At 53.9% G+C, this 57671-nt stretch carries 46 protein-coding genes and 1 tRNA gene (1 of these 47 only partly in view); 11 read left to right on the top strand and 36 right to left on the bottom strand.

Features of this window, described 5'->3' with window-relative positions:
• Positions 1-2191 carry the 3' portion of an SNF2-related protein gene (locus tag ACE6ED_RS06300; protein WP_410826250.1) on the top strand. 1184 nt of this gene lie to the left of the window's left edge, so the window shows 2191 of its 3375 coding nt (coding positions 1185-3375); the start codon falls outside the window, past its left edge; its stop codon occupies positions 2189-2191.
• 178 nt (positions 2192-2369) lie between these two features.
• On the opposite strand, the gene ACE6ED_RS06295 is transcribed toward ACE6ED_RS06300, so the two are convergent.
• From ACE6ED_RS06295 to ACE6ED_RS06285, 3 genes are all read right to left on the bottom strand, one after another.
• The gene (locus tag ACE6ED_RS06295) at positions 2370-2678 is read right to left on the bottom strand and encodes a GNAT family N-acetyltransferase (RefSeq protein ID WP_410826249.1); all 309 of its coding nucleotides are present in this window, start codon (positions 2676-2678) and stop codon (positions 2370-2372) included.
• Between the two features lie 196 nt (positions 2679-2874).
• Positions 2875-3213 carry a DsrE family protein gene (locus tag ACE6ED_RS06290; protein ID WP_410826248.1) on the bottom strand — a complete coding sequence of 113 codons (339 nt, stop codon included), beginning with the start codon at positions 3211-3213 and terminating at the stop codon, positions 2875-2877.
• Positions 3214-3231: 18 nt separating this feature from the next.
• Positions 3232-4335, bottom strand: coding sequence for a threonine aldolase family protein (locus ACE6ED_RS06285; protein WP_410826247.1), 1104 nt, complete (start codon positions 4333-4335; stop codon positions 3232-3234).
• A 173-nt stretch (positions 4336-4508) separates the two neighbouring features.
• Between ACE6ED_RS06285 and udk the strand changes: the two genes are divergently transcribed.
• The 3 genes from udk to ACE6ED_RS06270 all read left to right on the top strand — a co-directional run bounded on the left by udk (position 4509) and on the right by ACE6ED_RS06270 (position 6026).
• On the top strand, positions 4509-5147 hold the full coding sequence (udk, locus tag ACE6ED_RS06280) for a uridine kinase (protein ID WP_410826246.1): 639 nt from the start codon (positions 4509-4511) through the stop codon (positions 5145-5147).
• Positions 5148-5394: 247 nt separating this feature from the next.
• Positions 5395-5598 carry a helix-turn-helix transcriptional regulator gene (locus ACE6ED_RS06275; protein ID WP_410826245.1) on the top strand — a complete coding sequence of 68 codons (204 nt, stop codon included), beginning with the start codon at positions 5395-5397 and terminating at the stop codon, positions 5596-5598.
• Positions 5595-6026 carry a hypothetical protein gene (locus ACE6ED_RS06270; protein ID WP_410826244.1) on the top strand — a complete coding sequence of 144 codons (432 nt, stop codon included), beginning with the start codon at positions 5595-5597 and terminating at the stop codon, positions 6024-6026. Before ACE6ED_RS06275 ends, ACE6ED_RS06270 begins: the two co-directional genes overlap by 4 nt.
• 68 nt (positions 6027-6094) lie before the next feature.
• Here ACE6ED_RS06270 and ACE6ED_RS06265 read toward each other — a convergent pair whose 3' ends face one another.
• Positions 6095-7492, bottom strand: coding sequence for an MATE family efflux transporter (locus tag ACE6ED_RS06265; protein WP_410826243.1), 1398 nt, complete (start codon positions 7490-7492; stop codon positions 6095-6097).
• Between the two features lie 394 nt (positions 7493-7886).
• A tRNA-Leu gene (locus ACE6ED_RS06260) sits at positions 7887-7971 on the bottom strand.
• Between the two features lie 229 nt (positions 7972-8200).
• Between ACE6ED_RS06260 and ACE6ED_RS06255 the strand changes: the two genes are divergently transcribed.
• Entirely contained in the window at positions 8201-9100 is a 900-nt protein-coding gene (locus ACE6ED_RS06255; protein WP_410826242.1) for a fumarylacetoacetate hydrolase family protein, read from the top strand.
• Between the two features lie 162 nt (positions 9101-9262).
• Here the strand turns inward: ACE6ED_RS06255 and ACE6ED_RS06250 are convergent, their stop codons facing one another.
• The 11 genes from ACE6ED_RS06250 to ACE6ED_RS06200 form a co-directional block, all read right to left on the bottom strand.
• Positions 9263-10228 (bottom strand): ABC transporter ATP-binding protein, encoded by a 966-nt coding sequence (locus ACE6ED_RS06250; RefSeq protein WP_410826241.1) that lies wholly within the window; start codon positions 10226-10228, stop codon positions 9263-9265.
• Positions 10225-11214, bottom strand: coding sequence for an ABC transporter ATP-binding protein (locus ACE6ED_RS06245; protein WP_410826240.1), 990 nt, complete (start codon positions 11212-11214; stop codon positions 10225-10227). The genes ACE6ED_RS06250 and ACE6ED_RS06245 overlap by 4 nt, the downstream gene beginning before the upstream one ends.
• Positions 11215-11254: 40 nt before the next feature.
• Positions 11255-12559, bottom strand: coding sequence for a M20 family metallopeptidase (locus tag ACE6ED_RS06240; RefSeq protein ID WP_410826239.1), 1305 nt, complete (start codon positions 12557-12559; stop codon positions 11255-11257).
• Between the two features lie 129 nt (positions 12560-12688).
• Positions 12689-14299, bottom strand: a complete 1611-nt coding sequence (locus ACE6ED_RS06235) for an ABC transporter substrate-binding protein (RefSeq protein ID WP_410826238.1) — start codon at positions 14297-14299, stop codon at positions 12689-12691.
• A 214-nt stretch (positions 14300-14513) separates the two neighbouring features.
• On the bottom strand, positions 14514-15410 hold the full coding sequence (locus tag ACE6ED_RS06230) for an ABC transporter permease (protein ID WP_410826237.1): 897 nt from the start codon (positions 15408-15410) through the stop codon (positions 14514-14516).
• 28 nt (positions 15411-15438) lie between these two features.
• Positions 15439-16449 carry an ABC transporter permease gene (locus ACE6ED_RS06225; protein ID WP_410826236.1) on the bottom strand — a complete coding sequence of 337 codons (1011 nt, stop codon included), beginning with the start codon at positions 16447-16449 and terminating at the stop codon, positions 15439-15441.
• Between the two features lie 247 nt (positions 16450-16696).
• Positions 16697-18235, bottom strand: coding sequence for a PucR family transcriptional regulator (locus tag ACE6ED_RS06220; RefSeq protein ID WP_410826235.1), 1539 nt, complete (start codon positions 18233-18235; stop codon positions 16697-16699).
• A gap of 169 nt (positions 18236-18404) precedes the next feature.
• Complete coding sequence (locus tag ACE6ED_RS06215; RefSeq protein ID WP_410826234.1) at positions 18405-19040, bottom strand: aspartate/glutamate racemase family protein; 636 nt, start codon at positions 19038-19040, stop codon at positions 18405-18407.
• Between the two features lie 251 nt (positions 19041-19291).
• Positions 19292-20239 carry an aminopeptidase gene (locus ACE6ED_RS06210; RefSeq protein WP_410826233.1) on the bottom strand — a complete coding sequence of 316 codons (948 nt, stop codon included), beginning with the start codon at positions 20237-20239 and terminating at the stop codon, positions 19292-19294.
• 12 nt (positions 20240-20251) lie between these two features.
• Positions 20252-20950 carry an AroM family protein gene (locus tag ACE6ED_RS06205; protein WP_410826232.1) on the bottom strand — a complete coding sequence of 233 codons (699 nt, stop codon included), beginning with the start codon at positions 20948-20950 and terminating at the stop codon, positions 20252-20254.
• Positions 20950-21897 (bottom strand): DUF1177 domain-containing protein, encoded by a 948-nt coding sequence (locus ACE6ED_RS06200; protein WP_410826231.1) that lies wholly within the window; start codon positions 21895-21897, stop codon positions 20950-20952. Before ACE6ED_RS06200 ends, ACE6ED_RS06205 begins: the two co-directional genes overlap by 1 nt.
• Positions 21898-22655: 758 nt before the next feature.
• On the opposite strand from ACE6ED_RS06200, the gene ACE6ED_RS06195 reads away from it, so the two are divergent.
• The gene (locus ACE6ED_RS06195) at positions 22656-24986 is read left to right on the top strand and encodes a putative bifunctional diguanylate cyclase/phosphodiesterase (RefSeq protein ID WP_410826230.1); all 2331 of its coding nucleotides are present in this window, start codon (positions 22656-22658) and stop codon (positions 24984-24986) included.
• A gap of 176 nt (positions 24987-25162) precedes the next feature.
• On the opposite strand, the gene ACE6ED_RS06190 is transcribed toward ACE6ED_RS06195, so the two are convergent.
• The 3 genes from ACE6ED_RS06190 to ACE6ED_RS06180 form a co-directional block, all read right to left on the bottom strand.
• A complete protein-coding gene (locus tag ACE6ED_RS06190) occupies positions 25163-29614 on the bottom strand; it encodes a bifunctional 2',3'-cyclic-nucleotide 2'-phosphodiesterase/3'-nucleotidase (RefSeq protein WP_410826229.1) in 4452 nt (1483 codons plus the stop codon).
• Between the two features lie 426 nt (positions 29615-30040).
• A complete protein-coding gene (locus ACE6ED_RS06185; protein WP_410826228.1) occupies positions 30041-30760 on the bottom strand; it encodes a lysozyme inhibitor LprI family protein in 720 nt (239 codons plus the stop codon).
• Positions 30761-30984: 224 nt separating this feature from the next.
• Positions 30985-33756: a glycoside hydrolase family 3 C-terminal domain-containing protein gene (locus ACE6ED_RS06180; protein WP_410826332.1), complete on the bottom strand. Its 2772-nt coding sequence runs from the start codon at positions 33754-33756 to the stop codon at positions 30985-30987.
• A gap of 290 nt (positions 33757-34046) precedes the next feature.
• Here ACE6ED_RS06180 and ACE6ED_RS06175 point away from each other — a divergent pair, with 290 nt between their 5' ends.
• Entirely contained in the window at positions 34047-35030 is a 984-nt protein-coding gene (locus ACE6ED_RS06175) for a cation diffusion facilitator family transporter (RefSeq protein ID WP_410826227.1), read from the top strand.
• A 183-nt stretch (positions 35031-35213) separates the two neighbouring features.
• Here the strand turns inward: ACE6ED_RS06175 and ACE6ED_RS06170 are convergent, their stop codons facing one another.
• From ACE6ED_RS06170 to ACE6ED_RS06160, 3 genes are all read right to left on the bottom strand, one after another.
• A complete protein-coding gene (locus tag ACE6ED_RS06170) occupies positions 35214-37238 on the bottom strand; it encodes an iron ABC transporter permease (protein ID WP_410826226.1) in 2025 nt (674 codons plus the stop codon).
• Positions 37235-38323 carry an ABC transporter substrate-binding protein gene (locus tag ACE6ED_RS06165; RefSeq protein ID WP_410826225.1) on the bottom strand — a complete coding sequence of 363 codons (1089 nt, stop codon included), beginning with the start codon at positions 38321-38323 and terminating at the stop codon, positions 37235-37237. Before ACE6ED_RS06165 ends, ACE6ED_RS06170 begins: the two co-directional genes overlap by 4 nt.
• Positions 38324-38538: 215 nt before the next feature.
• On the bottom strand, positions 38539-39330 hold the full coding sequence (locus tag ACE6ED_RS06160) for a TatD family hydrolase (protein ID WP_410826224.1): 792 nt from the start codon (positions 39328-39330) through the stop codon (positions 38539-38541).
• A 345-nt stretch (positions 39331-39675) separates the two neighbouring features.
• Here ACE6ED_RS06160 and ACE6ED_RS06155 point away from each other — a divergent pair, with 345 nt between their 5' ends.
• Positions 39676-40308 carry an immunity protein Imm33 domain-containing protein gene (locus tag ACE6ED_RS06155; RefSeq protein WP_410826223.1) on the top strand — a complete coding sequence of 211 codons (633 nt, stop codon included), beginning with the start codon at positions 39676-39678 and terminating at the stop codon, positions 40306-40308.
• A 138-nt stretch (positions 40309-40446) separates the two neighbouring features.
• Here ACE6ED_RS06155 and ACE6ED_RS06150 read toward each other — a convergent pair whose 3' ends face one another.
• From ACE6ED_RS06150 to ACE6ED_RS06135, 4 genes are all read right to left on the bottom strand, one after another.
• Positions 40447-40665: a hypothetical protein gene (locus ACE6ED_RS06150; protein WP_410826222.1), complete on the bottom strand. Its 219-nt coding sequence runs from the start codon at positions 40663-40665 to the stop codon at positions 40447-40449.
• Positions 40666-40695: 30 nt separating this feature from the next.
• Positions 40696-41268 (bottom strand): TetR/AcrR family transcriptional regulator, encoded by a 573-nt coding sequence (locus tag ACE6ED_RS06145; RefSeq protein ID WP_410826221.1) that lies wholly within the window; start codon positions 41266-41268, stop codon positions 40696-40698.
• A gap of 22 nt (positions 41269-41290) precedes the next feature.
• Positions 41291-41707 (bottom strand): DUF5360 family protein, encoded by a 417-nt coding sequence (locus ACE6ED_RS06140; protein ID WP_410826220.1) that lies wholly within the window; start codon positions 41705-41707, stop codon positions 41291-41293.
• 121 nt (positions 41708-41828) lie between these two features.
• Positions 41829-42716 carry an amidohydrolase family protein gene (locus tag ACE6ED_RS06135; protein ID WP_410826219.1) on the bottom strand — a complete coding sequence of 296 codons (888 nt, stop codon included), beginning with the start codon at positions 42714-42716 and terminating at the stop codon, positions 41829-41831.
• Between the two features lie 283 nt (positions 42717-42999).
• Between ACE6ED_RS06135 and ACE6ED_RS06130 the strand changes: the two genes are divergently transcribed.
• The 3 genes from ACE6ED_RS06130 to ACE6ED_RS06120 all read left to right on the top strand — a co-directional run bounded on the left by ACE6ED_RS06130 (position 43000) and on the right by ACE6ED_RS06120 (position 44592).
• Positions 43000-43842: an aldo/keto reductase gene (locus ACE6ED_RS06130; RefSeq protein ID WP_410826218.1), complete on the top strand. Its 843-nt coding sequence runs from the start codon at positions 43000-43002 to the stop codon at positions 43840-43842.
• Positions 43843-43945: 103 nt separating this feature from the next.
• Positions 43946-44191 (top strand): AbrB/MazE/SpoVT family DNA-binding domain-containing protein, encoded by a 246-nt coding sequence (locus ACE6ED_RS06125; RefSeq protein ID WP_410826217.1) that lies wholly within the window; start codon positions 43946-43948, stop codon positions 44189-44191.
• On the top strand, positions 44188-44592 hold the full coding sequence (locus ACE6ED_RS06120) for a type II toxin-antitoxin system death-on-curing family toxin (protein ID WP_410826216.1): 405 nt from the start codon (positions 44188-44190) through the stop codon (positions 44590-44592). The genes ACE6ED_RS06125 and ACE6ED_RS06120 overlap by 4 nt, the downstream gene beginning before the upstream one ends.
• Before the next feature lie 106 nt (positions 44593-44698).
• Here the strand turns inward: ACE6ED_RS06120 and ACE6ED_RS06115 are convergent, their stop codons facing one another.
• The 10 genes from ACE6ED_RS06115 to ACE6ED_RS06070 all read right to left on the bottom strand — a co-directional run bounded on the left by ACE6ED_RS06115 (position 44699) and on the right by ACE6ED_RS06070 (position 57472).
• Positions 44699-45406, bottom strand: coding sequence for a hypothetical protein (locus tag ACE6ED_RS06115; protein WP_410826215.1), 708 nt, complete (start codon positions 45404-45406; stop codon positions 44699-44701).
• 72 nt (positions 45407-45478) lie between these two features.
• The gene (locus ACE6ED_RS06110; protein WP_410826214.1) at positions 45479-46219 is read right to left on the bottom strand and encodes a CPBP family intramembrane glutamic endopeptidase; all 741 of its coding nucleotides are present in this window, start codon (positions 46217-46219) and stop codon (positions 45479-45481) included.
• 2 nt (positions 46220-46221) lie between these two features.
• Complete coding sequence (locus ACE6ED_RS06105) at positions 46222-46803, bottom strand: TetR/AcrR family transcriptional regulator (protein WP_410826213.1); 582 nt, start codon at positions 46801-46803, stop codon at positions 46222-46224.
• Positions 46804-47160: 357 nt separating this feature from the next.
• The gene (locus ACE6ED_RS06100; protein WP_410826212.1) at positions 47161-47421 is read right to left on the bottom strand and encodes a cold-shock protein; all 261 of its coding nucleotides are present in this window, start codon (positions 47419-47421) and stop codon (positions 47161-47163) included.
• A gap of 27 nt (positions 47422-47448) precedes the next feature.
• Positions 47449-47649 carry a cold-shock protein gene (locus ACE6ED_RS06095; protein ID WP_410826211.1) on the bottom strand — a complete coding sequence of 67 codons (201 nt, stop codon included), beginning with the start codon at positions 47647-47649 and terminating at the stop codon, positions 47449-47451.
• A 349-nt stretch (positions 47650-47998) separates the two neighbouring features.
• Positions 47999-52714: a polysaccharide lyase family 8 super-sandwich domain-containing protein gene (locus ACE6ED_RS06090; protein ID WP_410826210.1), complete on the bottom strand. Its 4716-nt coding sequence runs from the start codon at positions 52712-52714 to the stop codon at positions 47999-48001.
• A 236-nt stretch (positions 52715-52950) separates the two neighbouring features.
• Entirely contained in the window at positions 52951-53997 is a 1047-nt protein-coding gene (locus tag ACE6ED_RS06085) for a glycoside hydrolase family 130 protein (RefSeq protein WP_410826209.1), read from the bottom strand.
• 32 nt (positions 53998-54029) lie between these two features.
• A complete protein-coding gene (locus ACE6ED_RS06080) occupies positions 54030-55565 on the bottom strand; it encodes a DUF3502 domain-containing protein (protein ID WP_410826208.1) in 1536 nt (511 codons plus the stop codon).
• Positions 55566-55639: 74 nt separating this feature from the next.
• Positions 55640-56524, bottom strand: a complete 885-nt coding sequence (locus ACE6ED_RS06075; protein WP_410826207.1) for a carbohydrate ABC transporter permease — start codon at positions 56522-56524, stop codon at positions 55640-55642.
• Between the two features lie 9 nt (positions 56525-56533).
• Positions 56534-57472: an ABC transporter permease gene (locus tag ACE6ED_RS06070; protein WP_410826206.1), complete on the bottom strand. Its 939-nt coding sequence runs from the start codon at positions 57470-57472 to the stop codon at positions 56534-56536.
• Between the last annotated feature and the right edge of the window lie 199 nt (positions 57473-57671).

Genomic DNA, 57671 nt, shown 5'->3' with positions numbered 1-57671 from the left:
CGATCAGTGGGTGCCGCTTGACCCGGCGCTGCTCGCCCAGATTCAGCGGGCGATGCAGGGCATCGACCGCAGGCGGGGGATGTCCTTTCAGGACGTGCTGCAGCTTCATCTGCTGCGGGGCGGCGGAGCATTCCGCGCCGGGGAGAATCAAGAGGAAGCCGCGCTGGAGGAAGAGGATGACGGCCGCCTGCAGCTGGAGGTGGAGCTGAATGCGCATCTGCTGGAGCTGATCGGCAAGCTGGGCAGCCAGGCGGAGTGGCCGGTGCCGCCGGTGCCGGCCGGACTTCAGGCGCAGCTGCGGCCTTATCAGCAGGAGGGCTTCGGCTGGCTGGCATTTCTCCGCCGCTTTGGTTTAGGGGCCTGCCTTGCCGACGATATGGGCCTCGGCAAGACCGTGCAGCTCATCTCCTACCTGCTGCATGTGCAGGACGAGACCGCGGAAGCGCCGGGGCCCGGCGAAGCGCCCGCGCTGATTATTTGCCCGACTTCGGTCCTCGGCAACTGGCAGAAGGAGCTGGCCCGGTTTGGCCCTTCGCTGCGGGTGCGGCTGCACTACGGCCCCCGCAGGGCAAGCGGCAATGCCTTCACCGCCGCGCTGGCCGAAGCGGATGTAATCCTGACCTCATACGCTACCGCATCGCTGGATCAAGAGCTGCTGCAGAGCTTTACCTGGAATGCGATCTGTCTGGATGAAGCGCAAAATATCAAAAACGCCAACACCCGCCAGTCGGTTGCCGTGCGCAGCTTTCCGGCACGCCACCGGATCGCCTTGACCGGCACGCCGATTGAGAACCGGCTGGCGGAGCTGTGGTCGATCTACGACTTCATTACGCCCGGTTATCTGGGCAGCCAACGCGCGTTCCAGGACCGGTTCGCCGGCCCGATCGAAAAAGAGGGGGATGAACGGCGGACGGCCGAGCTGCGCAAGCTGGTCAAGCCGTTTATGCTGAGACGCAAGAAAAAAGATCCCGCCATTCAGCTGGATCTGCCCGATAAAAACGAAATGAAAACCTATGTGCCGCTGACCGCTGAGCAGGCTGCGCTGTACGACCAGACGGTGAACGGGCTGCTGGACAGCATGAAGGATCTGGAGGGCATGCGCCGTAAAGGAGCGATTTTGTCCGCGTTAACCAAGCTGAAGCAGCTCTGCGACCATCCGGCTCTGCTGACCCAGGAGCCGCAGCCCGTCGAAGAGAGCCTGCAGCCTGCGGAGACAGCGGTGAAGCCAGCGGCGCAGCTTGGCACAGTCACGGCCGGGGAGGCCTCCGGACCGGGGGCAGCAGCGGAGCCATCCCGGGCGGCCGGAACGGCTGGCGGGCTTGCCGGCGGCATGGAGGGTCCGGCGGCGGAAGCTCCTATCGCTGCGGAACGCACCGTTAGCCGGGCACCGGAAGCTCCTTTAGCTGCCGAACGCACCGCAGACTCGACGCCAGACTACGCTGCCGACAAAACCGCCAGCCCGGTGCCGGAAGCCCCTTACGCCACCAGCGGCACGGCCGACCCGGCACCGGAAGCTCCCTACGCTGCCAACGGCACCGCAGACTCGAAGCCGGAGACTCCACACGCTGCCAATCGCTCCGCTAGCCCAACGCCGGAAGCTCCCTATACCGCCGCAAGCACCGCCGCCCTGGTCGCCCGCTCCTCCAAACTGGAGCGCCTGCTGGCCATGGTGAAGGAGCTGCGGGCTGCGGGCGAACGCTGCCTTATTTTTACGCAGTATATCGGAATGGGCGAGATGCTGAAGTCTATCCTGGAAGAAGAATTGGAGGAGCCGGTCTTTTACCTGCATGGCGGCACCTCCAAAACCGCCCGCGACCGCATGGTCGATACCTTCCAGTCGCCGGACGGCGATGCACCCGGACGGCCGGGTGTGTTTATCCTGTCGCTTAAAGCCGGCGGCGTCGGGCTTAATCTCACAGCGGCCAACCACGTGTTTCACTTCGACCGTTGGTGGAATCCCGCTGTGGAGAACCAGGCAACCGACCGGGCCTACCGGATGGGCCAGACCCGAGATGTTCAGGTGCACAAGTTCATTTCACTTGGCACCCTGGAGGAGCGGATCGACGAAATGCTGGAGAGCAAACAGCAGCTCAGCGACAATGTAATCTCCAGCTCGGAAGGCTGGATCACGGAGCTCTCCGACGATTCGCTGCGGGAATTGTTTACCCTTCGCAGGGAGTGGGTCGGTTAACGTCCGCCCCCCTGGTTTCTTCACAAAAAAACCTTAAGCAAGGTCACCTGCGCCTTCCCGGCGCAGCGCCTGCTTAAGGTTTTTTTCATCCCGCCCATGTACTTGTGGGTAGTTCATTACGATGTCCAGCCGCAGGGCCGTCCAGGCGTAAATATAACATCCAGCTTCGGGCTAGCCGTTACGGATTCCGTTTCCATACGTCGGAATACCCCGGGTCCCGTTTGAACTGGGTCACGGCGTAAGAGCACACCGGCACGATTTTGGCGCCTTCGGCTCTGGCCTCATCCGCAACCCGCTGGAGCAGCCTGCGGGCGATACTGCCGCCCCGGTACTGCGGATCGACATACGTATGGTCCAGCAGCCACGTTCCATCCTCCACCGGGACAAACGTGATTTCGCCGATGTTTTCTCCTTCCAATCGCATAAAAAAGGCATTTTCCGCCTTCTCGATTACGCCGATTTCATCCGGCCGTTCGCTTGCTGTCATGTGCCTCTCTCCTTTGCGCCGGGCTGAACGCCCGTGGATAATCTTTTATTACCCTGTTCGGCTCCATCTCTATAATGATGGCTTATCCGCCGCCATTTATACCCTCCGGTCCAATGTGCCCGCTCACCGGCGCAAACAAGGAAGGTGCTGCACAAACGCAGCGCCGCTCCGCCCGGTTTCCTTTCAGCTTTTACACTTACCGTATCGTTAGGACCTCATACGGCTCCGCCAGCTCCAAAAACCGCCCCATGCTCGACACTTCCCCCACCGACAGCGCTTCGCGGATTCCGTAATAATCAACGCAGGTTCCGCACGCCAGCACCGGCACGCCCCGTTCCTCCAGCTCTTTCAGATGAAGCGACGCCAGCGATTGCTCCGTCAGCGCCAGCACCCCCCGGTTAACGCAGAATACCGCCGCGGGCAGCGGGTCTTTTTGTTTCAGCAGCGTAAAAAAAGTCTCCAGCAGCTGGGTGCCCAGCTCCCTTTCCCCGTCACCCAGACTGTCCGTATTCAGAAAAATCACTTTATTGTTCATCACGTTTTCTCCCCTCGGTTAATCATTCTGGCGAAGCCGGCTCATTTTGACGTTCAGCAGCTCCATGCCTTCACGCAGCCGTTTTCCCGGGATCTGCCCATACCGGTCCCCGATGCTGATTTCGCAGTAGCAGGCGTCCGGGCCGGCTTCTCTCAGCGCTGAAGATAAGGCAATGCCGCTTTCCTCATAAAACGAAACAAGCACCGGCTCAATGTGCTCCTTCGATCCGTCAAAATACAAATGAAACATATTGGACACAGGCACCTCCGGCAGCGTCCGGACGCCGGCACAGCCATTCAGCAGCCCGGCCAGCTCCCGTGCCTGGACATAATACTGTTCCATCCGGTCCGCGCGCAGGTTGTAGTAATAGTCGGCCGAAACAATATAAGGATAAAGGCTGATCAGATCGCCGCCGTGTCTTCTTTTCCACACCTTGGACTTGGCCGTAAATTCCCGGCCCCCGGCCAAAATTGCCCCAGCGATTCCGCCAATCCCCTTATACAGGGAGATATAGACGCTGTCGAACAGCTCGCATACCTGAGCCGCGGTCTTGCCGTAATACGGCAGCACTTCGAGCAGCCTCGCCCCGTCCAAATGCAGCCGGATGCCCTGCTTCCGGCAGTATGCTGAGATCGCTTCAAGCTCCTCAAACGCCGGCAGCTGACCGCCGATTTCACGCTGCGGCAGCTCCAGCAGCAGGCAGGCAATTTTACCGCCGATGCCCTGAACATCCTCCAGTGTAATCAGCCGCTCCCTGTCGGCCAGCAGCAAAGGCTCAAGCCGGTGCAGCTCGCGCAGGCCGTCTTCCTCATGGATCTCCAAATGGCAGAGCGGGTGATAGGCCACTCTGTTTGTTCCTTTTTCATCACACCAAATCCGCAGGGCTATCTGCTGGGCCATCGTTCCGCTCGGAAAAAACACCGCCGCTTCCTTCCCGAGCAGCGCCGCAAACTTGTCCTGAAAACGTTCGATCACTTCCCCCGATCCGTACATGTCGCTGTCCAGTTCGTCCGCCACCTGCGCGAACGCTTCCTTCAGCACTCCTGCGTTCCGCCTGCCGTGCGCAGGTACCGGATACTCCGCCCGGGCAAACGCCTCCTGCAGGGTCAATCTCTGTTCCATCTTCTGCCGCCTCCCTCAAATTGCTGTCTTTTTTACTATACCACTTTGCGCTTGTACGGGCGCCGCCCCATTGTCCCTAAAATTGCCTTTCTCTCCGGATGAAAATTGAACGGCCATATGCTACAATACTGGAATGGCAACGGCTAATGTTTAGGGAGGGTTAAGATAACGCCATGCTGATTATTGGAATCGCCGGCGGCACAGGCTCCGGCAAGACGACGGTAGCCCGCTCCGTCATTGACCGTCTCGGATACGAGTCCGGCAAAGTGACGTTTATCTCTCAGGATAATTATTATAAAGACCATTCGTATCTCGAAATGGCCGAACGCGAAAAGATCAACTACGATCACCCTTTCGCTTTTGACAACGATCTTCTGATCGAGCATCTCCGCTGCCTCAAAACCGGGAACAGCGCTTATGCGCCAGTGTATGATTTTACAGTTCACGCCCGCTCCACGGACAGCACCGTTGAACTGAAACCAAACAATATCGTCATCATTGAAGGGCTTCATGTCCTGTCTGACGAGAAGCTGCGGGCCGAGCTCGACATCAAGGTGTTTGTCGATACCGATCCCGATGTGCGGATTCTGCGCCGGGTACTCCGGGACATCGAAGAACGCGGCCGCACGATTCAATCGATTCATAATCAGTACCTCAGCACGGTCAAGCCGATGCACGAAGCGTTTATCGAACCGTCGAAGAAGTACGCGGACCTGATTATCCCGGAAGGCGGGCATAACGAGGTCGGCATTCAGCTTCTCTCCGTGCTTACCCAAAAATATCTGAACGGCGAAAAATGGACAGGCGCTTAGCCTGTCTTTTTTCTTTTTCCAGGTCCAATTCAGGGCAGCCGCAGGTCCTCGAAGGGCCTGTTTTTTATGACGCGATGGGTTTCTGTAGATTCGGCATTACTATTCGGCAATAACAGATATAGCACTACCAGGCCGCCAACCCCCTGTAAGTTGCATGATGGAAAGCCAGCTTTACATCTTACTGCTCTAGTGCTACAATCGAAATGGAAAGTCCACTTTACATCATAAGCGTTGACGGGGTGCGGAAATGAAAAACCGGCTGGAGGAAATACGGAAGCTTCAGGGAATCAAGCAGGAGGAGCTGGCGGCGGCGCTGGAAGTCTCCAGACAAACGATCGGCTCGCTGGAGAACGGCCGGTATAACCCGTCCATTTTGCTGGCCTTTAAGATCGCCAGGTATTTTGGAATGACCATTGAAGAAATTTTTATTTATGAGGAGGATACAAAATGAGCATAAAGCGACACAGGGGCGGGTATGCGCTTTTGGGGTTTGCCGGTGCGGTGCTGCTGTATCTGGGCGGTTTCCGGTTGACCGGAGAGAAGTGGGAGATGGCGGGCAGTTTGTGTATCGGTTTAGGGGCCGCGTTTGCCGCCATCGGCCTAGGGAACTTACTGCGTTCCTTTCTGATATCTCCAGCCAAGAACGAGCAGCTTAAACGCCAGATGCAGGTGGAACGGGCCGACGAGCGGAATATACGCATCCGGGAAAAAACCGGTTATATGACAGGAAAAATAATGAACTACGCCCTAAGTCTCCTTGTCGTCATCCTCGGATTCCTGCGCGTCGACCGGACTGTTATTATTCTTGCAGCTTCCCTGCTGCTGCTGGAGGGAGTACTGGTCATCGGGTTCTCTAACTACTACTCGAGAAGACTATAGCAGTTAAGCCATAATCGGCATTAAAATTCATATAACACAGAAGATGATGACGTATTTAAGTCAGGGGTTCAAATCACCCGATGGCGATACCACTTATCGCCCAGGAACCGGCGAACAAAAACAAAACCTCTGACGCCCCACTCACAGTTCATCGCCACCCAGACGCCAAGAATGCCGAAGCCGAACACGATACCCAGCAGGTAGCCGAGCACCACCCGGAACAGCCACATGGACAGCATGGAGACCATCGAAGTGAATTTGGAGTCTCCCGCGGCCCGCAGCGCCGAAGGGGTGATGAAGCTGACGGACCAGAGCGGAATCTGGGCCAGTGTATTCACAAGAATAACCCAGAAAATATCGTCAATAATCTCAGCCGGCGGGTGGAACAGCGAAACAAGCGGATGGAAAAACGGCAGAATCAGCATTCCCATTAGCGCAAAAGACAGCGAGGCGAGCACCAGAAACGATTTTACAAATTTCCGGGCATCGTCCACATGCTGGCGCCCCATACACTGGCCTACCACCGTAATCAGCGTCAGCGACAGTGCATTGGCCGGAATCTGCATCACGCCCGCAATCGAGGAGCTGATGGCATTGGTGGCGATGGCGAACGTGCCGAGGCTGACGATAAAGACCTGGGTCAACATTTTACCGCCGTTAAAAAACATCTGCTCCGCCGCAAACGGCAGACCGATAAACATAATCCGCTTCAGCATGGAAAACTGAACGGCGAACAGGTCCTTCACCTTGATCCGCAGGCTCGCATCCAGCCGGAACAAATAATACAGCGCGCAGGCGGCCGCCAGATAACGGGCTGTATTTACGGACAGCGTCATGCCGAAAACACTCAGTTGCATCCCGTTGATAAAAACAAAGTTCAGCGCCACATACGTCAGGTTCATAATCAGCGACAGCACAAGCGACGCTCTCGTCCGTCCGATTCCCCGGAGCGCGCCGCATACTGCCTCAACAATGCCGATGCCGAGAAAAGAAATGCAGCTTCCGATCAGATACGTCCGCGCATGGGACATAACCGCAGGTTCGGCCGCGCCGAACAGCAGCCTCAGCAGCGGATTGTGGAACAAGATGACGATCAGGCTGACGCCAGCGGCCAGCAGGGCCACCGAAGCCGCGGTTCCCGCCGCTGCTTTGGACACCATGGCATCATTGCCGTTCCCCTTGTACTGGGCTACGACAACCGTACCGCCTGTGGAGACCGCAATAAAGACGCTCAGCAAAAAGATATTCAGCGAATCGATCATGTTGACGGCGCTGACCGCGTCGACGCCCGCCGAGCTGATCATGGCCGTGTTGACCACATTCAGACCGACGATAAACATCTGGTCAATCAGGATCGGTATAAACAAAGCGATTATCTGGCGGTAATCCATAGTTGCCCCGGAGAAGTATTTCTCCAGCAGCCCCTGAATCCGCCCAGGTTTTGGTTGCATTGCAGGTTCTAGCATACTTTCATCTCTTTTGTATTGGAATGTGCCAAGCCAAAGACGATGCAAACGAAAGAAAAAAGGCCCTTCTGCCGAAGAGCTCCCTTGACCGTGCGCCAGCGCTATTAAAATTTGCTTCTTTGTTACTAAATCTTCATTACCTGTTAAACAAAGAGATTCCTGTTCAGGAGAGTTAACGCCGGCCAATCCGCAGGGCTTTCTGCATGGCTGTGTATAGCTTCTGTCCGTTATAGACCTAAAGCGCTTATGTCATTGTAGCACAGTCAAGAAATATGTAAAGGGTAACGAAAAAACGTCACAAGCTTCCGCCATTATTTCTCTACCCTGCCTTTGAATACACAAAAAAGACCCGTAATCGCCTGAACGATTACGAGCCGCTTGATTGTTAAGGGAATGCGGTCGAGAGGACTCGAACCTCCACGGGGGGTTAGCCCACACGGACCTGAACCGTGCGCGTCTGCCAATTCCGCCACGACCGCATGACACTAAGTAATGCAGCAACGAAAATTAATATACCATATAAATTTGAACATGACAACTCTTTTTACAAAAAAAATCCGCCTCAGGGCAGCGGCAGTTATTTCCGTGCGTTTCGGAAGCGCTCCTTGTATACTTTGGAGGAATCGGGCAGTGCAAAAAAGCAGGCTGCCAAACCGATATAGCAAGCCGGCCAACCTTTATGCAACCAGCCAAAGGAGGATAAAGACTATGAAGCTGTTAACCTACTTCGAGCAGGGGAAGGAACGTCTCGGCATCCGGACAGACAGCGGTGTAATTCCTGTACTTCCCGGCAAGGAACCGCCCTTATTATATGAAGGAACGCCCCTTCCCCTAACTGTTCGGGAAGCCATTGAAGGCGGGATTCCGGCAGTCAAAGCACTTGAGGCCTATGCATCGGCTTATTCATCCAGCCCACTGAACGAAGCAGAGCTTGCTTGGGGACCCTGCGTTCCGGGGACCGGAAAAATCGTCTGCGTTGGTCTGAACTACCGCAGACACGCCGAAGAAACCGGCGCAGAGACTCCAAGCTCTCCTGTCCTGTTCAGCAAATTCAGCAATGCCATCGCCGCCCACGGGGACTCTATCGCCTGGCCGAGCGGAGTTACGTCGGAACTGGACTACGAAGCCGAGCTCGCAATCGTCATCGGCAGGAAGGCCAAAAATGTCGCCGTAGAAGATGCGCTGGACTATGTGTTCGGATACTGCTGCGCCAACGACTTGTCGGCCCGGGATTTGCAGCGGCGGACCAGCCAGTGGATGCTCGGCAAAAGCCTGGACGGCTTTTGTCCGGTCGGCCCCTATCTCGTAACGGCTGATGAGGTCGGAGACCCAAACACGCTCGGTATTTCCTGCAGCGTAAACGGCGGGCTCCGCCAGCAGTCGAACACCTCCGACATGATTTTCCGCTGCGACGAAATTGTCAGCTACATTTCCCGGCATATGACTCTCCAGCCGGGCGATCTTATTCTGACAGGCACGCCGGAAGGCGTGGCGCTTGGCATGCCGCCCGAAACAAGAGCCTACTTGAAGGACGGCGATCAGGTCACCGTTTCGATCGACCGCCTTGGATCGCTTACCAACCGGATTGTTGAAACGAGAAATAGCTAAGAGGCGGCCTGCTCGCTCAGCGACTGGGAGTTTTGAGGTGAGATACAGTTGAGGACTAGCCCTTCCCTCCGATCGCCACCAACCGGATTGTTGAAACGAGGACCACCTAATCCCCAGCCGAAAAAGGTGCCCTGCCGTATGGCGGGCACCTCTCTTTAGTTATCAGACAAAGTGGCAGGCTGCCTGCACGCCCGGACTAACCTCGCGCAGCTCGGGAATGTCGCGGCGGCATACATCGGACGCCAGCGGACAACGCGTATGAAAAGTGCAGCCGGAAGGCGGATTCTCCGGGCTGGGGACATCCCCCTTCAGAATAACCCGCTCTTTTCTTATGCCCGGCTCCGGCTTCGGAACCGCAGACATAAGCGCTTTGGTATACGGGTGCAGCGGGTTAGCAAACAGCTCCTTGGTCGGCGCAAGCTCCACCACCTTGCCCAAATACATGACAGCTACCCGGTCGCTGATAAACTTGACGACGGACAAGTCATGCGAAATAAACAGATAGGTTAACCCAAACCGGGCCTGCAAATCCTGCATCAGATTGAGCACCTGGGCCTGAATCGACACGTCCAGCGCCGAAACCGGCTCGTCGCAGACGATAAACTTCGGATTCATCGCCAGCGCGCGAGCAATGCCGATCCGCTGCCGCTGGCCGCCCGAGAACTCATGCGGATACCGGTTGGCGTGATAAGGCGACAGCCCAACCACTTCCATCAGCTCCGCCACCCGGTTTTTCAGCTCTGCACCGGCAACCTCCGGCATATGGGTCAGAAACGGTTCCTCCAGCACCTGCCGGACAGTCCACCGCGGGTCCAGCGAAGCGTAAGGGTCCTGGAAGACCATCTGCATCTGCGTCCGCATTTTCCGCATGGCCTCCGGTCCAAGCGAGCGGATATCCGTTCCGTCGAACTTGATTTCGCCCCCCGTCGGCTCGATCAGCCGCAAAATGGCGCGGCCGGTTGTCGACTTGCCGCAGCCGGATTCGCCCACGACCGCCAGCGTCTCCCCCCGCAGCACGGACAGGTTTACCCCGTCCACCGCTCTGACCGCTCCCGTCTGCTTGGAGAACAGTCCTTTGCGGATCGGGTAATGCTTCTTCAAATCCCGCACTTCAAGCAGCGTGCTCATGATACCGCCTCCCGCTTCCCGTCATGGTATAAAAAACACCGGCACGAATGGCCCGCTTCAGTCTCCAGCAGCGCCGGCTGCGCCTGATCGCACGCCTCAAAGCGGTGCGGACAGCGGGGCGCAAACCGGCAGCCCGAAGGCATGTGCAGGGGATTCGGCACCTGTCCGGGAATGGAGGGCAGCCGGTCGGTCTCCCCGGCCAGCTGCGGCAGGGAAGCAAGCAGCCCTTGGGTATACGGATGCTTCGGATCGTTGAACAGCGTTGCCACGTCGGTCTCCTCCACAACTTGACCGGCGTACATGATCACAACCCGGTCGCACATTTCGGCGACGACGCCAAGGTCGTGGGTAATCATCAGAATTGAGGTGCCTTCGGTCTCCTGCAGCTCGCGCATAAGGTCCAGAATCTGGGCCTGAATCGTAACGTCAAGCGCAGTGGTCGGCTCATCCGCAATCAGCAGCTGAGGGTTGCAGATCATAGCCATTGCAATCATCACCCGCTGGCGCATGCCGCCGGAGAGCTGATGCGGATACTGTGCGGCGATTTTATCGGGACGGGGAATGCCAACCTTGGTCAGCATCTCGACAGCCCGGGTCCAGGCCTCTTTTTTGCCGATCTTCAGATGGTAACGCGCTGCCTCCGAAATTTGTTTGCCGATTTTGAACACCGGATTAAGCGAGGTCATCGGCTCCTGAAAAATCATCGCAATCCGGTTCCCCCGGATGCTCCGCATTTCCCGGCCGCTCGCCTTCAGCAGATCCTTGCCCTCGAAGGCGATGCTTCCGCCGGCAATCCGGCCGATTTTTTTGGGCAGCAGCTGCATTATCGACAGCGACGTGATGCTTTTGCCGCAGCCGGACTCTCCCACGATGCCAAGCGTCTCCCCTTTTTTCACGCGCAGATTGACGCCGTCCACCGCACGGATGACTCCGCCCGATGTTTTAAATTCCGTTACGAGACCGGATACTTCCAGCAGTTCGGCCATGGCCGCTCCCCCTTTCTCTGGTTGTTTCAACCCTACTTCATTAAATACGTTCAAGCGCGGCCGTTTCGCCGCTCGTCTCCGCTGTTTCTTCAATACCCAGATATTTCAGCGCAGTCAGCGCGTACACTTTAGCACATTGGATGATCTGCCATACCGGCGCGCGTTCATTAAAAGAGTGAATGGTTGACAGCTCAGCTGGTCCATACTGCAGCACGGGAATATGATGCGTCCGGAAGTGGCGCGCATCGCTGGATGCCCACTGCAGCACACCGTAAGCTTCTTCCCCGCTCACTTCGGAGATGCTGTCCACCAAATGCTTGACGACCGGCTCCTCCGGCGGAGTCCAGTTCGCATTGCCCTGAAACCCAAACGGCTTAATGTCCGTTTCAATGCCGGCTTCCAGCAGCAGCGATCCGGCCCGTTCCATCACCTGGCGGTAGTCGACCCCAAACGGCACGCGCGAATCCACTTGGACCGTGCAGCGGTCAGCGACCACGTTCACTTTTGTACCGCCCTGAATCGTTCCGATATTCACTGTCACGTGATCGAATACCTGATAAGCGAGCCCTTCCGATTCGCGCTCAATCGCATACCGTTTGGAGATCTCGATAATTTCCTTGACCTCGTCAGGGATGTTGGGCTCGATGTCCCACAGGCGCTGCAGTGCCTCGATGCCTTTTGCCGCTTTGACGATGGCGCTGTCGCCGACAACCGGAGACAAGCTGCCGTGGCCGGGCGTACCTTCCACCGTAAATTCAAACCAGCAGCTTCCCTTCTGGCCAATCGTCGGATTTAACGGGCCTGAAGGCTCAGCAATCACCGCCGCCGTCCCGCTGATCAGCTCCCGTTCCAGCACCCACGGCACGCCGAGGTGGCCGCCGGTTTCTTCGTCCGGCACAATCAGCAGCGACAGGTCGCCTTTGAGCGGAACCCCGAGCTTGGCCAGCAGCGCCGTCGCAAACAGCAGCCCGGCCAGCCCGCCTTTCATGTCGGAAGCTCCGCGTCCGAGCATATAGCCGTCCCGAATTTCGCCGCAGAACGGATCGAAATCCCAGCGGTCCAAATCTCCGGCAGGCACGACATCGGTATGGCCGCAAAAAATGAGCCGTTTACCGTTCTCTCCGCTTCCCTTATGGATCGAAATGAGGTTCAGCATTTCCGGCGTAGCCGCATGAACTTCTGTTTCGATCCCGGCTTTTTTTAAATAATCGATAATAAATGCGCTGATGTCGCGCGTATCGCCCGGTGGGTTTTCCGTCGGGAACTGAATCAGCTTCGAGCACAGCTCCAGCAGCTCCTCCTGCCGTTCATCGACGGCATCCAGCACTTTTTGCTTCCAGTTCATGATGGACCACAACTCCTCTATGTTCAGGCGGACAACTCCCGGACGGCGGTTTGGAAAAAGGGCCGAAGCCGGCTGCTTGCCGGCTCGGCCTTTCCGCTTGCGTATAACGGGAGCCTCGCAGCCCGAAGTTTATTTTTTGGACAGCGGGTAGAAACGGATGATTTCGTCCGGATAGTATACATAACCGCTCAAGTTGGCTTTCATGCCGACGATCCGGTTGTACTCATACAAGTAGCTCCACGGCGCTTCTGTTGTGATGATCTCCTGCGCCTGCTCGAACAGCTTCGTGCGGACGGCCGCATCGGGTTCCGCGCTGGCCTGCTCCCACAGCTTGTCCACTTCGGCATTGCTGTAGTTGTTGTAGTTGGACGAGCCTTTGCCGTACATCAGGAAGCCAAGATGGTAAGCCGGATCATTAACGAAGGAGGTCCATTTGGAGATATAGGCCGTCAGGTTTTTCTCCTTTTGCATTTCGAGGAACTGGGCGCGCGCCACTTTGTTGATGTTCATCGTCACGCCGATTTTTGCAAGCTCCGCCTGGATAATAACCGCATCGTCCTCCCAGTCCTGGAAGCCCGATCCAAGCGTAAGATCAAAAGTGAATCCGTCAGCGTAACCGGCCTCCTGCAGCAGCTGCTTGGCCTTGTCCAGGTTGTGCTCATAGGTGTAGCCTTTGTCGGTATAGCCCGGCGTATTGCTGGCGACCGCACTCTTCATCTGCTTGGCCTGTCCATACATGACTTCATTAATCAGCTGATCGTAAGGAATAGAGTAAGCAATCGCCTGACGGACTTTAACGTTGTCGAACGGCGCTACTTTGTTGTTTAAGGCAAGATACAAAATACGGTTACTTGCATTGGACTTAACTGCCAGATCCTTGTTCGCTTCGAGCGAGCTTACGTCTTTCGGCGGAATTTCAATCGCCATATCTACATCGCCTTTATCCAGCAGCAGCACCCGGTTTGAGGCTTCTTTAGTGAATTTCAGCGTCACTTTGCTCAGGCTTGGCGCACCCTGCCAATAATCGGCGTTGGCGGTAAGAACCGCTTCGCTGGCCGGGTCCCATTTTTCCAGAACGAACGGGCCGGAGCCTGCCGTATTGGTCTTCAGGTAGTTTGCGTCTTTGCCCTGCATCGCCACTTCGTCCACAATGGAGAAGTTGTAGAGCGCGATAATTTGCATAAACATATGGTTTTGTTTGTTCAGAACAATCTCAACGGTGGAAGGGTCCTTGGCTGTTACCGACTTAATGTCGGCCATACCGTACAGGAAGCTGCCGGAGTTGGAATTCTTCACCCGGTCAAAAGTGTAGACAACCGAATCGGCAGTCAGCGGATTGCCGCTCTGGAACTTGACACCTTCGCGGAGCTTGAACGTGTAAGTGAGGTTATCCGCAGACACTTCCCAGCTTTCCGCCAGCATCGGCTGAATGTCATCCGTGTTGGCGACTTCAGCTCCGTCAACGGTTTTCACACCGTAGGTCACGAGCTGATCATAAGCGGCAACAACAAAGGTATCGCTTGTCAGGTCGCTGGCTTCCGCCGGGTCAAGCGTAGTTCCGCCTTCCGAGAAAGCAACAGTCAATGCCGAAGATGGAGCGGCCGATTCCTGCGCGGCAGCGGCGTTGTCCGAATTGTTTTCGCCCTTGCTTGCCGCGGGAGGATTGGATTTGGCGGCACAGCCGGCCAGCACCACACAGAGCAGCAGCAGGAGGGTAAAAGCTTTCGTCACTTTCTTCATGTACAGATCCCCTTTTATTTATCAATTGGCATTGCTGACGATCGGTATTGCGGTTAAGCCGAATCCCCGGATAGGTGCCGGACAGGCAGCCAGCCGGGCAGCGGACCGCCGGATAGACGGGTAGGCGGATCATGGGGCGATGGAGCGCCGGAGCGCCGTTAAGCACAGATGTCTCATAAAGCGAACCCGGGAGCGATGCCTCCGCCCTGCGCGTCTATTTGCTTGACCGGAGACGGGGGTCCAGAACGTCGCGGAACCCGTCGCCCAGCAGGTTGAACCCCAGAATCGCCGTCGCGATGCCGAGTCCAGGGAAGGTGACCAGCCACCACTGTCCGGAGATGATATATTCTCGTCCTTCCGCAATCATCGCGCCCCACTCGGCGGTCGGCGGTTTGACGCCGAGACCGAGGAAGCTGAGGCTGGATGCGGTCAGGATCGCAAAGCCCATCCCAAGCGTGGCCTGGACCAGCAGCGGCGCAAGCGCGTTCGGCAAAATGTGGCGGGTCAGAATGACGCGGTCCTTCACGCCGATGGAGCGGCTGGCCTCCACGTATTCTTTTTCCCGGAGCGATACGGTCTGGCCGTACATCAACCGCCCGAATTCAGGGATGCCTACGATCCCTACTGCAATCATCGCGCTCGACAACCCCGCGCCGATCGAAGCGGCAATCGCCATGGACAATACCAGCGAAGGGAAGGACAGAAGCACATCGAGGATACGCATGATGATCGTTTCCGTCTTTCCGCCGTAATAGGCGGCGATGCCTCCAAGCGGAACGCCGATGATAAACGAGATGCCGACGGCGATCAGACCGGTCCAGATGCTGATGCGTGCTCCGTACAGCACCCGGCTGAAAATGTCGCGCCCGAAGTTGTCGGTACCCATTAGATGCGCGCTTCCCGGTGCCTGCAGCTTGGCGGTCATGTCGGGCACATCCGGCTTATATGGTGCGATCCATGGGGCCAAGATGGCTGCGAGCGTCCACAGCAGGATAAACAGCAGGCCGATAGCCGCCAGACGGTTGCGGAGCAGCAGCCGGAGAAAGGCGGCCCGCTTCGGGGCTTCTTCCGGCTTCGGCGAAGCGCCGGCCGTTGAGGACAGAACGGTCATAAGGACCCCCGCCTCCTTTCGTTTCGGTTTATTCATAGCGGATACGCGGATCGATCATGCCGTACAGCAGGTCGACCGACAGGTTAATGAGGCTGTACAGCACCGCGCTGACCAGCGTAAAAGCCTGAATTGGCGCATAATCCGCGGCCAATATGGAATCGGTGATGTAACCGCCGACCCCCGGCCAGGAGAAGATCGTCTCCGTGATCACCGCGCCTCCGAGCAGATAACCAAACTGCAGACCAAGTACGGTCAGCGTTGGGATCAGCGCGTTAATAAGCGCGTGTTTGCAGATGACAATCGACTCGCGCAGGCCTTTGGCCCGGGCGGTCCGGACGAAGTCCTGTCCGATGACCTCCAGCATACTGGAGCGGGTCATCCGGGCGACAATCGCCATCGTGCCGGTGCTGAGACAGATCGCCGGGAGAATCAAATGGGCAATGCTGCTCTTTAAAGCAACAAAGTCCGCGGATAGCAAGCTGTCCAAAATATAAAGTCCGGTGATGTGTGTCGGCGGATTAAGATCGCCGCTGATCCGGCCCATCGGCGCCGGAGCCCAGCCGAGCTGGGAGTAGAAGATGTAGATGAAGATCAGTCCCAGCCAAAAAATCGGTACGCATGCGCCGATCAAGGAGAATACGCGGGAAATGTGGTCGATTACCGACTCCTTCCGGGTGGCGGCGATAATGCCCACCGGAATGGCGATCACCACGGCAATCAGGATGCTGAACAAGGTCAGTTCAATAGTGGCCGGAAATCTGGAGGCAAAGTCGCTGGCAACGGTATGGCCGGTGTGGTAGGCGTCGCCCAGATCGCCCCGCCCGAGCTGTCCCAGATAATCGAAAAACTGTCCGTACAAAGGCTTGTCCAGGCCCATATCTTGTCTGATGTTCTCAATGACCTCGGGGGTGGCCTGCTCGCCGGCAAGCATCACCGCCGGATCACCCGGCAGCACGCGCGACAGGATGAACGTGATCAGGATAATCCCGATCAGTGCGGGAATCATCTGTCCGAGCCTGCGGATCGTATACACTAACAATGGATCAACCCCCTTTTTGCACATCCGGCGCTCATCTTCGCCTGTCAAGTTAGGTACCCTTGCGAGGTGCGTTTATATGAATTGTGCTCATTTTACAAAGATTACGGTTTGCCCACTACGTCCCCTTCGACTAAAAAAGCATCCCTTTGTTTGGTCACTGCGGACGAATATCCCACTTAAACGTAATATTATATGACATCACGGCCCCGGAAAACCTGAGGATTCTGGTAAAACAACCTGATTGCACCTACTTATCGGACGGCTTAACGCGCATGTAATAGTAGATCAAGCACAAATGGCTGACCAACTGCTCGCGGGAATCGTTTAATTCATAACCCGTGATATCGCGGATCCGCTCCAGCCGGTATTTGACGGAATTGCGGTGAATGTACAGGCGGTTCGCCGTATCGATCAGGCTCCCGCGGCTCTCCAGATAATACAGAAAGGTCCGCATGAGGTCGCTGTTATGCTCCTCGTCGTATTGACGCAGCTTGCCCAGCTTGCGTTCAAACAAAGAGGCAAAAGCGGGCAGTTCCATCGCTTCGCCCAAAAGATCAAATATCTCCACTTCCTCATACCGGACGGCAAAACGTTCTTGTTCGATTTTGCGCGAAACCCTCAGCGCCTTACGCGCTTCATTATAACTGTCATAGATTTCCCACAGCGGTTTGCGCCCGCCCAGTCCAGCTCGGGTGCCCGAAATCCCGAGCGACTTGTCGGCGGCCCATGCCTCCAGCGTCTCGGCCCAGGAAGGCGTGCGGTCATGACCGCTCCCTTCCCGTCTTTCCCAGGCGCTCGGAAGGAACATCACCGCCCGGTTGGATCTGAATTCCACGTGCGGAACAACGCGCCGCGTGCGCGCTTCCTGTTCCAACCGGGCAGATAACACCTCTTCGTTCTGCGCCCAGTCGCCTTCCACCACGGCAACCTCCCATAAATGCTCGACATTCATCCCCAGCTTCCGTCCCCGCTGCTCCACTTCATGCCGGGGCGGAACAGGCGGCGTCAACAGCTCGTCGATAAAATTGCCGCGCAGCCGCAATTCGGTGTCGGCCACGATTTTCCCCCGCATCAGCTCCAGTGCCAGCACCAGCCGGGCCTGCTCGATGCCGACCCGCTCCATCTCATCCAGCTCCGGTTTGGCGGCGATCAGCTTGGCCACATTTCGGCGGTCCACATTGATCGTCCACTGCTGATAGGCCGCATCCTCCACCCATTCCAACCCGGCGGGTGAAGATACAATAATCCGCCCTTCGTTATCGATCACGGCGACCGGAGCCTGAATCAGCCCCGCCACGCTGTCCGTAACCGCCTGAATACCGCTGTTCTGGAGCACCATTTGGGTCAACGTCCGGTAGACCTCCTCCGAACGGCGCAGCAGCGCCGCTTGGCGGTCCAGCACCCGCTCCATAATCGGCCGGGTAATGTCGGTATACGGAATTTCGGACGGCACTTCAATGAGCGGCAGGCCGGTCTCATCGCTTGCTTCCAGTGCGGACTGCGGAATGCCCTTCAGGAAGCGGGCCGGCTTGATCGCCAGCGCGGCGGCGCCTCCCTGATCCATGATCCGGATGAGCCCTGCGAGCTCCGATGGGTTATGCCGGATTGCGTAAGCCGTGGTCAGCATTAGGACCCCTTCTTTTACCCAACCGTTCAGGTCGGGCACCTCCATAATATCGATGAACTGAACGACACGGTTCAGGCCGCTGCCTCCAGCAAGCACCCTGGCGTTCTGCAAAATCGGTATATCCAACACTTCCCGTATGGTGATTCCCGTCTTGTCCAACGCTTCGGCCTCCTTGATTGACACGTCAGGTCTGGATTTTTTAACTGCTAGTGTACCAAAGATGATGTGCAAACAAAACAGAATTTTTTCGAAATATGTCGAAAAAGCGTCCGAACTGAGGCGGCATGCCTTTCGTTCGGACGCTGTGTCCACGTATTATGATTAGGGATTACCGGGCAAGAAAAACCGCGGCCGCTGCACCCAGTGAATCAATCGGATCAAAGGCTGCCAGCCCATAACGCTCTTTCAGCTCAGCCGCAAAACCAATGCTGGCAAAGCCGGTGCACGCCAAGACGATGCCTTCCGCTCCCCGCTCCGCCAGCCGGGCTGCGGCACGGAAAGCCGCTTCCCGGCCGGCTGGCGTCCGCAGATCAAGCGTCGTGACCACGCCTTCGGGCCGCTCCATGCCGACATAGGCTCCGCCGAGAATGGAACGGATCAGCGGCGGCGTCTCCTCCAGGATGGTCAGCACGCCAAGCTTAGCGGCTGATGACAGTCCAAGATGCGCCGCGCAGGAGCCGGCTCCAAGCACAGGCACCTTGACGGCCTGTCTGCATTCCTCCAGCGCCGGATCGGCGGCGCAGCTGATCCCGATGGCGAGGCAGCCCCGGCTCTCCAGCTCTTTTGCCAGCTGAATGATTTTGGGGATGGCGATCGCCTCAGTCCGCTCATCATGCACGCCTTCCGGCTGATCGAGTATGCAGGCGCTGAGCGTTGGCAGGCCATACCGCCGCTCGATGCGTTCGCCGTGCTGATTTGCGTCTTCCGGGTTCTCCAGCGTAATAACTCTGATGATTCCAAGCATAACATTCCCCTCTTTCTGCAGGCACAGCAGGTACGAAAAGTGCTACAGATGCGGTAGGGCTGCAGACGCAGTAGGTGCTGCAGACGCAGTAGGCGCAGCAGCAGTCTTATGTCTCCGCGCATACCTGTAACCTTTACAGCTGGCCGGTAAGGCTGTACTCGTGCTCTCTGAGCCGGCTGGTTCCTCAGACAACAGCTAGACACGCCGGTAGCGGCTACATGCCTACACGCAACATGCAGGCAGCAGCAGGTTTAGCCCCGCAGCTTGCCCGCCGCCATGATCTGCCGTCCGTCCAAATAGACATCCGGCTCTTTTACTACTATGTCGATGTGAACACCTGCCGAAATAGTGCCGCCAAATGTATGATTGCTGCCGAACGCCACATGAATCGTCCCGTAGACCTTCTCGTCCTCAAGCACGACGCCCGTGATCCGCGCTTTGTCGTTGGTGCCGATGCCGAACTCGGCCAGCTGCCTGCCGTCGCCGTCGCCAAGCATAGCGAACAACTCAGCCGCCCCGTCGCCTTCCGCGCCGGTAAGCCTGCCCTGTTCGACGGTCAGCAGCAGCGGGGCGGACAGGGCGCCATAACCCGCTACCGAGCCATCAGCCAGCAGGCTTCCGTGCGCGGAACCTTCGACTGGCGCGATATAAGCCTCGCCGGAAGGCAGGTTGCCGGATTCGCCGGGGTTCAGATACATACCCGTGCTTGCTACGCCTGCGCGGCCGTCGATAGACAGCTCCAGACGGTGCCCATCTTTCTCAATCCGAACGGTGCGGCTGACGGTGAGCTGTTCAGTAAGCAGCTCCGTCAGCGCCTTAACCTGCCGGTAGTCAGCCGTGATTGCACCGTTCAGGAACATGTCTTCCGTCACGCCCGGCATGGTCGCCACCCGCGCCCCAGCCGCTGCGGCCCGTTTGCGGGCCACCGTATGGGTCAGCGAGTGCTCAGTGATGCAGACAACCGCTTGAGCCGCTTCCATCGCGGCAGACACCGCCGCCGGCGGCTCCTCGCCGGAACGCGTGCGCTCCGCCATCACCATAAGCACGGCTTCCGCGCCCAGGCCGGCTCCCGCAGTCCGCACCGCTTCACCGAGCTCCCGTTTTCCGCCGTCGGCCACGACAAGCAGAGATTCTCCGCCGCGAAGCCCCAGACATTCTGCAAGCACGTTTCGGCTTGCCTCCACAATCGCTTGATTCATTTCCTTCATCCTCTACACAATGATTTCCGAGACCAGTTTGCCCATCAGCGCATTGGATAGGATAACCGGAAGGCCGGAAATCCTTGCGACCCGTTCTCTGTGCCGCTCCGTATACCCCATGCAGTCCAGCAAAATCACTTCTGCCTGCGCTCTCAGGGTTTCGGCCGCCCGGTCGAAGTCCGGATCCGCTCCCGTGTAGGGCGAAGCCGCGGCGAACACAGGCCGCAGCCCGTATTCGCCGAATTTGGCTTCCAGGCTGGCCGCCTGTTCCTCCAGCGGACAGATGACGCCGAGCCGTCTGCCGCCAGCGAGCGCAGCCACTGCGGGAGTTAGGATCCGGTCAGGCTCGATCAAAAAAGCCGACGAGGTCCGCAGACCGGGAAACACACCGGTGCAGAGCAGCAAAATCTGACGGATGCCGGCCGCCTCCATCCGGTCGATTTTCTCCTGCAGAACCGGCAGGATTTTGTCCCGCGACACAACGGCAGCCGTCCCATCCGTAAGCCTTGAGGTCAGCGCGTACGCTCCCGCCTCGGCTCCAAATAGGGACTCAATCTCCTCCGCTGTCCACCCGTCCAGCACACCGGCCTGGCGGAGCAGAGCCCTGCCCTCCAGTTGCCGCAGCAGATGCGGCGCGACATCGGTCCGGGGGGCTTGTCCGATGGTAATCATCCCAAGCACAGCGGACGGTTCCAGACCTGTGCGTATCATCAGCCCACGACCGTTTCCTGGCCCAGCGTCTGCAGTCTTTTCATGGAACCGTACAGTGCGGTGATGCGGCTAAACTCCTCTTTATTATAGAAGGCGCATGTGCCCGCCGTCACTTCTTTTGCCGTTTCGACTGCAAAGCGCACGGCTGAAGCGATATCGGTTTCGTGGCTCGCTCCCGTACCGCAGCCCGGTACGGCCGATTGGGCGGTTACGGCTACACCGACTACCGGCGCATCCGTAGCCACAGCCGGCTGAAGGATCGAGTTGATATGGTACAGGTCATTGCCGTATGGCGTAATGTCCTGCGTAGTTACCGGGAACGTGACCGGCAGCATACCTGTCGTCATCTCCATAATCCGCAGCAGATCTTCGCTTACACGCAAAATGTAGCCTTCTTTGACTGTCGGAGAAATCGCAATGCCTTTGTGATTGATCACACGATTTCCCTTGGTTGTGTCAATAGACAAAATGGCCTCCATTTCCGGCACGATTTCATACTGGTTCATGACCAGAATATCCACCGGAGAGTCCATAAAATCGACCGGTTCATGCGGCTGAGTTGGGGCATCGGGACAGATATGCGTTGTAATGATGACGTCGCCGGGCAGCACATCGCCTTTTTGCTGCATGTCCGCCAGCTTCAGCGCCGCGGCGATCGCTGCCACTGCGCCGTCCGCATCGGAAACCAGGCCGATCCGGCTCGGACGGGCGCCGATTCCCCCAAGACGTCCAACGATGCCAAAAGTTGGCGCCGTTCCGCCGCGGCTGCGGCCGTTCGCCCCCGGCAGAATGATTTTGATGAAATCGGTACTGCCTTTGTCGCCTTCAACTGTCGTTACGCTGACGTCGGCATCCGGGAAACCGGCGAACAGCCCTTTTACGGCTTCACCGTTTACATAAGCGCTGTCAAGCGCGTCAAGCACAGTTAATGTCTGCTTTAATGCCATGAGAGGGCCTCCTCTGCTTCTGGTTAGTTTCCCATTTTATCCGCCGCGCGTGCGGCCCCGCCGTCTATTGCGGGACGGGAATCGAATGAGTTTAACCTATGGTAACGTACCGCCAAGATGCCGGACAATGTGCCCTCTTACCAAAAGCGGCCGCCGTTTCTTGTCCTTGACGAATAAAATCGGGTGTTTTACCCCCCGTCCTTCCCGGTTATGTAAAGTATACTTCCATGAATGTCGCTTACTTTGCCTCTCTTTGAGATCGCCTGCCCGCTTTGCACTCCGGTTGTACCACTCCAGCCAGCCATCTCTTCGGCGGACCAACGTCAGCGTCAGCTTATGCCAACGCTAGCTAATGCCAACGGTGGTTTATGTCAGCGGAACCTTATGTCAAAAGCGGCTTATGCCAACAACAGCTTTTGCCATAGTCTTTTGCCATAGTCTTTTGCCATAGTCTTTTGCCATAGTCTTTTGCCAACAATAGCTTATGCTAACATCAGCATATATCTTGAGGCATACTTACTTTTGCGCAAAAGAGGAGCTTCTACCTGCACTCTTTTTACGCATTTCCTTTGTTGATCATGTTTCCGCAGGTAAAATCTATGTCTTTCTGCTTACATCAAGTATAACTTTTGAACTATATTTTCCGATATAAAAAGAGAAGCCGCGTGCAGCGATAGGAGCCTGCAGGCTTTATGCTGCATCAAGCGGCATCTTACATCTGATCCAATCTTGCAGCTTAGATAAGGAGGGCGTATCCGATGCTGCTGTACCGTTATAAAAAACCGCTGCTGACAGGTATCGGTTTCTATTTGCTCGCTTATCAGCTGCTGCTGTTCTTTTACCGGGATGACCTATCCGTGATCGGCTGGCTCAGCAATGCGTTAACTTTGTTCTGCCTTGTGATCTGTACAGGAATCAGCATCATTTCCGCCTGTTCGTCACACCAAGCAAGCCGGTCTTTCTGGATGGTAATTGCATTTAGCTTTTTGATCTATGCCTGCTCCATGGTTCTGTATACCGTTGATTCCTTATCCGAATCGGTTAACTTCTCCAATCCCGGCCTGCCCGATCTGCTGTGGGTAATCTACGGGCTGGTGCTGCTGTGTGCCCTGCTCCTGCTGGTTCACCGGGATCTGCGCGGATTTCACGCGGTGCTGTACCTGCTGGATACAATGATCTTCATGACGGCGGCTACTGCTTTCAGCTGGACATATTTAATTGGACCTGGATTAAAAAGCGCTTTGGACAACCGCGGCGGACTGTTTTTATTTGTTAATGTCAGCTTCCCGGTTGTCGACCTTGGCATCTTGTTTTTGCTCTGTTTGCTGTTCCACACCCGGCTTCGGCCGGCATGGAGTCCAATGTACGGATGGCTGATTTTGTCGGCTGTCGTCATGGTTATTACCGACACCTGGTATCTGGTCCTTGAATCCGCAGACCAATATTATTCCGGCCATCCGATTGACGCGCTGTGGTCCGCTTCGCTGTTCGGCATTGCCATCGCCGGGATCTATCAGCCTCTTAAGGCAGACCCGCCGCCGCCCCCTGCTCCACACCCGGACATTCCTTCAGGAAGTTGGTTTAAGCGGCTTGTTCCCTATGCCGGCCTGGCAGGCGCATTTTTGCTGATTCTCAGCCAGCTCCCTGCTTTTGATGTCATGGTTGGCTCGTGTGCTCTCATGATCGTGCTGATTCTGATCCGGCAGGTGATGATTCTCACCGAAAACGATGAGCTGGTTCGTAAGCTAAGTCTCAGCCTGAAGCTGACAGACTATCAGGCGAATCATGACCCGTTGACCGGACTGCGGAACCGGAGATACTTTGACTCACGGCTGCAGGAGCTGCTTGAAGAAGCAAAAGCCGGCGGGGAGAGCCTGGCGCTGTTGGTTCTGGACATGGATCGCTTCAAGCAGATTAACGACAGCCTTGGGCATGCCGCAGGCGACCAGCTGCTGCTGACCGTTGCCGAGAGACTGCGCGCCTGCCTCCCGCCCGAGACGCTGTTGGCCCGGCTTGGAGGGGATGAGTTTACCGTTGTGATGTATCCTTTAATAGATAGAGCGCAGATAAACCGGGTCGTCTGGGCCATCCAGCGCAGCATTGAGGAAGCGGTCGAAATCCGCGGGCTTGCACTGCATACAACGGTAAGCATAGGAGCCGCCCTGTTTCCCGAGCATGGGCATTCCTCGGATGAATTAATGCGGAGCGCGGACATCGCCATGTACGAAGCCAAAAAACATAAAAGCAGCGCTTTGGTGGTCTACCACCCTTCACTTCATCCGCTCCTGAGCCGCAGAGTCCGGCTGGAAAGCGACCTCTATCATGCCATTGAACGCGGGGAGCTGCAGGTATATTATCAGCCGCAGTGGGATTTACGGACAGACCGGTGCATTGGAATGGAGGCACTGGTCCGGTGGAGGCACCCGAAGCTTGGATTTATACCACCGCCGGAATTTATCCAGCTTGCGGAAGAATGCGGACTTATGATCCGGCTTACGGACTGGGTGCTTGAAACTGCACTGAAGCAGCTGACCCGCTGGCAGCGAGAGGGGATGGATCATTTACGGATGAGCGTCAATATTTCACCCTTCGATTTTCAGGACGAGCATTTTGTAGCCCGCATTGCCTCCGCCATTCAGCGAACAGAAGCGGAACCTGGCGATGTCATGCTTGAAGTGACCGAATCGGGAATGATCCAGAATATTGATGCCGCTGTCAGAAAAATCGAGGCGCTGAAAGCGATCGGCGTCCAGTTCGCGATCGATGACTTCGGCACGGGGTATGCTTCCTTAAATTATCTGGACCGTCTGCAGCCTCATACTGTAAAGATCGACCGGGCGTTTATTATCAAAATCGGGGAATCGCCCAAAGGCGGAGAAATCGCCAAAGCCATTATCGCGCTGGGGCAGAGTCTCAATCTTACGGTGCTTGCCGAAGGCATTGAAACGCGGGAACAACTCGAGTTTCTCGGAAAAGAAGGCTGCGATGAAATTCAAGGCTACTGGATCAGCAAACCCATGCCTGCTGAGGCGTTTACTCCTGGAGAAGGGCTGTTCCGGTACGGGCCGGGTCTTATTCCGCACACATAATTCCATACGCTTGATTCCATACGCCTGATTGTGTACGCATGATTGGCAGGCCTAATTGCCGGGTCCAAAACGCCCTCACTGCGCTTAGCCAAATTCGCATGACAAAAAGACGTCCGTTCGTCGATAAAACCCGGCGAACGGACGTCTCTTTTTAATTGGCGCAGATTAACCGATGTTTAGGATGCAAAATCCAGCATGCGGACCAGGATGACCGCAGCTTGAGCACGGTTTGCAATTCCTTTTGGAGCAAACTGTTTCGCGTTCACTCCGCCCACGATGCCCGCTTCCGTCAGTTTGGAGACGGCATTTTGTGCATACGGGGCGATTTTGCCTTTGTCCGCGAACTTCGCAAGAGAGGCGCTGGCGTTTTCAGTTGGCGCTTTGCCCTGGAGTTTCAGCGCATTGAAAATCATGACCGCCATCTCTTCACGGGTGATTTGACGTCCCGGCTCGAATTTGCCGGCGCCGGAGCCGCTGACCAGCTTCGCGTTAACCGCCGCTCCGACAGCTTGGGCGTACCAGGCGTTTGCCTTCACGTCGTTAAACTTGCCGCCGGAAGCATTGTTAACTTCCAGCTTCAGCACACGAACCAGCATCGCTACAAACTCGGCGCGCGTCAGGTTTTTGGTTGGCGCAAAGTTGTCGCCGCCCACACCTTGAATGATGCCTTCAGCAGCCAGCCGCTGGATTGCGGACTGGGCCCATGCTACTTTACCCAGGTCCTTAAATACAGGAGCGGAAGCAGCCGGTGCTGTTGTAGGAGCCGGGGTAGCGGTTGGAGCAGCCGTCGGCGCCGGCGTTGCTGTCGGTGCAGCCGTAGCTGTCGGCGCTGCGCTTGCCGCAGGTCCCGGATACGATCCAGGTACGGAAGGCGTATAAGGCGTCGACGTCGGTGTAGCACTTGGTGTTGTCGTTGGTGTAGCACTTGGTGTTGCCGTTGGTGTTGCTGTGGCTGCCGGCTTTTCATTGTTCACGATACGGCCTTCAATTTTGGCTGTAATCGGACCGCCTTTGAATGTGTTTTTCACATAGTCATAGAAGACATCCAGGTCGATTGGACCGGCCAAAGAGCTGCTGGCCTGTGTCAGTACCTTGTAGTTATCCCCGCCTGCCGCCATAAAGTTATTTACTACGGCAGTGTAGGATTTTTTCATGTCAATCGGTGTTCCGTCGGCAAGTCTGAGATCAGCAACGCGCTCAGCTACCGGCAGATACATATTGGCCGTATACTTCAGTCCGGAAATTTGCAGAGTTTTTACATCCGGTGTTCCGTCGGCTTTTACGTTCCACTGCTGCTGCAGCAGCGTCTTGATTTGTTCGCCGGTCAGCGTCAGCTTCACCAGCGTGTTACCGAACGGCTGAATTTTGGCCAGGTCGCCAAACGTTACGTCGCCTTTCGGCAGGTCGGCGCGAATGCCGCCCGGGTTCATGAAGGCCATGTCGGCCGGGCCTTGTCCGTCTCCGAAGTCAGCATTGCGCATAGCATCCGCAATCAGGTTGCCCAGCGCAGATTCTTTTGTATAAGCGTCAGTGCGTGTAACGCTGCCGTCCGTTGTGCCAACCGGTTTGGTCAGCTCCGGATGCAGATCCAGGTATTTTTTAACCAGAGCGGCTGTCTCCGCATCCGGCGTTACTCCTTCATGGAAGGTGGTGATGATATCGGCCTTCTTCGACTTCACGTCACCGGTCTTCGAGTCGATAACCAGGGTGATGTCTTCATAGGCCGTTCCGTACGAATAAGCTTGAACGATCAGCTTGCCGTTCACTTCACCGTTAGCCAGCGCATGATTGTCGCCTGCCACGATTACATCTACCGGAGAATCAGCTGGCAGCGCTTTGGCCAAGTCGGCTGCTTCGCCTGTGGTTGCGCCATCTTTGGTCGAAGCCGGGTCATGAGCCAAAATAACAATGGTCTCAACACCCTTGCTTTGAAGCTCCTTGGCGTATTTCTCCACAGCCGCTACTTCTTCTTCCGGGCTCAGGAAGCGGACGCCCGCCGTACCGGCAGGAGACACTTTGCCAGGTGTTGCTTTCGTCACAAGACCGATAAAGCCGATTTTTACGCCCCCTACTTCCTTAATGTAATAAGGATCAACAATCGGCTGCCCCGTTGTTGCATCAACAGCGTTGGCGTTAACGTACGGGAATTTCAGCGGTTCGTGAACGATATTTTTGTTCACCGGGTCCACGCCGCCCTTGATTTGCGCCAGCATCGCAGCTACGCCTTGGTCGAACTCATGGTTGCCGATGGAACCTACGTCGAAGCCCATCATGTTCATCCATTCGAGCGTCGGCTTGTCGCGTTCCATGGACGATACCGGAGCAGATGCGCCTACGGAGTCGCCGTTATGGAACAGCACCGTATGCTCATATTTGGCACGCGCCTGCTTCAGGTAAGCTGCCAGAATGGCGGCCGTTCCAGCCGGTTTTTTGCTTACTTCGGATACAGTGTCCAGCTGACCGTGGAAGTCGTTGATGCCGATCAGGTGAACTTCAACATCTCCTTCCGCGGAACCTCCGCCGGATACATCCGCTTTAGGAGCTTTGGTGATATCGAAATTGAAGATGCCGAATCCCGCGGCATTCACTTCGCCAGAATAAGAGATATGTTCCGGCATAACACTCTGTGCTGCCGGAGAGGAAGTGAAGGTAAGCTTCACTTGATCATTGATTGGTGCCAAGGACCAGTTCGTATCGGCTGTGGGGTTCACTGTTTTTTCCGAAATGATATAATCCATTAGGATTTGACGATTCTCATCCTGGGAATCCACCACAAATTCGGAGCCCTTGAGTCCCGGGAAGTCCCCCCCTCCGCCTGCGCGGTAGTTATTCGTAATAACAATAAACTCCATATTCGGATCAAGCGGTTTGCCATTATAAGTCGGGTTTACAATCCGGCTGGAATCGGGGTTAATCAGCTTGCCGTTCTTATCGTATTTCGGTTGTTTAGTTACATCAATTTGGTAATTCAACCCATCAATAACGTCAAAATTAAATACCGAGAAGCTTGAATTCAGCAGAGCTTGAGGCTTGCTTTCATTAGGGTTAATAGTATTAAAGGCACCTGCGCTCATCTCCAGCCATTCTTTGACGACAGAGCCTTTCACCTTAATGGCCTTAAGGGTATTGTCATACAGATACAAGTCGCTCGCACTGCGGATTGTTAGATCGCCTTTTTCAATGCGTGTGTATTCCTCATATCCATTGCGTCCTGCCTTGAAGGGCGCACCCACACTCAAGATAGGCATATCCTTATATTGCGGAAGATTGATATCAATGTATCTCTCCACGTACCATTTCTGGGCAGAGGTCACGATTTGAACAGTCGGATCATCCTGAACCATAGCAAAATAGCTGTTCATTGGAGCGGATGTTTCCCCAAGTTTTTTTCCGGTATAATCGATTGTTGCCTGATGCTCGCCCGCTACAGCAGCGAACACCTCCGGGTCAGGTTCCACAATAGGATAGTTTACCGTTTTATTGTCCACTTTCTCCGATCTGTAAATTGAACGGGTAGAGGACTTTGAGTTGGACTTATCCACTGCCCAGTGCCCGTCCTTGTTTACCAGTTTCAGATCGATCAGACCCAGATAAGCGCCTCCGTAGCCTGCTTGAACGGAAGGAACCCCATTAATCTGCCCGTAAACGTTGTTGACCACAGACACCCGGCTGTCGTTGTACGGCTCTCCAGATGCATCTTTAAACAGCGAGTCCAACGAGTCCTTATCTTTTGTAGGAAACACTTTATGGGTGTGAGAGAAGGTGATGGCGTCAATTCCTTCCACCTTGCTCAATGCATTGACAGCATTCTCCGCACCGTCGCCTATTTGTGCGGAAGCATCGAAGCCAGTATGAGCCATGGCAACAATTACATCAGCTCCGTCAGCTTTCATTTGCGGTACAAACTTGGCTGCAGTCTGAGAAATATCCTCAGCATACACCTTGCCTTGTAGATTAACTTTATCCCACTCCATGATTTGCGGAGTGACCAATCCAATTAAACCTACCTTAACCTTCGTGTCCACCCCATTGCTGTCCTTTACATCCTTATCAAGGATAATATAGGGAGTGAATGCATTCTTGTCATTGCTCTTGTCGCCATCACCGTCTTCAACATACACATTGGCACTAATAAAATCGAAATTGGCATCTCTAGTTGTACGCTTCAAATAGTCAAGCCCATAATTGAATTCATGATTGCCTAAAGTTGCCGCATCATATTTCAGGAAATTCATGGCTTTGATCATTGGATGAATCGCTTCCAGATTGTCCATAAACCCGGATTCTTTAGCCATATACGTTCCAAGCGGGGTTCCCTGAATCAAATCGCCATTGTCGAGCAAAAGATTGTTGGGCTGCTCGTTTCTGGCTTGCTTAATAAGTGCAGCAGTACGGTCAAGACCTACCGTAATAGAGGCACTATTTTTAAAATAATCGAATCCCGTCACATTGGTGTGCAAATCCGTGGTGCTCATGATCCGGAGATCGACTGTCGGTACAGTGTCGGCCGCCGCCTCTTCAGCAAACGCCACGCTCCCGGCGAAGGTCCCGCCAAGGACTTGAACCGAGAGTACAGCCGTCGTCAGCACTGACGCAAACGGCTTGTTCCAGCGTGATTTCCATCCCATATAAGTATTAATCCTCCCTAACAATATTGTTATGTCGGTGATAGTATAGCATACATAAATGGTAGAATATCAACTTTTGTATCTATTTAATATAAAGTTATGTAAAGTAATACTCCATAAAAACGAGCTCATTTTAAATTTCAGTTTACAAACCCCGGAATTTTAGCTGTTTTTGTAAATTACATGTTAATTTTCACGCAAAGTTCACCATTTAATTTGTAAACATAACGGCATAAATCAGGATAAAGGTTCTATGTTTTTTTCTCGAAATTAGTCAAATTCTCTCTATCGCTTCCCTCTTGGTAGACGACATTACCCATCACATGACAAAATTCCCGGTAAAATAGAAGCAAATTTAGAGCTTACGGTGATATAAAAAACCCGCTCTGTAGAGCGGGCGCTGCGGTTAACTATGCGGTTAACCGGTTATTTCATATATTGCTCCACCAGTTCGTAGCAGCGTTCCTGGGTTACCCGCGCTTGGGTGGATACATACTGCACAGGTTCCATCGAACCGCCCCGAAACTCTGCGGACTCCTTTTTGGCCGTTGCGTCCCGATGGAGGATCCATTCCCGCTGCGCCTGCCGCAGCTTGTCCATAGCTGATTTTGAGAGCTGATGCTTTAGCTCGGCGTAAATTTCATTCAGCGCCGTATCCCAGCGCGTATACTCTTCCGCAGCGGCCTCCCGCATGGAAGCGGTGGTCCCTTCGTCATATAAAGGCTGCAGATCGGCCAACCCTTCCTTGATGGCATCCAGCTTTTGCAGGTAATCCGCCTTGCTTGCCGCCTCCGAAGGCTGAGGTTTAGGCTGCTGTATACCTGCCGCAGGAGCAGCGGTCTGTGCGCCTCCGCCGGGTTTGGACTCCGGCGTACCCGACGGTGCGGAGGACGCCGATTCGCCTTGTCCAGGCGAAGGGGCAGCCTCCTTTGGGTTTGGTTCTGCCGCCGGCTCTCCGGCCGGTTCTGCAGTTGGTTCTGCAGTTGGTTCTGCCGCCTGTCCGGCGTTTGCCGGTGCGGTTGCAGCAGGCGCTTCTGATACCACAGGCTTTATCGTAGCGGGAGGAACGGTCTCGGTGTCCCCGCCGCCGTTCGAACAGCCGGCCAACAGAGCGGCCAGCAGAATTCCTGCTCCTAGCTTTTTCATCTGCTCCATCCTCCTATCGGTTATCCCCAGGGTAAAAACGTTAACCTGCACAATCTCCCCCTATTTTCACCCAATTAACGGACGTTTTGGAATCTTTAGATATATAGACGCAAATTAAATCATAATGTTGCCGTTCAATATACGATATACGATAAGCTTAACGCAAACAGGGAGCATCCTTAGCGGTATGCTCCCTGCGTTTTCCTAATGATGAAGGACGTTTGTTATACCGGTTTAAACTCCATCCAGCCTACCTGAAGCCCAGGTTTGACATGCTCAAGTTGAAGCTCGTACACTCCGGCTTCCAGCTTAACCTTCGCCAGCTTCTGCGTAATCCAGCGCCCGTCCGTGCCGTTTGTCTGAATCACCCCTGCGGTCTGGCCGTTCAGGTTGATATTGCAGGCGCTTTGGGCAAGTTCGTTGTCCGGCGACATAATGCCGGCGAACATCCGGTATACCCCCGCCTGTTCAACGCGGATTTGAACTGCTCCCTGTGCCGCGGGTTCAATCCGGACTCCATCAGCCATGGTAACGGCCTGTTCCGCCGCAAGCGAAGCGTCCGCCCCGATTTCCGCCGCGGATTCCACCGTTCCTTCCGGTCTGGAGAAGACCGGCGCCTGCATGATGAACTTGCAGATGTTCATGGCACAGCGCTGCAGCTCTCCGCGGGTGACCGTGCCGTTCTCCAGCGATGCGATCGTGTTGTCTCCCCATACGTTCGTCTCGGCCCCGTAGTTGCTGACCACCATATACAAATCGTTTTGCGCGCGCACCATCCAATTTGTATTTTTGCGGTCGGCCGGTCCGCCTTGAACCACGTCATTCATAATCGCCCACCAGTCGGTCATCACAATCCCTTCATAACCCCACTCGCCGCGTAGAATCGTCGTGTTCAGATCGTAGTTGGAAGCCGCCCAATGTCCGTTTACCGGGTTATAGGAGGTCATAATGGAGTTCGCTCCGCCTTCCTTTACCGCGATTTCAAACCCTTTGAGGTAGATTTCCCGAACCGCCCGTTCTGATACAACTGCGTCCACCTTGCTGCGGTGTTTCTCCTGGTTGTTGCAGGCAAAATGCTTCAGTGTGGCGTTGGAGCCGCCGCTCCGGATCCCCCGGGTGCAGGCTGCCGCAAACAATCCCGACACAAGCGGGTCTTCCGAAAAATACTCAAAGTTCCGCCCGTTCAGCGGGCTCCGACGGATATTCAGTCCCGGTCCGAGCAGCGTGTCGATCCGGTTGCGGACCAGCTCCCGTCCCTCCATCACGTACAGCTCTTCGACCAGCTCAAGATTCCAGGTAGCCGCAAGCAGCGTACCGATTGCTACCTGGGTCGCCTTTTCCCCGCTGTCCATCCGGATACCCGAAGGTCCATCCGCCGTACACGCGACAGGGATTCCGTAGCCGAGCAGACGGTCCGTAACCCCGCCAAAAGCCGACGCCGTTCCCGAAGTTACCAGCGGACTGCTCATTCCTTCGCCCCGGACAATCGCGGCAAGATCCTCGTCACTGAGCTGGGCAATAAACGCTTCAAGGCTGACTTTGCCTTCCTGCACATCCTTCAGCTTGTAGCCCAGATCACCGGTCTGCTCAAGCCCAGCCGGCAGCCGCCGCTGAATCCGGTCCGCCATGTCGACCGTCCGCTTCGGAACCTCCACATAGGTAAGCTCATACGTTCCGTCTTCCTTGCGGGCGCCCGGCTTCATACGAGTGAAATCCTCGACAGGCGCAAGCGCCTCTTCAAGCTGCTGCACCACGCGGATGGAATCAACCTGATAGCCATCTTGTCCATCGACATCAAGGCGGACGGTCTTTTTCACACTGGTTCCCAAGTGAAGTTTATAAGTCCCCGCTTCCAGCACGTAGGCCGATCGATGCCCTGTCACTCCCGAGTCGTCATAAGAAGCCATAGCGTTCACCGGAAAGCTTAACGTAAGCTGCTGCGATTCGCCCGGCTGCAGCAGACGGGTTTTGCCAAAGGCAGCAAGCGATTTGGCCGGCTGTCCAAGCAGTCCCTGCGGCGCTTCAACGTAGAGCTGAACGACCTCTTTGCCCGCATAGACCGTGCCCGTGTTCCGGACAGTTGCCTTCGCTTCCAAATAGGTTTCCCCGTCTTTTACAATAACACTGGCAGCTCCAGGTTCAACTTCAAACGCCGCGTACCCAATGCCGTAACCGAATTCAAACTGCACCTTGTCCGGGCAAAAGGTTTCAAAATAGCGGTAGCCGACATAAATGTCTTCCTGGTACAGGTTCTTAAATTCATTGCCGTAGTTGCGGGTCGAAGGATAGTCATCAATGGAAAAAGCAATCGTATCCGTCAGCTTCCCGCTTGGCGTTACGTCGCCGCTAAGTACATCAGCAATCGCATTTCCGCCTTCCATGCCTCCATGCCACGCATAAATGACGCACGGGATCGGGTGCGCATATCCCTCGTCATTCAGCCAGCTCATATCAACAATGTTCGAGACATTCAGCACAACCGCCGTTTGTTCAAAATGAGCGGTTACCGCCTTGAGCATCTCCAGCTCATCCGGTGTCAGCTGATAACTTCCCGGCTCAGCCGCGTTGTCCTGGTCCTCGCCCGCCGTACGGCCGATGACAATAACCGCCTTTTCCGATTCGCGTCTGGCTTCCGCCACCAGCTCGTCCGTCAGCGGCATTTCCTGCTGATGCCACGGTTCGGCCGCCCAGCCGCCCCCGCCATTGTCGAACGGATGCTCTTTAATCCATTCTTCATAATGCGAAGCCAGCTTTTCGTTGACACGGAGGCCTGTCTTCCCGCGCAATCCGTCAAGCAAATTGGTTGTATACGCCACATGCACGCTTCCGCCGGAGCCGGTACCGCTGCGGTAATAGTTCACCTGCGTCCGGCCAAAAATGGCTACGCTTTCGCCATGCTGAAGAGGCAGCACGTTCCCTTCATTTTTAAGCAGTACCGCGCCTTCGGCGGCGACTTGTCTGCTGAACTCGGCAAAGCCTTCCAGTGGAACTCCCATTTTGTTGTCTGTACTCAAAGCGTTCTCTCCTATCTGGTTCATGCTTTTTTAGGTCATCATCATGTCCTCTTTAAATTACCGTATTCGTGGGTAAATTTCCAATCTTTTCGTTAGAATGCCTTTTACCGGCGCCCTGTTCCTCTTTCAGCCGTGCTACGCGGCGGCGCCGCCAGCAGTTTTCTATAGTATCTGTTTGCAGGCAAAAGCTAAAGTTAAAGATTGACACTGATTTCATGGAAAGACTATAATATGAATAGTTGCTCATATGTTAATTTAAGGAGAGGGTTCACATGTCCGAAGGCCATCACAACCATGATCATAACCATGGACACAGCCACGTGCATACCAACAACAAAAAAGTATTGTTTATTTCCTTCCTCATTATTACAGCTTACATGATTATCGAAGCTGTAGGAGGGGCGATTACCAACAGTCTGGCGCTGCTGTCCGATGCGGGCCACATGCTGTCCGATTCCATTGCGCTGGGTATTGCTTTGCTCGCCTTTACGTACGGGGCAAAAGCCGTAAACGCGGAAAAGACGTACGGATACAGAAGATTTGAAATTTTAGCCGCAGCCATTAACGGCGTAACACTGATCGGAATCTCCATTTATATTTTTTACGAGGCGATCGAACGTTTCATCAGTCCGCCAGAGGTGGCTACAGTCGGCATGCTGATCATCAGCACCATCGGGCTCTTGGTGAATCTGCTGGTAGCATGGCTAATGATGAGAGGCAGCGACACTGAGCATAATCTCAACATGCGGAGCGCGTATCTGCACGTATTGAGCGACATGCTGGGTTCCGTAGGCGCTATTGCGGCGGCGCTGCTTATGATGTTTTTTGGCTGGGGCTGGGCCGACCCGCTCGCAAGCGTTATAGTGGCGGCGCTTGTTCTGAGAAGCGGCTTTGCGGTTACGAGATCCTCCCTGCACATCTTGATGGAGGGAACGCCGTCCAATATCAATGTGAATGAAATCGCCGCAAAAATCCAGCAGGTTGACGGAGTGGAAGGGGTCCACGATCTGCACATTTGGTCAATTACAAGCAGCATGAACGCGCTCACCGCGCATATCGTCGTTAGCGGAGACAAGACGGTATATGAAGCGGAAGCCATTCTCAAAAAAACGGAGCATATGCTGGAACACCAAGGTATCCGGCATGCGACACTGCAAATCGAATCGGAACGGCATGCCCATGAACGCTCTGTATTCTGCGTGCTAAAAGCGGATGAACCCGACGGCCATAGCCATAGTCATGCGCACCAGCATTAGCTGCACTACCCAGATACACCAAAGACCGGCCAACAATAGGCCGGTCTTTGTGCTGTTAAAAAGAATTGTATCGCTGTAAAATCCCTCTGAACTTTGAATACTGAACTTCGGACCTTGGCCACAAGCAGCTTAGACCCGACAGATAACGGTATCAGCTCCGCCTGCCGCAGCGATCCTAGCCTACTACCCTTTGACGGCAGGCCGGTTCCGCAAAATCAGCAGCAGCAGGTACGGCGTTCCGATCACGGCCGTTACGAGTCCCGCCGGAATCTCTTTGGGCGCAAGCACCGCTCTGCCAAGGCCGTCGGCGGCAACCAGCAGAATAGCGCCGATCATGGCGGACAGCAGCATATTCCGCCGGTAGCTCTGGCCGGCTATCACTCTCGCCGCGTGCGGTGCCATCAGGCCGATGAAGCCGATGGTCCCAACCGCAGATACGGCGGCTGCCGCCAGTACGACGCCCACACCGGCTGCGAGCAGACGGGTCTGCTGGAGTCTGAGCCCAAGACCCAGTGACGTCTGGTCGCCAAAAGCCAGCAGATCAATGCGCCGGCCCATCCACCAGGCAGCCGGCAGCAGCACCAGCAGCACTGGCAGCAGGATGGCGGCTTGGCTCCAGCCCCGGGCATATGTGCTGCCGGCCAGCCAGGCCAGCGCCGGGGCGGCGCCCATCCCCGAGCGGATCACCAGGAAATGAATGACCGCCGAGTTAATAGCGGTCACGGCAATCCCCACGAGGATCAGAACGGCCGGCTGAAAGCTGCGGCGCAGCGCCAGCAGATAGACGGCGGCTGCCGCCAATATCGCACCGGCCGCTGCTGCAACTGGCAGCCAGCCGGCGGAGGCGGCCGGGAACACCACAATCATCAGCAGCGCGCCCACACCGGCGCCGGAGGTGACGCCTATGATCGACGGATCGGCCAGCGGATTGCGCACCGCCCCCTGCAGTGTCGCCCCGGCTGCGGCCAGCGCAGCTCCGGCCAGGCCGGCAACGGCAATTCGCGGCAGACGCAGCTGCAGGATGAGATTGCGATGCATCTCCTCTCCCTGCCCAATCAGCGTCTGGAAGACGCCGGCCAGCGGCACCCTTACCCCGCCAACCGATAAGCTGATCAGAATCAGCAGCGCCAGCAAAATGACGGACAAGCCGATCAGCACTGGAAAAGACACACGGTGCCGCACAACTCCGACGGCCATTGAGCCGCCTTCTCCGACCGGACGCGATTCCTCCGGCTTCTCCCTTACCGCCAGCCAGATCAGCCAAGGCGCGCCGATTACGGCGGTCACGACGCCGGCCGGCAGCTCGCCGATCACGCTGCGGAACATCCGGGCCAGGCTGTCGGCGATCAGCAGGGCGTTCGCTCCCCAGAGCGCACTGCCGGGAATGAGCCAGCGGTGCCGGTGCAGGCCGATCAGCCGTACCAAATGGGGCGCAATCAGCCCCACGAAGCCGATCGGCCCCACCACGCTGACGGTAACCGACGCCAGCAGCACCGCTCCCGCAAGCGCTGCAAAACGCGCCGCATTCACCCGGTGGCCAAGCGAACCGGCCACTTCTTCGTTCAGCTCCATCATGTCGAGCGAACGGGTATAGAGCATGGCTGCTGCCAGCGGAATCACAATCCACAGCCAGGAGAGCCGCACTCCCTGCCAGTCATTTTGCACCAGCGAACCGGAGCCCCAAATGAATAAGCCGTTTGTTTCATTCTCAAACAGAAGCTGGAGCGTGCTCGTAAAAGACGATAAAACCAGCGTCACAATCATCCCGGCTAGCGCCATCCGGACCGGCGTCCCGCGTTTGCCCCCCGCCAGCAGATAGGACAGACAGGCTGCGCCGGCTCCGCCCAGGAATGCCAGCAAAAACGGCACATTCGCCTTCAGCGCCGGAAAAAACACCGCCGAAAGGATAATGACGAAAAAAGCCCCGGCATTGATCCCGAACGTTCCCGCCGAAGCCAGCGGGTTGCGGGTTAACGTCTGCAGCAGCACCCCGGCCACTGCGAGTGCGGCTCCGCCAAGAACCGCCATCACCGCCCTGGGCAGGCGCATGCTGAGCAAAATATTATGCTCCAGCGTATCCTGCGGCCGGAACAGAGCCTCCCATACCGTTGTCCAGGCATAGACCTCCTGCCCCTGCGTCAGACTAAACAGCAGCATAGCAATGAGGACGGCACAGCCGCCCCCAAAGACCACGATGATACGGTTCATTTCGTCAGCAGCTCAACGGCTTTATTGACCAGCAACTCCGCCGATTGCGGCCCGCCGAACATCCACATGTCGCCGCCCAGCGGATACGTGCGGTTTTCCTTCACAAAGTTCAGGCTTTTCCAAACCGTATTGTCCTTCAGCTGGTTCTCAAAGACGTTGTCATCATCCTGCGCTACATAAAAGAAGTTGGCATCCTGCACCTGCGCCAGTCCTTCCACGGAAATCGTTTCGAATCCGTTCGGCTGGAACGCTGCCGGCTCAAACGCATTGGTCAGGCCGACCTGCTCCAGTACCTCAACCGCCATCGAATTGTCGGTGAAAAGACGCATCACCGCGGCGTTTTGGTCAGACCAGGCTTGCGTTACCACAAACGGCGCACCCTCTTTGCCGGAATCCTTCAGCTTCTGCTTGGCCGCTTCAAAGGATTGGTTCATATGATCCAGCACCTCCTGGCCTTCCTTCTCCTTACCCAGGATTTGCGCAATCGTCTGGAAGGTGTTGACCATGTAGGTATACGGAGATTTCACATTCTCTTCCAACTCGGAGCCAAAAACAACCGTCGGTGCAATGGCCTTGAGCTGTTCATAGTTGTTCTCGGAGCGGAAATCCACCGCCAGAATCAGATCGGGTTTAAGGGCCATAATCGCTTCCAGGTTTGGCTCCTGCCGGGTGCCCACATCCACAACCTCCGGGGCAAAATCCACACCGGCCTTCACCCAGTTGTTGTAGCCTTCCATATCTGCTACGCCGACGGGTTGAATTCCAAGCGCCAGCACACTTTCCGCCAGGGACCACTCCAGCACCACAACCCGCTGCGGCGCGGATTCAAAGGTTTCCGTTCCTTTGGCATGCTCCACTGTTACCGGCCCGGATGCTGCCGAAGCCTCAGCTGCCGGACTTGCGGATGGCGAAGCAGCACCAGCCTCCGGACTTGCCGAAGCACCGCCATTAGCAGCGGGCGAATTTGCCGTATTCGCCGTGTTTCCTGTACCGCCCGAAGCGCTGCCGCTATTGCCGCCGCAGCCCGCTACAACCATTGCCAGCACTGCGATGATCATCATGGATAACCAACTTTTTTGTCTCATCGTATGTATAACCCCCATTAGTATGATGCAACTCTATGATAATCATTCTCAATTACTCTACAATGATAATGATTATCACTGGGGTTTGTCAATAATTTCTCTTTATTTTTATTTAAAAAATTCAATATTCTTTCATTGGAGTTTAATTGGTGGCCGGAATTTAAGCCTGGAGAAGGCTAATACAAGCTAATTCGAGCTAATACGAACCAATCCGCCTAGACGCCAAAAAAGGCTTTTGCCGTTTCCGTCGTCGCCCGGGCCACTTCTTCCGCCGGTTTGCCTATGCAGCGGGCGACGGCCTGCAAAATGTGCGGCAGCAGCGTCGGCTCGTTGCGCCCGCCCGCCGGCTTCTCTTTCAGGTCGCGCGGCGTCAAAAAAGGCGCATCCGTCTCGATCATTAACCGATCAAGCGGCACAGACCGGACCAGCTGCTGCAGCTGCCGGCCCCTGCGTTCATCGCAGATCCACCCGGTAATGCCGATATGGAAACCGAGATCCAGATAGGTTTTGAGTTCGGCGGCTGTTCCGGTGAAGCAGTGTACAACCCCACGGTCCGCTCCCTGCTCTTTTAAAATGTCGATGAAATCCGTAAAGGCTTCACGTTCATGCAGAAACAGCGGCATGTTCAATTCCTTTGCCAGAGCTACCTGCTCGGCAAACCATTTGCGCTGCACCTCCCTTGGGGAAAAATCGCGGTTGTAATCCAGGCCGCACTCTCCGACAGCGACAACCTGCGGCAGCGCCGCAAGCTGGCGAAGCTTGGACAGCGTGTCCTCATTGCAGCTTTTGGCGTCATGCGGGTGCACACCGGCAGTTGAATACAGCTTACCAGGGTATCGGCCGGCATACCGCGCCGCATCCGAGCTGCTGCGCAGACTGGTCCCCGTTATGATGAGCGGGTAGACGCCCTGTTCCGCCGCGTTTTGTACGACTTGCTCCCTGTCCTCATGAAAAGACCGGTGCATCAAATTGATGCCAATATCGATTATTTGAACGTTATTGTTCATGGATTTACTCAATCTCCTTTACGTCATATAGGGTCTAACCGCTAGGGGCCCTTCACTTCCAGTGAGCCCTTCTTCTCTGGCCACGTCCCTAAGCCATTTTACCACAATATGGAGAAAACGGCTTGATGAGCACACAGAACCACCTGGGAGCTCTGCCCCCATATTTTCCTGGCCCCCTCCCTCCTAAACCAGTCTTCATACACAAATAAACGAGCAAAGCTGCGAGTAACTTGCATAATCGCCCCTAGCGCAAATGAACTCCAGGTTATACTGCTTGGGAAGTTGCGGGCAGAAATGTAGTGTGGTAATAATAGGGGACGCTGAATGCTCAAGGAGGGTATCCTGATGGAATGGATGTTGGAGGATGTGGAAGAGACTAGCCGGCTATACCCGGAATCTTTTTTTATCCCTGCTGCGCAAGAACGGATGTCGCAGGAGATCGGGAGAATGGTCCGGCTGCATTTTGTTTTGACGAACCCGGCGGAAGGACAGCCGCGTGCGGAGCGGATGTGGGTGGAGATTATCGATTGCGACCCGGTACATCTGCGATATAAGGGAGTGCTGACGAACACGCCAGGCTGTCTGACCACCCTGCAGGCTGGCGATGTTGTGGAGTTCGAACCGAAGCATATCGCTCAGACCCTTCTTAGAAAAGGCGACCCGCTTTGGCTTGAGACCGGCGAAAAAGCCGCTTTAGCCACCGAGCGGTGCTTCCTGCCGGGAAAAGCGGTGCGCTGGATGTACCGGGAGCAGCCGGACCGGGAGGAGGACAGCGGCTGGCGTCTTTTCACGGGGGAGGAAGATGACGACTATCTCAGCAACCCCGATAACACGCGGATAGTCCGGGTCGCCCGCTTGCTGGACCTTGACCCCAGCCTACTCGAGCCGCTGAAGTGCGAGGTGGGTACGGCGTTTGAACGGACGGGGAAAGATGGAGCGTGGCTTGAGGTGAACGATTGGGAAGGTTCCGAGGAATAAGGGAACGCAGGTGGGTTGTTTTATAATACCAAGAACCCGGCAGTCGTAAAGATTGCCGGGTTCTGCTGTGTGAGAAATGCAAGTTGAACGGTAGAATGAACGACCGGAGGGTTTCTGGAGGGTTTCCGAAATGTTTTTTCAGGACTCTGCCGGGAGACTTTCGATTGCTGTAAAAAATACGTCCAGAAGCTCTGTATCAAAATTCACGCTCACATAATCCGAAATCCTGGCCAGCTCTTCTTCGCTGTCATATTCCAGGCATGGCCGTCCCTCCGACCATAAGACTCGGCATTGGAACAACTCCTGCACCTTTTCAATTACAATATCCTGCGCCACGGCTTTGCGGCTGGTTGTCATGCTTCTTAACGCCTCCTTACCAAATACACTTTATGAAACATCCTCCCTAGGGGTATTCGCAATCCCTACCATCAATAGCTCCACCAGCTGCTCCAATGTCTTCTCCAAGGTCAACTCGATTTTCCCCGCAACCTGGGAATCCATAATATGGTACAGTGCACCAATGTAGGCCTGGATAAACAGCTCCATATCGAAGGCTCTAAAGCTTCCCTCAATCATCCCTTCTTTGGCCAGCAGCCGGATGTTCTCCCAGCCATACTGTATATGTTCATCCAGCTTTCTCCATTGTTCCGGATAGCGCTGTCTGAGCCCTTGGATGATGCGCAGATCCAGGTAAGCGAATTTTCTCGGGAAAACGGCCAGGGCTTCAATCATTTTTTGACGAATAGAGAGGGAAGAATCATCCATTATCCCCCTCTCCGCTTCTTTCATTTCTTCTACGGTTCTATCAACGATATGACTGATAATGTGTTCTTTTGACTCAAAATAGGAATAAATCGTCTTCGTACTCATCCCGAGGCGGCTTGCCACATCTCTTATTGTAAATTTCAAGCCCTGCACTAGAAGTTCCTCAATCGCTCCTTGCGCTATTGTCTCTTTCATGACACACGCCCCATCTTTTTCTTCATTTTACCTCACGCAAAGTTGGCGAACCCGTATTATGCTTAATGAGCCGCGGTAAAAAAATCAGCGGGTAAACCAGAAGAGCCAAGTTCGGAATCCACCACATCGCATCGAAATCGTGCCGAATCGCCCAAAACACAATCGCCTGTAAGCCAGAGCAAAAGGTTAAGCTTAATGAAACAACACAGTAAGATGACCATATCCGCCGCCCCTTCCGAAACAGAAGTATGCTCGCCAAGCCTGTGAATGAAATGAACAGATCTAGCGGTAAAAACGACAGGTTCCATGCCACCATAAGTTCGTTGCCGTAATCCTTATAGAGGTAGTCTTTTGGCAGCAGCTCCAGAAATACAATCATCCAGTAAAAAATAAATCCTACGTCCGTTATCAACATCGATATTCTTAGCGTTTTTCCCATCCCAGCCCCCTTGATCCTCTCTTGCTATCGGAAATTAAAGAAAACATTTTGTTTTATTCGTTTTCCATTGTATATGAGACAATATGAAAGTGCAAATCGGTTTGAACCTCTACTGTTGGGCTCACCCTTTTAGCCCCGTAAGACGAATTTCATTCAGCTCTTCCGCCGTCATCAAACCGGAGGTATACAAATTCATGTACTCCTGGGAGACACTTTGGTTAAAAATCAACAGATCATCCGTGTTCACCGTTACCGGAACTCCAAAATCGTACAGCTTACGGATCGGATGCTTCCCGTAGCTTTCGGCTACGCCTAACATAACGTTGCTTGTCGGACATACGTTCAGTTGAATGCGGTGATCCGACAGCCATCTCATGACCTGCGGCGATTCGGCCGCCGCCACTCCATGATGTATCTCGCGCAGCTCCAGTTCCTCAGCAGCTTCCTTGACATCGTCCGCTTTTCCGAACTCTCCGACATGCGCCTTTAGAATAAGCCCCGCAGCTTGAGCCAGCCTGTAAATGGCCTTGAAGCGGACAATGGGCTGAGCCAACTCATTACCGCAAATATCAATAGAACGAAACCATCTATACGACAAAAGTTCCTCTACTCGTCCATATGTCAGATCCACACAACAGGCCCGGTCCAACGCCAGCTCCGGCAAAAACTGCGTACCCGGCGCATAACAGCGATGCAGTTCACTAATGGTGCGCATAAACGGCTCCGTCCCGCCCAAAGCATCCACTTCATCGATACCGAAGCTTAACGCCAGTCTTTGGATATGATCGTCCTGCGCCTGAACAAAAGAGGCCTCTATCCGCTTCAAATAACCATCGACGCCAGGGCAGTGACGTTTTACATGTTCCATAAACCAGTGCTGCATCTCATGCAATGACCGAAACGGTTCGGCAGGCGGTTCAATGTGAACATTAGCCCATGACCCGATATACTGAATGGTTCCTCCGCGGCCCGCATGATTGTGCAGGTCGCTTTTTGGTATGGCCCGCACACCCTCCAGCGATCCATTCACCAGACTATTGATAAATGACGGTTCGATTGTCTATCCCTCCATATAGTGAATCTACTTTTGGAACACCGGCTTTGTGCGGTTGTTAATCGCCGTGGACAAGCTATATACGATTCCAAAGGTTTCGGAGACGCCGTAGTAGTATATTTCACCGATTATGCCTGTAATCCCTTTATTATTCCGTTGGCTAAGCAGGCCTTGCATTTTGCCTGTGCAGAACAGAAGTGTTATCGTTAAACTTATACTGCAAAAGGAGGTTCCCTGAATGAACAGCAAGATTCCGGAAAAAGTCTTGAATGACGGTGTGAAGGTACCTGCTATCGGCTTTGGAACGGCTTGGATCAAAGGAGCAGCCGGCGTTAAGGTACTGACTAATGCGATTGATGCAGGGTATCGTCTGATTGATTCGGCGTTTAACTATGAAAATGAGGGGGCTGTCGGACAAGCCGTTCGTCTGAGCGCTGTACCGAGAGAGGAACTGGTGATCTGCTCGAAACTTCCGGGGCGTCACCACGCCTACAAGGAGGCGCTTGAAACCATTGAAGAATCCTTATATAGAGGCGGCCTGGATTACTACGATCTGTACCTGATCCATTGGCCTAATCCCAAAGTAGACCTTTACGTCGAAGCTTGGCAGGCCATGATTGAGGCCAAAAAACGGGGGTATATCCGCTCCATCGGCGTCAGCAACTTCCTTCCGGAGCATAATGAACGCCTCGTCAAGGAAACGGGGGTTGCGCCCAGCATTAATCAGATCGAGCTCCATCCTTATTTTAACCAGCAGGAGCAGCTCGCTCAGGATGCCAAATACGGCATTGTCGCCGAGTCATGGAGTCCGCTGGGCCGCGGCCACAGCATGCTTAGCGACGAAGCGATCGGAAGCATCGCAGCAGCCCACGGCAAAACGCCAACCCAAGTGATCCTGCGCTGGCATGTCCAGCTTGGTGCGATTCCGATCCCCCGGGCAAGCTCTTTAGCGCATCAGAAAGAGAATCTGGATATCTTTGATTTCGAGCTGTCGGAAGCGGAGATGCAGGTCATCTCGGGCTTCAGCCGCGCAGATGGCCGGTTGTGGGATCAGGACCCGGCTATTTATGAGGAGATGTGAGACATAAAACACCCGTACGGGTGTTTTTTTACACGTATAATTGTATAATTGTTATAACAGTTGAATAGTATAATTGGGAGTCTAAATGAACAGGATGGTGGACATGGAACGGAAAGTAACAAAGTTTGGCAACAGTTTGGGCATAACCATGAGTGATGCATTTAAGCAAATCGGTATAAATCAAGGGGATACCGTTCAAATTAATGTAAACCCAGCAACAGGTGAAATCATAATTAAGAGATCGACAAAGGTATCTTTGCCCAGCGGTATTAGCGCAGATTTTATGGATACGCTCGCTAGTGTCATTGAAGAGTATGACGAAACATTGCGGGGTCTTAAAGACCGATGAATACTGTACGATACTTATCCAATGAGGAAGTTATAGCAATTAATCTTGCAATGATCCAGCGTTATAGCCCGGGAGAACAAGCAGGCGTTAAGGACGCCGGATTGCTTGAATCGGCCCTTCTTGGCCCAAAATCCTCAGCTTTTGGCGAGGACGCGTACCCCACTCTTTTTGAAAAGTCAGCAGCCTTATTTGAATCACTAGGACAAAACCACCCTTTTCATAACGCCAACAAACGCACAGCCTTCACCGCATTGGTCATCTTCCTTCGTTACAACGGACTCCAGTTTAAAATGCACGCCAAACAAGCCGAGGATTTTACAGTAGACATGGTCAACCACAAATATGCCTTTAGTGAATTAGTAACGGTGATCAAGGAACATTGCGCAGCTTCTCCATCATAGATGGATAGCAGTAAAGCGACCGCGGGGGTCGCTTTTATTTAGGTATAGCAGCACATATACAGTAGGCTGCCAAAGGAAAATGATGCGGCTGATCAGACATTGCTGATCATAAATATTGAATAAAGAAGAACCCTGCCTCAGCTAAGTCATCCAGCTTCTTAATCCTATAGTCCAGGTAGACATACCCTATTCCTGCATTAAAAATCCCCTTATAGGCTGGGTGGAACTCTACCAGATCCAGCTCGTTCAACTGACACACCAAATGGTAACGGGGGCTTATTTTAATCATATCCCGCAGCCAGTGGGCCCGGAGATGCCGCTTCGAAAGTTCAATCCCATTCACTTCGTCCAGATTTTCCAGATCAAGTTCTTCATCCGTTAACTCCTCGAGAGATAAATATCCCTTAGGAAGTAGAAAAGTAGAGTCGGGACATAACTCCTCTGCCCCTGTTTTATGAAGCAGCATTTTAGCAGAGAGCTTGGAGGGATCAAGTGGAGAATGTCCGGAGTTATAGCTCAAGCCATCTCCATATGCTGCAGGAAAGGTGCCGTCTTCGGGTGCCGGTACAAACACCGTAATCCTGTAATCAGGCGCAATTACAAATGTCGGAAAAAACGCACTGTCAAAACTGATCAGCGGCAGCATAAATGAACCGTTTTCTTGGCTGCGCGGCCAATCTTCCAAGCGCTCCAACCACGCTCCCCCGCCAAGCTGCCCGATTCCTTCATCTTTGGGACTAATCTTTATTTTATAGAAGGACATGCAGTTCACCTCAAAATTGGATTCTTCCAAATGGGATAATAATTTCATCATAACATTATGGATAACCCATTTCCGCCTCAACATTATGCTCCTGTGTTTGCAGCGGTAGTTATATAACTCCGTTTAAGCCTCCGCCGTACCACGCTTCCACAAGCCCGCGGTGTAGATTACCAAAATTAACAGCTGGGCCGTAACTACAACCAGCGCCGTCCGATTGAATGCATCCTCCGTGCTGAAGGAGATAAAATTATGTACGATATGCCACACAATACCGATCCAAAGGCTGCGGGTAATACTGAAGATGAGTGCAAGCATAAGGCCGGCGAGAAAAGCAAAGGCGATCTGCAGCAGCACCCCGGCAGGATTGGTTCCGCTTAGGGCATTGGCACCATGTAAGACGCCAAAAATGAGGGACGAGCCGATAACGGCCTGCTTGCGGCTTTTTCCCAACAGGGCGGAGAATGACAATCCGCGAAAATAAAGCTCCTCATTAAAACCAACAACGACAGTGAACAGAGCCAGCGCCGCGTATTCAGCTCCCGGACGGGCAAACTCGGGGCTGTAAACGGCAAGCGGAATGGCCTCGATCAGCAGCAGCGGCACGCAAAACCACACGTAGCGTGCGCTGCTGGAAGCAGGCCGCCGAAAACCGGCCTCCTTGGCCGAAAGTCCCGAACGGCGCAGCAGCAGCAGGCCCGCCAAAACGGACAATACCACGGAAGCCGTCATAATGAGGTAAGCGGGCACCTCAGCCAGCCCGCTGGTTTGGGCGGCCGCAGAGCCAACCGCGGTAAGAAAGGTGCAGATTAGCGCCGCGATGACAGCGGCGGCGTAAGGATGATTGCGGGTGAACGTTACGGACATAGTTAAAGCTCCTCGCCTTCTTTTTTGAGTGTAACCAATAAACCTTTAAACACACTGCCCAACACGGCCTGCGCCTCCTCGTCATCCATCGTGCTGCTGTTGGTTGCAACCAGGGAAGCGATGCCGTGAGTCGTATACCAGATACCAGCATACAATTTGCGTGCTTGATCTGCTGAAAGGCCGGTCATGCTGCCGATCATCGCAATCACCTGGTCGTCGCCCTCAGTTGTCCCAGCGATTTCGCCCACCTTCTCCTGCTGGAGCCGGCCTGACATAAACAGAAGCTGAAACAGCCTTTTTTCCGTCCGTGCAAATCCGATATAAGCCAACCCCATTGCTAGAAAACCGTTGCCGCCGCTCTGCATCGCTGCCAGCATCGCAGTGTTATACAATTGTTCGGCATAAGCACAGATCGCTTCCCTCAGTTCTTCCATTGAAGAAAAATGGCTGAATATAGGCTGGGTGGAGGTGCCGAGCTTCTTAGCGACATTTCGGGCGTTGACGGCATCCATTCCTTCTCCGCGTAACAACTCCAGTGCCGCTTCCAAAACGATCTCACGTGTCACTTTGGGCTTCGGGGGCATGAGATTTCCTCCTCACAGTAAAATAACATTTGTTATATTATATATGTTATATTACATATGTTATTTAATCAAGCTTTTTATGCAGACAGATTGGAAATAGCGGCTTTTAAGCGTGGGATTGCTGCTTAGGCATAACAAAAGCCACCGGCCAGAGTCCTGGTTGATGGCTTTTGTAGTTTATTATAAGACCATAGAATGAAGAATTTTTGCTGACAGAAATAAAGAATCTGCTGAAACAATAAAAGTAATGCTGCCTGCCATTGGCTTAACGAATAAACCGATTCCTTCCTCCATGAAGAAGGCCAGCGAGGGTGGCCTGCTATCCATACAGAGCCACTGTTTTCGATTCGAGCATATTTAATGCTTAGTTTGGTTAGGACTTGTATTAGCTATGATGGGCAGCATTTTCTCACTCTTAACCATGGGGGAATTACATTGTCCACAAATCGGTTGAATCAAAAAAACGAAGTTATCTCGTATCCAGCCGTTGCACTTTTCAGTAGTGCATGACCATATCGTTGTCATTTCTTCTGGAAGATCAATCAGTTTTTTTCGTGAATAGTACAAGCGGCAACCCTCTTTCTCTTCTGGAATAATATAAAAAAGCCCCAATACCATGATTGGGGCTTTCTACCGGCAGCAAACTTACAGTTTTACAACATTTTCGGCCTGCGGGCCTCGGTTGCCTTGTACTACATTAAACTCAACGCGTTGCCCTTCGTCCAGCGATTTGAAGCCATCGCCTACAATTGCACTGAAGTGTACAAATACGTCGCTTCCGCCTTCAACCTCGATAAAGCCAAAACCTTTGTCTGCATTAAACCACTTTACTGTTCCTGTTTCCATTATTCATTACCTCCAAGTTTATATTTGTACATGATTTCGAATTCCAAAAAAAATCACATATTGTACAAGGTTACCTAATTAAAATCATAACCCTCTACAATATGTGAGTTTAGGTCGAAATTTCAATAAACTAACTATAACACAACTGGATCTGATTTACAACTTTTTTCGTATAGTGCAAAACTGCCACTGAAAAGAAAAGACACCGTTAAAGGTGTCTTTTACTTACTTCATATGGAGCCGAGGGAAGCCGAACCCCTGTCCGAGGGCAACGCCACAAAGCTTCTGCGAGTGTAGTCACAGTTTTGATGTCACCCGAGTGTCTCCCCGTAACCGGCTATACGTTGGGTTATTCTTTATCCATGGCTGCCAGCATCCTGAGCAGAACCGTGACCGTTTCCGCTCTAGTCGCGGCACTTTTCGGATAGAAGCTGTTATTGCCCTTACCCTGCATTATTCCCAGCTTCTTCATCTCGGCTGCCGCTCCGACAGCCCAGACCGGTATTTCGCGATCATCTGCGAAGCCGGTGGAACGGGCTTCGGGCGCGTGGTTTAATGCTCTCGCCAGCATGACGGCCATTTCCGATCTCGTCATAGGCGCATTTGGGCGGAAGGTATTGTTCTTATCGCCCTGGATAAGACCCGCACTTACGGCTCGCGCAACGGCTGTCCGGGCCCACTGCCCAATCCGGTCCGCGTCCTTGAAGGACAGGACTGCTTCTTCATTCTGAAGCTTCAGCGCTTTCGCCAGCATCACCGCGAATTCGGCGCGCGTCACCGTCCGATCGGGCCGGAACGAACCGTCCGTATAACCTGTGATCATTCCCTTCTTTTCTGCTTCCAGAATATTGGCTTCAGCCCAATGACCGCCAATATCCGCAAAGGCACGACCCGGAACAGGAACACCCGGCTTTTCCGGCTTGACCGGGCTATCTTTTGGATCACCCTTCGGAACATTGGGGGTTACCGGCGGAGTCACGGGAGCTCCTCCTCCCGAATTGCCTCCGCTTTCCCCGTTTCCGCCGCTTGAACGTTCATTTACGGAAACATTTATTTTCCCCGTAACGGACGGATTCGCGGGCAAGACAGCTGTAATCGTCACTTCTCCGGCTGCGGACGGCGCCGTAAAGACCATGCTGAACCGGCCATTCGCATCCGTTACCGCACGGGTGCTTTTGAAGCTACCGGACGAAGCTGCGACTTCGACCTCCAAGCCGGAGACCGGGAGATTGTCGCCGTCGTAGACGATTCCGCCAATGGACACGTCGTCTCCGGCCGTCACAGCAGACGGCGTCGCCTGAAGTTCAATTAGAACAGGTACTTGTACGGCCTTAATTACGGAAATGGTTATTGTATACGCCACGGTTGGATTCGCGGTGATGGCGGCTGTAATCATAACTTCTCCGGCTGCGGACGGCGCTGTAAAGACCGTGCTGAACCGGCCATTTGCGTCCGTTACTACTTTAGCAGTCTGGATGCTGCCTGACGATGCAGCGATTTCAACTTCCACGCCCGGGACCGGCAGGCCGCCGATATCGTAGACAACTCCCGTAACGGACACGTTGCTTCCGGCCGTCACGGAAGACGATACATCCTGGAGTTCGATTCGGGCGGGCACTTGGACGACCCCATCTACGTAAACGGCAGTTGTCCCTCTCACGGACGGATTCGAGGACAAAGCCGCCGTAATCGTCACTTCTCCGGCAGCAGACGGTGCTGTAAAGACCGTGCTGAACTGGCCGTTCGCATCCGTTACCACACTGGCGTCATTGACACTGCCTAATGCAGCCGCGATCTCGACCTCTACGCCGGATACCGGCAGATCGTCACTGTCGTAGACGGCTCCCGTAACGGATACTTTGCCTCCGGATGTCACGGAAGACGGCGTTGCTTGAAGATCGATTCGAGCGGGCACTTGGACAGGCTGGTTCACGGATACGGTAACCGTATCCGTCACGGTTGGACTTGCAGGCAGGACAGCCGTGATCGCCACTTCTCCAGCTGTGGACGGTGCCGTAAAGACCGTACTGAACCGGCCGTTCGCATCCGTGACTGCTTTAACAGTCTCAAGGCTGCCCGATGCAGCCGCGATTTCGATCTCCACGCCGGGGACCGGAAGCCCGCCGCCGTCATAGACGACCCCTGTAACGGACACTTTCCCTCCTAGCGTCACGGAAGACGGGGTTGCTTGAAGTTCGACCCTGGCGGGAACCTTTTGTACGTTCTCTGTACCATACACTTTAAATTCCCAGAGCGAGTAGCCGTACGTGGTGGCTCTTTTTGTGCCATACATCCGGACGTATCTTGCATTCACCGGTTCAAAAGAGATATCGTCGATTTCGCCGTCTCCGGTTGCGGTGCTGTATACTGTCGTCCAGTCCGCCGTATTGTCGGAAACCTGGATTTCGTACTCCTTCCCATACGCACTTTCCCAATGCAGCATGACCTTTGCGATGGGTTGGCTGGAGCCAAGATCGACGTAAATCCACTGCGGATCGGCATAGTTGGACCCCCAACGGGTCGTCAATGAGCCATCAACCGCGTTCCCGGGAGACACGTCAGCGGCTTTGGCTGAGCTTGCCGTTACCGGCTTGCCTTCGGCAAGATTGGGCGCCAACGCTTCATATACATTAAATTCAGCAAGCGAGTAACCGTCTCCGGTACCCTGCTGAACACCCAGCATCCGGACAAACCTGGCACTGACTTTACCAAAAGAAATGTCGTCGATTCCGCCGTCTCCCAACGAAGTTGTATAAACGTCCGTCCAGGTGACAGCATCATCCGATACCTGAATTTTATAGCTTTTCCCGTACGCCTTCTCCCAATTCAGCCTAACTTTATTGATCGTATATTGATTTTGCAGATCAACATAAATCCATTCGTTGTCTGAAGCGCTTGAACTCCAATAGGAACTTCTGTATAGATCCGTAGCATTTGAGGCAAATTGCTTGCCTTGGCTGGAGGAAGCGGTCGCACCTTTACTATAAGCGAGATCAAACCCGCTGTCGTCGACGGAGGCTCCCTCATTTAGAGTTACGCTTCGGCCGGTAAACGTATCCTTGCCGAGTCTATAGGCTGTCGTGGTTTTTTCTCCGTTCCGATTTAGCGTTACGTTCACTGTCATCCCCGGTGTTTCGGGATTAGCAGCCGAGATGCGGACAGGTGTCACGGATTCGTCAATGATCACCATGGACGGCTGATCAACGGTGACCGTCAAGCCGTCTCTTACCGTCACCGTCCCGGGTTGGTAGAACAGCAATTCCGCGATGCCAAGAGAATTATGCCGGACAGCTTGCACCGACGGCGTATTCGAAAGAATACGGATCGGGTTCTCGCTCGCATAGCGGCTGACCTCTTCGGGGGTTTGGTTTGGCAATACGATATACTGATAGGAAGCGTCTGTTGGTTTCACGCCATGATCGAGCCAAATCGAAAAAATCGGCTGCGTGATCGGCTCCGCTGAACTTCCCGTAATGACGTCGCTCCATTTTCCGGTCTTCGTCTCCCGCTTCACTTGGAAATCGGCCGGATTCGGGAAAACATAACCAACCTTATCATTATAGGCCCAGCGCCCGTTAACTTGCTTCGTTCCATCCGCCATTACCTCGCCGTCTACGAGCACATCGCCAACCGCCAGACTTTGGTTCAATGTCGTGTGGACCGGTGCGGCATTCGTCGAAGCGATGCCTGCACCTAACGCGACCATCTCATCATCGAAAAAAAAGTAGCCTTTTTTGCCGCTTGTACTCAGCTTGTTAAAATCAAACGCGGTTGCTCCATAACGCTCATTTGTGACGCCGCCTACAAACGTTTTGGGATTGTTGAAATTCCCATCCTTTGTGAGTACGTACGGGGCCGTCGTGCCTGGAACATGAGCCCAGTCCATCAGCGGGTAAACGGGTCTGTATTCGTCGCCGGTTCTCTGAATGGCAGTGGCGCCTTGCGGCGTCCAGTACAACAGGTTATATCCGCTGGGGTTAATGGTTCGCCATTCCCCGCCCTTGACCGTTTTGGATGACATCTTGACCGTAATTCCATAATCCTTTCGCATATGGGAGGAAACCAGCGTCTGCCATTGCGTCATATTGTTGGCGTCAAGTCCGTTGCTTGTACTCGTGCCGAAGTTGCGGATATTGTCAAGAAAAAGCTTAAACTCCCCAGCCCGCTTCGAATTGGCCACCTGCATCCACTGCAGCGGATCCTCATAGAAGGTTAAAGCCGCGCTCGCATAATCCGGCCAATCGGGCCCATTCATCCCCATACCCAGATCGGCAACATCGCCCCTCACGAGATACCGGGTGCCGTCCAGCAGGTAGGACGATAGGGAATCAATCGCCGCCTCACTATAAGAGAAAGAGGTATCCGAGGTAATGTACGCCCAGAATGACATATCTCTGGCAAAACTTCTGCCATAGCCCGTCGTATAGTTCGTTTTTCCATGCATGAAAAAGGACATATCCGACTGGATTCCCGTCACCGTCGTCGTCACATTCGACAGCACATTAAACGCTTCCACGGCGTTCCGGACGTTCTGAGCATCCTCCAGCAATAAGCCGCGGATCATATAATTTTGATTGTACCAGGACGAGTTGGCTCCATCGACAGTGTGCGGGCTACTGTCTAACGTGCCGATAATGTTGGAAACTTGCGCTGCAGTTAAATAACCTTCACATAAAAGTGCGATTTTTCCCAATCTTAATTGTTTGCCGATTCCGGTCTCCCACCAGTTGGTTGAAGTTGGCTTTACCGTAAACCAGTAGTCCAGCCCCTTTTGGATACCTCGTAACAGGGTTTCATTATGATAGTATGGACCATTCGGGTCAGCAAAAGCCTGAGCCATCGATTGCATCCGATCTAATGCAAGGTAGGGTGACCAGGCTTTCCCATTGGCGCTGGAGGTTGTATTCGCGTAATCTACATCCCCCCAGCTTCCGTTAGCATTTTGATTGGATAAGTAAGTGCCAGCCTGTGATTTAAAGGTCCATTCGACCCGCCCGTTCGTTCCGTCATTTATGATATCTTTGGAGACGTAAAAAGCAGCAATCCGGTTCTTCATCAATCTCATTTCAGCAATCTCTTGAGGAATGTTCGTCGTCCCGGAAGAGCTCGCCGATGCAGGCGAATATAACATGGACGATATCATGGAACAAACAATAACAAGGTATATCCACCTCATTGCAAACCTTTGTTTCTTTTCAGCCATGCATATGCGCTCCTTTGCTCATCTAAACTTAAATCACTAATTGATAGCGCTTTCCTTATTACGGATTAAAGAAGGCAGTTCTCACTGCCTTCAACCTTTTATAAAAAGGTACTATATATATCCTTTAGCGGTATGTCCGCCACTGCCATCACTTCATCTGCGGCACCGTAATACATGCGGACCGTTTGATCCAGCAGCAGGGCTCCGCACGAAAACACGACCTTGCCGAAAAATCCATTTACTTCATATGCCGCTTCCGGCTCCAATACGGGGACACTGGATCTTGCGATCACCTTGGCAGGGTTATCTAAATCAAGCATCACCGCGCCCATACAATAGCGGTGCTTGCTGTCCGCTCCGTGGTACAGCGCAAGCCAGCCGTGTTCCGTTCGAATCGGAACCGCCCCGCCGCCCATACGCGCCGAATCCCAGCCTTGTTCGCTTAGCCCCATCAGGAAGCGGTGGTTCCCCCAATGGTCGAGATCGGGCGATTCGGCGATCCACATCTCGGGTGCGCCAAACGAGTTCGGCACCGGACGGTGCAAAGCGTAGTATTTGCCGTTAATTTTTTCCGGGAATATCATGACGTCCTTATTTTCGGGAGCCAGCATAAGCCCACGGCGCTTGAATGTCCGAAAATCCCGGGTCTCTGCCAGGCCGGCGCCAACACCGCGCGCGGAGGCGGAGCTGTAAGTAATATAATAGATGTCTCCGATTTGGGTCACACGCGGATCTTCAATTCCCCACGCTTCCAGAGCGTGCTCCGGAAACAAGGCTGGCTGCGGCTCGACGTCAAAATGAATACCGTCTTTGCTTCGCGCCACCCGGAGGTGGGATAAGGAGGTGAGCATGATCGTTCGCCCGTCTTTTGCTACGAAGCGCGAGTCGGAGAAATCATAGTCCGGATCGGTCTTGTCGTAGCGCTCAACAAGCACCTCGGTACCCGCTTCATTCAGCCGGGGGACGAGCACTTCGTCCGCCCGGTCCGATAACGGCGCTTCCGCAATACGCAGTAAAAGGATAACTTCATCCCTAAACTGCGCAACGCCTGCATTAAACACACCCAGCACTCGAAAGTCGGGGCGGGAGGGCGCAACGTCCTCGATCCGTATCACAGGATTTTGCGCGCTGCGTTTTATGTTCATGTGGAATACCTCTTTCAGTATTTTAAGTGCTGTTATTTACCGGACGTGACGGCGTCGATTTGTGCCTGAATTTCATCGATCACTTTCTGTCCGCCGAGGCTCGCCATCTTTTCCTCCAGCGTCTTTTTGCCTTGATCGGCAGGCAGCACGCCTTGGCTAAGCGGCAGGAAGACCGAATCGTGAAGCGGAGTAATTTTGGCATATTCCGTCTTCACCTTTTCAGCGTTAAAGTTGAAGCCCGCCGTTGGACTAAGCGTGAAATTGGCCGGGTTGGTAGAGAAGTCAAACCACTTCTTGTCATCCTTCATCATCGTGTCCGGCGTGCGGTTCAATGTTGGCCGCCAGGTCAATACATAACCCGGGAATGAATATTTGGACAGCACCTTATAGCTCGAATCGCCGACGGGTTCCCAGTCCTTCCCTTGAACTCCGTATTCCATCAAATCGTGGTTTTCCTTAATGGACATCCAATTAGCTACGTCCAGAGCTAAATCGGCGTGCTTGGATGAAGCCGGGATGCAAAGGAAATTCCATTGCTGGAAAGCGGTATACGGCTTGGCCTTATCCCCATTCGGAATGAAAATCTCAAGTTTGTCGCTGCCGTCTTGCAGCATTTCCGAATATTTCAGTCCTTCCACACCATCTGCCGCATAATAGGTGGCCGCATACTTGCCTTGCTTGAACAGGGTTTCTGCATTTTGCTCCTGTGCGATATTTTTGGAAATGATGCCGTCCTTGTAGTATTTGGTGACGCGTTCATACCCATCGGCAATCATCGGGCTTTCCCATTGACCGACTACTTTCTTGTCCTTAGTTGAATAGGCGAACATGTTGACACCGATTTCGAGCACTTCATCGAGCGCCAGATTAGCGGATTCGCTCAGGATAAACGGCAGTTTGTCGGCTTTGATGCCGTTAATGACGAAAGGCTTGACATCCTTCTCCTTTTCCTTGACCATATACAAAAATTTCTCCAGATCGTCGAGCGTTTTCAACTCGGGAAGTCCGTATTTCTCCCGCAGATCTTTGCGGATCAGAAGGCCATATAGCTGGCCCTGGGTGGTACCAAGCGGAATCCCCATGATTTTTCCTTCAAATTTGTTGTATTCCCACATTTCATCGGGAATGGATGCTTTTAGCTCCGGGCGTTCGGCCACCGCGGCATCCAGTTCCTTTAAAGAATTGCTGTCGATCATCTGATTCATGGATAACCACGGGGCATCCAGATACATATCGAAGTCTTCCCCGGCAGACATCTTCACGGATACCGCATTTCCGTAATCGGACCACGGCAGGAAATTGACATTCAAGGCCGCTCCAACGTTGTCCTGTTTCAATTTGTCGTTGACCGCCTGCAGCACTTCGTCAAAGCCTGCCGGTTTATCCCCCGGAAAATAAGCTTTCAGCGTCACCGTTTCCTTCGTTGCGGGTGCAGCGCTTCCCGTATTCGTTGGAGAACTCCCTTCATTGCCGCCAGTCTTCGTATTGCCTCCGCCGCAGCCGGCCAACATCAGTGATAATACCAATAGCGCTGTAGTCGTCGTTCCAAATAGTTTTTTTAACCTCATTCCGTTACCCTCCTATATCGATGGAAAAAACTATGATTAACCGGGCTGATCCAGTTAATGCCGGAAATCCTCGTTTACCCTTTTACAGCTCCTACCGTTAGACCTTTGACAAAATACTTCTGAAGCATGGGATACAGCAGGACAATCGGGCCGATCGTCAGCACGGTTGTTGCCATCCGCACGCCATAGGTTGGCGGCGTCACAGCAATGGCTGCTGAGGCGGGAATGAGATTTTTGGCGGCTTCCATATTGGACACCATCCGGCGCAGAATCAGCTGCAGCGGGAATAACTTCTCATTATCCACAAACATCAACCCCATAAACCAGTCATTCCAGTAGTTCAGAGCATAGAAGAGACCGACGGAAGCCAGAATCGGCTTCGAAATCGGGATTATAATTTGGAAGAACACCCTCATTTCATTCGCACCGTCTATTCTTGCGGCTTCTTCCAATTCATCGGGAATTGTACGGAAAAAACTAACCAGCAAAAAGACGAGGAACGGCTGGCATAACATAGTTAAAATGAGCACCCAGATGGTATTCTGCAAATGCAGCCACTGACTGACTACAATATAAAACGGAATGATGCCTCCGGAAAAAAGCATAGGCAAGTAGCAAAAAAACAGAAACGGTGTTTGCAGGACATTCCGTTTGTTAGCCAGAGAATAGCCGAGCATTGCGGAAATGCACAACGCGCTTAATGCGCCTACGACGGTGATAAAAATCGTGACAGCATAGCCGTTGAATAACACATCCGATTGCAAAACCGCCTGATACGCGCCTAGCGATAATTTTTGCGGAAATAAAGTATAGCCGTGCGCAATCAATTCTTCTTCGTCTGTAAACGAGCCGATAATCATCAGCAGAAAAGGAAACAGACAAAATAAGGTGAACAACAAAATGAACGTATGGGCAAAAGCCGTAAAAGTTCTATCCGCAACGCTCTGTTTCTGTCTCATAATACTCTCCTAGAATAAAGCAGATTCTTTGGACACTCTTCGAGTTACCCAGTTGGCGGTAATGACGAAGATCAGACCCATAATCGACTGGAACAGGCCAACCGCCGAAGACATGCCGAAGTCATGCAGCTGTCTCATGGAGCGGAATACGAAGGTGTCAATCACGTCGGTAGTCGGATACAGCATGGAATTGTCTCCAATGATGGCATAGATCATGGCAAAGTCCCCGTTGAAAATCTTGCCTACGGCCAGCAAGGTCATGATCATGATGGTAGGCACGAGCAGCGGCAGCGTAATGCGGAGCATAATCTGCAGCTTGGATGCCCCATCAATCCGGGCCGCCTCGTACAAATCCTCCGATATACCGGTAATCGCAGCCAGGAAAATAATCGAAAGATAACCGGCTCCTTGCCACACGCGAATAACCGTCAGAATGTAAGGCCAAAGCGCTGACTCAAACATCCAGTTGACCGGTTCCAGGCCGATATTTTGCAGCCAGGTATTGATCATCGGCTCTTCCCCGCCAAATAAGGATTGCACAATCATTCCCACCACAATCCAGGACATAAAATAGGGAAGAAAAATGAGGGATTGCGAAATCCGTTTGAAGTACTTATTGCGAATTTCATTGAACATCAGAGCAATTAAAATCGCAGCCACCGTAGTAAACACAATGAACAGCATGTTCAACACCAGCGTGTTGCGCAGAATGACCCAAAAGTCACCCGAAGTAAAAAAATAATCGAAGTTTTTAAAACCGACCCAATCGCTTCCCGTAATGCCTTTGGCAAAATTATAGTCTTTGAAGGCGATCATAATCCCGTAAATGGGAAAATAACTGAATACGAGAAAAAACAGCAGCCCCGGCACGGCCATCGCATAAAGAAAAGGATTTTGAACAATATGTTTTAGCTTGGACCGTTTCCTTGCGTTAAGTTGGTATTGCATCTCTTTACATCCCCCCTTTCATCAAGACCGGCAACCGCATCAGCGTTCCGTCATCTATGCCGTTACCTTAACAATCCCTTGCTGCAGCGGCAATTCCGAAAAGCTCCTATTCCTCCTGCGAGCGCAGATTTACGAACTTCCCAAAAACAACACTATTCCGAAAATAAACGATTCTGAAGACGGAAATGCTTGGTATGCT

The organism is Paenibacillus nanchangensis (assembly GCF_046543445.1).
In the GTDB taxonomy this organism is placed as follows: domain Bacteria; phylum Bacillota; class Bacilli; order Paenibacillales; family Paenibacillaceae; genus Paenibacillus_AQ; species Paenibacillus_AQ nanchangensis.
This window is presented reverse-complemented; position numbering and strand designations above follow the sequence as displayed.

Bases quoted from the DNA above. Each gene is read 5' to 3' on its own strand.
- ACE6ED_RS06270 (WP_410826244.1), top strand. From the start codon at position 5,595: ATGAGCATAAAGCGACACAGGGGCGGGTATGCGCTTTTGGGGTTTGCC.
- ACE6ED_RS06295 (WP_410826249.1), bottom strand. From the start codon at position 2,678: ATGACAGCAAGCGAACGGCCGGATGAAATCGGCGTAATCGAGAAGGCG.
- ACE6ED_RS06200 (WP_410826231.1), bottom strand. From the start codon at position 21,897: ATGGCATTAAAGCAGACATTAACTGTGCTTGACGCGCTTGACAGCGCT.
- ACE6ED_RS06075 (WP_410826207.1), bottom strand. From the start codon at position 56,524: ATGAGACAGAAACAGAGCGTTGCGGATAGAACTTTTACGGCTTTTGCC.
- ACE6ED_RS06240 (WP_410826239.1), bottom strand. From the start codon at position 12,559: ATGAACTGGAAGCAAAAAGTGCTGGATGCCGTCGATGAACGGCAGGAG.
- udk (WP_410826246.1), top strand. From the start codon at position 4,509: ATGCTGATTATTGGAATCGCCGGCGGCACAGGCTCCGGCAAGACGACG.
- ACE6ED_RS06290 (WP_410826248.1), bottom strand. From the start codon at position 3,213: ATGAACAATAAAGTGATTTTTCTGAATACGGACAGTCTGGGTGACGGG.
- ACE6ED_RS06210 (WP_410826233.1), bottom strand. From the start codon at position 20,239: ATGAATCAAGCGATTGTGGAGGCAAGCCGAAACGTGCTTGCAGAATGT.
- ACE6ED_RS06170 (WP_410826226.1), bottom strand. From the start codon at position 37,238: ATGAACCGTATCATCGTGGTCTTTGGGGGCGGCTGTGCCGTCCTCATT.
- ACE6ED_RS06100 (WP_410826212.1), bottom strand. From the start codon at position 47,421: ATGGTATTGGGGCTTTTTTATATTATTCCAGAAGAGAAAGAGGGTTGC.
- ACE6ED_RS06175 (WP_410826227.1), top strand. From the start codon at position 34,047: ATGTCCGAAGGCCATCACAACCATGATCATAACCATGGACACAGCCAC.
- ACE6ED_RS06180 (WP_410826332.1), bottom strand. From the start codon at position 33,756: ATGGGAGTTCCACTGGAAGGCTTTGCCGAGTTCAGCAGACAAGTCGCC.
- ACE6ED_RS06120 (WP_410826216.1), top strand. From the start codon at position 44,188: ATGAATACTGTACGATACTTATCCAATGAGGAAGTTATAGCAATTAAT.
- ACE6ED_RS06275 (WP_410826245.1), top strand. From the start codon at position 5,395: ATGAAAAACCGGCTGGAGGAAATACGGAAGCTTCAGGGAATCAAGCAG.
- ACE6ED_RS06145 (WP_410826221.1), bottom strand. From the start codon at position 41,268: ATGAAAGAGACAATAGCGCAAGGAGCGATTGAGGAACTTCTAGTGCAG.
- ACE6ED_RS06110 (WP_410826214.1), bottom strand. From the start codon at position 46,219: ATGTCCGTAACGTTCACCCGCAATCATCCTTACGCCGCCGCTGTCATC.
- ACE6ED_RS06165 (WP_410826225.1), bottom strand. From the start codon at position 38,323: ATGAGACAAAAAAGTTGGTTATCCATGATGATCATCGCAGTGCTGGCA.
- ACE6ED_RS06230 (WP_410826237.1), bottom strand. From the start codon at position 15,410: ATGACCGTTCTGTCCTCAACGGCCGGCGCTTCGCCGAAGCCGGAAGAA.
- ACE6ED_RS06080 (WP_410826208.1), bottom strand. From the start codon at position 55,565: ATGAGGTTAAAAAAACTATTTGGAACGACGACTACAGCGCTATTGGTA.
- ACE6ED_RS06205 (WP_410826232.1), bottom strand. From the start codon at position 20,950: ATGATACGCACAGGTCTGGAACCGTCCGCTGTGCTTGGGATGATTACC.
- ACE6ED_RS06250 (WP_410826241.1), bottom strand. From the start codon at position 10,228: ATGAGCACGCTGCTTGAAGTGCGGGATTTGAAGAAGCATTACCCGATC.
- ACE6ED_RS06090 (WP_410826210.1), bottom strand. From the start codon at position 52,714: ATGAGATTGATGAAGAACCGGATTGCTGCTTTTTACGTCTCCAAAGAT.
- ACE6ED_RS06185 (WP_410826228.1), bottom strand. From the start codon at position 30,760: ATGAAAAAGCTAGGAGCAGGAATTCTGCTGGCCGCTCTGTTGGCCGGC.
- ACE6ED_RS06215 (WP_410826234.1), bottom strand. From the start codon at position 19,040: ATGCTTGGAATCATCAGAGTTATTACGCTGGAGAACCCGGAAGACGCA.
- ACE6ED_RS06125 (WP_410826217.1), top strand. From the start codon at position 43,946: ATGGAACGGAAAGTAACAAAGTTTGGCAACAGTTTGGGCATAACCATG.
- ACE6ED_RS06150 (WP_410826222.1), bottom strand. From the start codon at position 40,665: ATGACAACCAGCCGCAAAGCCGTGGCGCAGGATATTGTAATTGAAAAG.
- ACE6ED_RS06195 (WP_410826230.1), top strand. From the start codon at position 22,656: ATGCTGCTGTACCGTTATAAAAAACCGCTGCTGACAGGTATCGGTTTC.
- ACE6ED_RS06255 (WP_410826242.1), top strand. From the start codon at position 8,201: ATGAAGCTGTTAACCTACTTCGAGCAGGGGAAGGAACGTCTCGGCATC.
- ACE6ED_RS06115 (WP_410826215.1), bottom strand. From the start codon at position 45,406: ATGATGAAATTATTATCCCATTTGGAAGAATCCAATTTTGAGGTGAAC.
- ACE6ED_RS06160 (WP_410826224.1), bottom strand. From the start codon at position 39,330: ATGAACAATAACGTTCAAATAATCGATATTGGCATCAATTTGATGCAC.
- ACE6ED_RS06235 (WP_410826238.1), bottom strand. From the start codon at position 14,299: ATGAAGAAAGTGACGAAAGCTTTTACCCTCCTGCTGCTGCTCTGTGTG.
- ACE6ED_RS06140 (WP_410826220.1), bottom strand. From the start codon at position 41,707: ATGGGAAAAACGCTAAGAATATCGATGTTGATAACGGACGTAGGATTT.
- ACE6ED_RS06095 (WP_410826211.1), bottom strand. From the start codon at position 47,649: ATGGAAACAGGAACAGTAAAGTGGTTTAATGCAGACAAAGGTTTTGGC.
- ACE6ED_RS06285 (WP_410826247.1), bottom strand. From the start codon at position 4,335: ATGGAACAGAGATTGACCCTGCAGGAGGCGTTTGCCCGGGCGGAGTAT.
- ACE6ED_RS06070 (WP_410826206.1), bottom strand. From the start codon at position 57,472: ATGCAATACCAACTTAACGCAAGGAAACGGTCCAAGCTAAAACATATT.
- ACE6ED_RS06265 (WP_410826243.1), bottom strand. From the start codon at position 7,492: ATGCTAGAACCTGCAATGCAACCAAAACCTGGGCGGATTCAGGGGCTG.
- ACE6ED_RS06130 (WP_410826218.1), top strand. From the start codon at position 43,000: ATGAACAGCAAGATTCCGGAAAAAGTCTTGAATGACGGTGTGAAGGTA.
- ACE6ED_RS06190 (WP_410826229.1), bottom strand. From the start codon at position 29,614: ATGGGATGGAAATCACGCTGGAACAAGCCGTTTGCGTCAGTGCTGACG.
- ACE6ED_RS06085 (WP_410826209.1), bottom strand. From the start codon at position 53,997: ATGAACATAAAACGCAGCGCGCAAAATCCTGTGATACGGATCGAGGAC.
- ACE6ED_RS06105 (WP_410826213.1), bottom strand. From the start codon at position 46,803: ATGCCCCCGAAGCCCAAAGTGACACGTGAGATCGTTTTGGAAGCGGCA.
- ACE6ED_RS06155 (WP_410826223.1), top strand. From the start codon at position 39,676: ATGGAATGGATGTTGGAGGATGTGGAAGAGACTAGCCGGCTATACCCG.
- ACE6ED_RS06245 (WP_410826240.1), bottom strand. From the start codon at position 11,214: ATGGCCGAACTGCTGGAAGTATCCGGTCTCGTAACGGAATTTAAAACA.